The organism is Bacillus sp. M5A3_1b, assembly GCF_053345335.1.
The window spans coordinates 173,015-230,685 of sequence record NZ_JBKEZY010000005.1; the positions used below are offsets into that span (position 1 = coordinate 173,015).

The following is a 57,671-nucleotide window of genomic DNA, read 5'->3' on the forward strand; positions in this document are numbered from 1 at the left end:
ATCTTTGCTTGATTTTATGGAGGAGTTACAGCCGGTATAAGTAGTAAATGTGAATAATTAACCTTTAGGAAAGTGGATGAGAATATGACTTCAATTAAAGTTCACTGTTTAGTGAGTTGTTTTTGTGAAATTATAAAAAGGCGTAGCGATATAGATTTCCGTCCATTTTATTTTGGATTATGGGACGGAGATTTTGATATAACAGAAGGCGGCATTATCTCGTATCACTCCGAAAATATTAACCATGATAATTATTTATTATGGTATGAAAAATTGTACGGTATGAAAGTGAACGAATGGTATGATCATGCAAAAGGTAAAGATAGCAATGTAGAAACGTTTTTACAATTAGTAGAAAACAAGCCAGAAAATCGCTATGTCATTGTAATGGTTGATATGTCTCTATTGCCAGAGAGGGAAAATAAATTTCATCAAAAACCGTTTCCGCATTATTTAATGATATCGAAGACAGAGAAAGATGAAGAATGGTTCATGCTAGATCCTGATTTTCGCTGGGAAGGGAATATGGAAAAAGAAAAAGTGCTTCACTCTGTTCAAGATAACCCATTTGGTGGAGGGTATTTCATTGATGTAGAAGAAATTCACGAGCCAACAGAAGAAATGGTAGCGAGTTATTTCATAGAAACTTTCAAAAGAAATGACAATGAACTGACTATGGAATTGAAAAATTTAATTATAAAAATGGCAAATGAAGAAGAAGGTTATTCGCTTTCTGGTCTTGTAGCGGCAGTGAAGCAAATACCAGTACTTGCAATTCGTAAATATAGTTATGAACATGCCTTTGCATACTTCCGTGAAACGTTGCAATATTCGGAGCAAGAGTTTGATTATTGGTGTGATCGGGTAGAGGATATTGTACAAGGATTTACAAATGTACAGTATCGAGCAATTAAAATGGCGATGACGAATAATAAAGGCATGTTATTATCAATTGTTGAAAAGTTGGATGAAATGAATGCAATTGAACTGCAAATTAAGGCTGAATTAGAGAGACAGTTTTTATCATGGAAAGAAATGAAAACAAACGAGTCTGTCTTAGCGTTTTAAAAACCTAACTGAATTTAAGATAAGGGAGTTCAAACCTATGAAATATTCATTATGTACTATTTCCTTTCGTCATCAATTAATTTCATTTACTGATATTGTTCAATTTGCATATGAAAACGGTTTTGAAGGAATTGAATTGTGGGGGACTCATGCACAAAATTTGTATATGCAAGAGTATGAAACGACAGAACGAGAATTGAATTGTTTAAAGGATAAAAGCTTGGAAATTACGATGATAAGTGATTATTTAGACATATCATTATCGGCAGATTTTGAAAAAACGATAGAGAAATGTGAACAACTTGCAATATTAGCTAATTGGTTTAAAACAAACAAAATTCGTACGTTTGCTGGACAAAAAGGTAGCGAAGATTTCTCGGAACAGGAGAGAAAAGAGTATGTAAATCGTATTCGCATGATTTGTGAAGTATTTGCTCAGCATAATATGTATGTACTTTTAGAAACACATCCAAATACGTTAACGGATACGCTACCTTCTACTTTGGAATTATTAGGAGAAGTAGATCATCCGAATTTGAAAATAAACCTTGATTTTCTTCATATATGGGAGTCTGGTGCAGATCCAATAGACAGCTTCCATCGACTAAAGCCGTGGATACAACATTACCATTTTAAGAATATATCGTCAGCAGATTATTTGCATGTGTTTGAACCGAATAATGTATATGCAGCAGCGGGAAGTCGAATTGGTATGGTTCCATTATTTGAAGGTGTGGTAAATTATGATGAGATTATTCAGGAAGTGAGAGATACTGACCATTTTGCTTCACTCGAATGGTTTGGACATAATGCGAAAGATATATTAAAAGAAGAAATGAAAGTATTAACAAATAGAAATTTAGAAGTAGTAACTTCTTAATATAAAATGATGTAAGAGTCTCTCATTGTAGAGACTCTTTTTTAAAAAATATAAATAACCAAAAATTACCATGTATTTAAATTAAAATTTAACACAATTTATATATAAATAAGGAGGTGATTGGTAATGGCTAGAAATCGTAACTCTAATCAATTAGCATCACATGGAGCACAAGCAGCTTTAGATCAAATGAAATATGAAATTGCACAAGAATTTGGTGTACAACTTGGCGCTGATACTTCTTCACGTGCAAACGGTTCTGTAGGCGGTGAAATTACAAAACGTCTAGTAGCGATGGCAGAACAACAACTTGGTGGCGGATATACTCGCTAATTGTAGAAGGTTATAGGAGAAAGGAAGGATTCTTCCTTTCTTTTTTTTTTCAATTAATTGGTATGAATATATTGCGAACTGGATTCAAAGAATAGGAATAATACTATATTTTCCCCAATTTCTTTTGTTGTGAATGGGAAGTAGTAAAGATGTAATAGCCCTGGTGGAATGAAAAATTACGTTCCAGCAGGGCTATTATATGGTCAGAAATATACGATGAAAGGGTTCCGAAGCCAACATGTTAAAAAAAGAAAACTGTTGTTTAATTGCGCTTGCATCAGTTCCACTTGTTATGACATTAGGGAATTCAATGCTTATTCCAATCCTACCGACTATCGAAAAGAAATTACATATTTCATCGTTTCAAGTATCCATGATTATTACAATTTACTCTATTGTAGCCATTTTACTTATACCGATTGCTGGCTATTTATCAGATAGATGGGGACGAAAGATGATAATGGTTCCGAGTTTGCTGATTGCGGCTATAGGCGGGGCGGTAACAGGTTGGGTATCATGGAAAGTTGATAATCCCTACACTTGGATACTGATTGGTAGAGCGATTCAAGGTATTGGTGCAGCTGGTGCAATGCCAGTTGTTATACCATGTGTTGGTGATTTATACAAGGATGAAAAACAAGTTAGTACAGGTTTAGGAATCATTGAAACATCCAATACATTTGGAAAAGTGCTGAGCCCTATTTTAGGATCTGCTCTTGCTGCCATTGTATGGTTCTTACCATTTTGGGCAATTCCAGTTTTATGCATAGTATCAATTGTTTTATTACTTATTCTAGTAAAGGCAAAGAAACAAGAAGGAGAAGTGCCACCACTTAAAGAGTTTATAAAATCGATTATCTCTACATTTCGAGAAAAGGGAAGATGGTTAATTGCCATTTTTGTATTAGGTGCAATTATTATGCTTATTTTATTCGGAATTCTCTTTTATTTGTCGACGATACTGGAATCAAAGTATGACATACATGGTATATGGAAAGGTTGTGTACTTGCTATCCCGTTACTTGTACTGTCACTTAGTTCATATATGACGGGTAAAAAAATTGGAGATAATCAAAATGTAATGAAGAAGTGTATTTATATTGGTTTTTTAATGGCAGCTGCATCAGTCATCATTCCTTTATTTATAAAAGGGATTTATTTACTACTTCTTTGTCTCGTTATCATGGGGATAGGAATTGGTATGGCACTCCCATGTTTAGACTCACTAATTACACAAGGAATTGAAAAGGAGCAAAGGGGGACGGTTACATCTTTTTATAGTTCCATGCGATTTATCGGTGTAGCAGCCGGCCCACCTCTATACTCTTTTTTCATGAAAGGTGCTGACCATGAAGTGTTTTATGTAACAAGTATTTTCGCTGGTATCGGTGCTGTTATAGCAATGATTTGGATTAAACCAGCAAAAGATGCAAAGAACGTAAAACAGAAACCGGAACCTACTTCATAATTTGAAAGAGAATTGCATGATGTTTTCAGTAACATGCAATTCTCTTTCATTCATTAAGAATACATAACTTGTTTTAACATATAAAGCGCGACGCCCCATATGATGAGGCCAGAAAATTTATTTAATAATACGATTGTCTTTCCGGTTGAGTCTATTCTTTTTAGAAATTTCCCGGCTAAAGCTAAGCTTATAAACCAAATCCACGAAACGATAATAGTTGCAAGTGTGAAAGCCCATTTTTCACTTCCTATGTATTGAATAGAGTTTGTTCCGATTACACCGATTGTATCTAAAATTGCATGTGGATTTAATAACGAAACCGATGCAGCGAAAAGGATCTGCTTTTTTAATGGCATACTGTTTTCTTTTTTTATATCGTTGGAAGGGTTACTTCTCCAAATAACAAAGCCCATATATAGGAGAAAGAAAAATCCAATTATATATAACGTGTTAGTTAGCCAAGAAAAAGTAAGGAGTACAAGGGAGACACCTTGCACCGCAATTAATATGAGTAACGTATCACATATAGAGGCAGTTAATACGACAGGGGCTGCCCTCCAAATGTTTGGTTGGCTCGCACCTTGATTAAAGACGAAAACATTTTGGACGCCTAATGGAATGATAAGACCAAATGCAAGAATGATACCATGAATAATTGCTTCACTCATCATATTACCTCCTATTTTAATTCAGTATGATAGTGTATATTGTATAGAAGAAATGAAAATTTGTATCCATCCATATGGTTGGAGAGGTTACCAACCAAAAAGAATATAAGGTGATATGATGGAAAGATTCGTTTGGAAACCGAATATGTCTCTAGCGACTCCTCTGTATAAACAAATAGAAACGTATATAAAAGAAAGAATCGTTAATGGAGAATGGACTGTTGGAACGAAATTACCTTCACAAAGAGATTTGGCACATACATTCGGTGTGAACCGGAGTACAATTGTAATGGCTTTCGATGAACTAGTGGCAAAGGGATACATTGAAGGGAATGGTAGGAAAGGAACAATTGTTGTAAATAATAATGAGAATGCTTCAACGTACGCACCCCCGCCTAATTGGCAGTCTTATGTAGAAACAGGACTTCATTATCCGAATCTGCCTGCTATTCAAGAGATTAATCAAGCTGAATTTTATCCGCATGTAATTCGTTTAGGAACAGGTGAGCTCGCGCCGAGTCTTTTACCTGAAAAAAAGATGAAAGATATTATAAATAAGCTTTTAAAGTCGAGCATGATACTTGGGTACGAAGAACCAAAAGGGAATTTCTATTTAAGGAAGAAAATTGCGGACTATTTAAAAGGACATGGTATAGATGTAACTCCTGATTCTATATTAATTGTTTCAGGAGCAATTCAAGCGTTGCAACTTATTTCTATGGGACTTCTTCCAAAAGGGGCATCCATCTTATTAGAAAAACCATCTTATTTATATTCTCTTAATGTTTTTCAATCAGCAGGAATGCGTTTAATTGGTATACCAATGGATGAGAACGGTTTACATGCATCATATATTACGAAATATAAGAAGCAATTTAATGCATCTATTTTATATACAATTCCGTCTTTTCATAATCCGACGAACTTTAGTATGAATGCGAAGAAACGAATAGAAGTGATGGAAATATGTAACGAAATTGGTTTGCCTATTATAGAAGACGCGGTGTACCAAGACTTATGGTTTGATGAGCCTGTTTCAAAGCCTTTAAAAGCATATGATAAAAACGGAATTGTACTACATATTGGGAGTATGTCTAAAGTCATTAGTCCAGGATTAAGAATTGGATGGATTGTTGGATCTGAGCCAGTCATTCAAAGATTGGCAGACATAAAAATGCAAACAGATTATGGTTCAAGTTCTATATCCCAGCAAATTGCAGCGGAATGGTTTGCAGATGGATTGTATGATGAACATTTACAGTTTGTAAGAACTAAGTTGAAAAAACGTAGAGATTTTATGTTGCAAATGTTAGAGAAATATTGTCGTGATATAGCAACATGGTATGAACCGACAGGTGGTTTTTATATTTGGTTACATATGAATGTACCCATTTCGAACCGTAGCTTATTCGACAAAGCTTTGAAAGAAAAGATTTTATTAAATCCAGGTACTTTGTATGATAGAAGTGCAAACCAATTTTTGCGTCTATCCTATTCATACGCAACGTTAGAAGAAATTGAAATAGGTATTAAAAAACTTGCACAACTAATGAAAAAGTAAGAGGAGAAAATAATGAAACAATACGTAATTTGCCAAATTATCAATGGAGAAAAATATTTAGCTGCTTATGCGGAGTCGAAGCAGGATGCAATTGAAAAAGCAGAATTGTTAGGATTACGAACGGGAAATCGATACACAGTTATTACTGCGGAAGAAGCTGAAGGGTTAACGTATCCTTAAGCAACGAATAATAATGATGCAGCAAGAAGTAAATAAGCCTCGTAATCTATGATATTACTAGGCTTATTTTTTTTGAAAGCGTTACGTGTTCTCGTATGAAAAATAATAGTATTATGAGTCAAGTTGACGGAAATACCGATTTGTTTTTCGGTCCTGATTTCCGTTTCTATAGTCATCAATATATTGTCTGAAGTTCCAAGATTGTAAAAACTTATTTGCGGCGTTATAACCAGAATTGTAAAGCCACTCTTTTTCTTCCTTTGTTAACTCAAAGTTTGTACTTGTAATGGATCCTGTTGGAATTGTAATCGTTCTTGCTTTTGATTCCTTATCTAAATGACGTAAATCATGGGCTTGCATCATTGTTTTAAAAAGTCCTTTGAACATGGAGATAGGCTCGTTATAATGGGCAGGATCAGCTTGAATCTCATCTTTTACGAAATGAAATCCAAATGTTGGCCAGCGAGGAGAGGAAGGTGAGTCGAAAATCCAAATTGGGTAATTGCTTAAAATCCCTCCATCAACCATATAACAAGGTTGCTTCCATTTAGGGGTTCTCCATTTTACCGGTTCAAAGAAGAAAGGGATTGTACTACTCATTCTTACAGCTTTAGCAATAGAGAAGCGATAATTTAAAAATCCGTAGTTCGGTAAGTCATCGGGAAAGATAACCATTTTGCCATTACTTATATCAGAAGCGATAATTTTAAGCTTATTTAAATCAGGTAAATCTGTAAATAAGTGAACTCCTTTTTTGCGAAGTAATTCTTCAATCCATTCTTCTATAAAAATATTAGAGTAAATACCAAGAGTAGTCCATGCGCTTAATCCTTTTCCGATAAACGGGATTCTGTCAATAAAGGTTCTCTTCGTAAATTTATTATAATCGATATCAGTTATAATCGTTTTTAACTCTGAACAAGAATATCCTGCTGCTAGGAGCGCAGCGATAATGGAACCAGCTGATGTTCCAGCTACACGCTCCCATTCATAGCCTTTTTCAGCTAACGCGCAAATTGCGCCTACATGCGCAATTCCGCGTACACCGCCTCCTTCAAAAACACCATCAATCTTCATCAATCATACTTCCTTTCGAATAAAAGATTTGAAAATGGCAAAAAAGCACGTATTGTACGTGCTTTTTTGCAATAGTTTTTAAATTTACTAGCAGCCTACAAAGCCGCCCCAACAGCTAGCTCCGATGATGATTAGAAGGATAAATAAAACGATTAATAAAGCGAAACCTCCATAACCACATCCACCACAACTACCGCCGTAACCGCCGCAACTATATCCGTAACCCATGTGGAATTCCTCCTTAAATTAAAAATAAAAATGAACGAGGGGAAAATGTACTGGAAGAAATAATGAACTATCGTGTTTGTAGGAACAATGTATACTATGCTTTTTTTAACTTGTTCGCGTATGGAGGAAGAGCCCGTTTTTTTGGAGGCTTGTTGTTTTTACAAAGAATGGAGTATAATTTTTGTGCGATGATACAAATAAGTATGTAAATATAAGGAGAATTTATGAATAAACAAATTGAAGTATTAATTGATAAATATGGGCTGACACATTTAAAAGAGGAACTTATTCACACTGTATTTCCTTGTGTAAAAGTTGTGCCAAAGCAGGAGGAAACAGTTGCGGTAGGTAGTTCGAAAATGGGAGGAGTTCCTGACTTGCCAGCTACATTGGAATACCCAATGTACAAAGGAAATCCATTACAATTTATCGCTCAATTTAATTTAAATGATTTACAAAATGTTGGTATGGGTCACAATCTTCCTAAGACAGGGATGTTATATTTTTTCAGCATTGAAAATTACCTTGAAGAAGATGTGAATCCAACTGAAGCGGGGCGTGTACTTTATTATGATGTTCCTGTAGAGCAATTACGAAGGGCCGATGAATTGCAAACAAATTATAACCAGTGTGCAACTACTTTTGAACTGACATATAAATTGCCAGAGCTTTTCATTGAAGATGAGGCTGATTCAGATCGTTTCTTACAATTGCTTGAAGAACTAATCCCAGACAACTACGATAACCATCAAATGTTTGGTGAGCCATTCTCTGTACAAGATGAGGTATTGTACGAGACTGGACAATATATGAACATAGAACCGCAGCAAATGACGCTTTTATTCCAAATCGATTCAGATACTAAAAATTGTAATATGATGTGGGGAGATTTAGGAATGCTTTATTTCTGTATTGGAAATGAAGACTTAAAAAATCGACGTTTTGAAAATACATGTTGTGTATTACAAACTTGTTAATGAAAAAGGTTGTTCTTGTAAAAAGAACAACCTTTTTACAATGTTAAATATGCATAATCTCATATGACCTATACGAAAAAGTATTGTATACTCTAAAACTATACGATACTTTTTCGTATAGTTATAGAATGTAAGGAGTGAAAAGATGAGAAAGACAAGTAAGTATGTGACAGCTACCCTGCTTTGTTCAACTATAGTAATGGGGGGCTTACACGCGTCAACGGTATCTTATGCAGCTACGAATCCGTCTGTAGCGACAACACAATCAGATGCAAAGCTATTAGATGATTTCCGAAAAGAATTAAAAAAACAGGTTGATAATCGAGAAGAAAATATTACAATCACATATAAAACGAAAGATAGAAATGTTAGAAATGTTATGGACCAATTGTATGGCGAGTTTAATAAAATTGTAGATGCAGATGAGTATGTAAAATATAATGTAGCGTCTACTAAATATTCTATTAAAGGGTTACCAGGAAACTATACGTTTACATTGCAAGTGAAATACCGTGAATCAAAAGAGCAAACACAATATGTAAAATCCCAGGCAAAAGCAATTATCGGTTCAATTGTAAAACCTGGAATGGATGAGCATGAGAAAGTAAAAGTTATTCATGATTACGTTGTAAAGCATGTATCGTATGATACGTCTTATAAAGCGTATACAGCATATGAAGCATTAGCAAATCGTTCGGCTGTTTGCCAAGGATATACGTTATTAACATATGAATTGCTAAAAGAAGCAGGTATCCAAAACCATATTGTAACAGGTACAGGAAATGGACAAGCTCACGCATGGAATTTAGTGAACATTGAAAACAAATGGTATCATCTTGATACTACATTCGATGATCCAGTACCCGATAAAGCTGGACGCGTAACATATTCATATTTTAATATGTCTGATGAGCAATTAAGTAAAGATCACGACTGGGATCGTAGTAAATATCCGGCGGCAACTGCAAGTTACTTTAATGAATTAACAAACAAAATAAAAACGGGTAGTTCAAAGACTGCTGCGTATGAACAAATGTTAAAAGAAACAAATTTAAAATATTTGTCTGCACAATACGGGGCAGATAATTATAGTGAATTTAAGAAAAAATTACAGCAACAATTCGCTTCTAAGCCTGAAAAGGTAGAAGTACGATATAAGCAATCGATGGATGGAACAATGCAAGATATAAAGAAAGTGTTAAATGAAATAAATTGGCCAAAAGGTGCAAAACGTGTATCTTATGAAGTAGCACCGTATAGTGCAATGGCAGATTATTCATTAGCGACAATTACATTTACGTATTAATTAATGAAGAAGAGCATCTGTAAAGGGTGCTCTTTTTATTATGTATCACTTTAAAAAACAGAATTATGTGATAAAATCAAAAAGGAAGGATGTGGAATCTGAATGAATTTGTTCGAAAATAACATATTTACATTGATATATACTTGTTTAGTAATCGGACTTATCGTTTTGTTTTTCCTATCATTTACTTTGTTTATTAGAAGAGTATTTCAAAACAGTGTTGCAAAGAAACAACAAGTGATGCATATGAACGAGAAGCTAGACCGAATTATTGAATTGCTTGAAAAAGATAAGAAATAGTGATAGAAGATGTATGAAAAGGAGAAGAGGATGGCTAATTATATAAAAGAATTACGTGAAAAAGTAGGTCACGACTGTGTTCTCATAAACTTTGCGGGTGGTTGTGTGTTGAATGAACATGGAGAAGTATTACTGCAAAAAAGAGGTGATTTTAACGCTTGGGGATTTCCTGGTGGTGCAATGGAAATTGGAGAATCTGCCGCAGAAACCGCGATTCGAGAAATAAAAGAAGAAACAGGTTATGACGTGGAAATAAATGAGCTTATCGGGGTGTATACAAAATATTTTCAAGCATATCCAAATGGAGATAATGCCCAGTCAATTTTACTATTCTTTTCATGCTCAATTGCCGGTGGAGAGCAAAAAGTAGACGGTGATGAAACGTTGGAATTGAAGTTTTTCCCGCTAAACAAAATGCCGCCATTGTTTAATCAACAACATGAGGATTGTTTACAGGACTTACTAGAGAAAAGAGTAGGGGTGTATCGTTAACATAAAAAAGAAGCTAATGAGATTAGCTTCTTTTTTATGTTTTATTTATTTCCACCAATTATCAAACATTGATGCTGGAACTTGTCTTTTATGTTCGCTCACTGTGTAACGTTTTTCAATTTTTTCTGCAACGTCAGTTGGAACTGCTTTACCTTCTAAATAATCATCTAGTTGATCATACGAAATACCTAACTCCGTTTCATCAGCTTGACCTGGTTTTTCATCCAATAAATCAGCAGTTGGCATTTTTAAGTAAAGTCGCTCATCCGCACCTAATTCTTGTAAAAGAGCACGTCCTTGACGTTTCGTTAAACCCGTTAATGGTAATAGGTCTGCACCACCATCTCCGAATTTTGTAAAGAACCCTGTAACAGCTTCTGCAGCGTGATCAGTTCCAATTACAAGTAGCCCTTGTTGACCACCGATTGCGTACTGCGTAACCATACGGATACGTGCTTTCACGTTACCTTTATTGAAATCTGTTAATGATTCACCTAATACGTTTTCGTATTGATTTGAGAAAGTATCAACTGTTGACGCGATATCAAATGCAACAGATTGATCAGCTTGAATAAATTGTAATGCTAATTGCGCATCATCTTCATCTTTTTGTACTTTATAAGGAAGGCGCACAGCGATAAATGTTGCGTTACCACCTTCATTACGAATTTCCTCCACTGCGAGCTGAGCTAAACGTCCAGCTAATGTAGAGTCTTGTCCGCCACTAATGCCAAGTACAAATCCTTTTGCACCTGTTTTTTTTACATAATCTTTTAAGAAATCTACACGTTTACGGATTTCTGCTTTCGGATCAATTACAGGCTGAACATGTAATGCTTTCATAATCTGTTCTTGTAATGTCATTATGTTTCCTCCTATTCATATTAAAGCGGTAATTAAGTTTATATGTATATTGGTACATACTTCTATCCTTTATTATTTCGCAAAACTAACGAATATACAATAGGATGCGTGTATGAATATGAATGTAGTCATTATAATGAAACTGTTTCGTTTAAGCAATTTTTTTGAAACCTTTCAATAATGTAAGGTTTTTGTCATTTGAATCGATGGAAGGTATTTCCGGACTTTACTAATATAAGAACATAGTTAGTAGAAGGGCGGAGAAGGAATATGAACATTAGAGAACTTGCTTATCGGAATGTAACGAGAAATAGACGAACATATTCAGCATATTTTTTAAGTAGTGCATTTGCCATTATGGCCTTTTTTGTTTATTCATTTTTTGCGTTTCATCCCGCATTAAGTGCTGGAGAATTGGGACGATACGTATTCGTAAGTATGTCTTTTGCGCAGTCCATTATTTACTTATTTACGTTTTTCTTTATTTTATATTCGATGGGAATGTTTTTAAAAACGAGAAAGCGTGAATTAGGAATTTTAATGATGTTAGGTATGACGAAATATCAATTAAAGCGTCTTATCTTCTTTGAAAATATTATGATTGGGATAGGGGCCATTATTTTTGGAATACTTGCTGGAATGTTATTTTCCGGAATATTACTATTTGTAGCTCCGATGATATTAAAATTAGATATTTCTTTAGCTTATTACATTCCAATGAAAGCCATTGTTGTAACGAGTATTATGTTTTTCGTATTATTTATGATTATTTCATTGTTTAGTGCAGGAATGATTCGAAAAAATAAAATTATGAAATTGTTTAGAGGATCCGCAGAAGCGAAGCCGGAACCGAAAGCATCGATTATTTCTTCTATATTAGCGGTTATATTGCTTAGTGCGGGATATGCAGGAGCACTTATGTCACACGGGGCAATGGTATTTGTCATGATGATTCCTGTTACAACGGTAGTCATTATTGGTACGTATTTGCTGTACAAGCAGTTGAGTGTCTTTATTATTAGACTGTGTAAAAAAAGTAAACGTTTCTATTGGACACAGACAAATATTGTTACGTTATCAGATTTAGCTTACCGTATGAGAGACAACGCCAGAATGTTCTTTATTGTAACTATTATTTCAACTGTAGCATTTTCAGCAATAGGTACATTAGTAGGTTTCACGTCCATGACGAAAGGGATTATGGAGAGACCAATTGCGTTTCAGTATCATTCTAAGCAAGGAAATAGTAATGAATCACAGCATTTGCAGATGATTGATGAAGGATTAAAGAAACATAGTATAGCAGCTTCTAAAACGAATATTTCAACGAAAAAGGCGGAGGAGCAGTCGTTAAGAAGTGCCGTATTCATAAAAGAATCAGATTATGAAAAATATGCGAAGTTAACAGGAGAACCATTTCAAACTGTAGCAAATAAAGAAGCTTTATTTTTATCAGTCGATATACCAGGCCCACCGATGAAAGAAAGAAAAGAAATTACTTTACCACTTTTGAATGAATCTTTAAAAGTGAAAAAAGTTAATACTTCTTCATTAAGTAAAATACTAAGAGGTAACGTTTATGTAATCTCTAAAAATCAATATGATGCATTACAAGATGGATTTAAAGAGGAAAAAGATTATGTGTACAAAACAGAAGGAACGAAAGATGAAATTGAAGTTGGTAAAGAACTTACTCATCAAATGAAGACTTATGAAGAATATGCAATGTTTAGTGCAGAAGAGTATGAACAAAACCAAAGTTTACAAATCGCAGGACCAATTCTATTTGTAGGTTTCTTTATTGGTATAGTATTTTTCGTATGTGCAGGAAGTTTCCTTTACTTCCGTTTGTTTTCTGATTTGGAGGATGATACTCGTTTGTTTGAAATGATTCGAAAAGTAGGCTTAACGAGTGGAGAGTTATCGAAAATAGTTACAATCCGATTGGCACTTTTATTCTTCGTTCCAATAGGTGTTGCAACATTACATGGGGCAGTAGCGTTAACTGCACTGGGACAGATGTTTGAGTACTCACTATTTAAAGAAAATGCGATTGTATTAAGTATTTTCGTAGGAATTCAAGTTGTATATTTCTTACTGATAAGATCTCGTTATTTAAAACAATTGAAAGAGAGATTACGTATGCATTAATTGTGTTATTTTAACTTGAGTACAAAAATTTCTAAAAAGAGACAAGTATTACCAAAAAGTGATAAAATGGAAAGAGCGAGGTGGAAAAATTAATAAAAAGTAAGGGGGGAGTAATATGAAAGCAACAGGAATTATTCGAAAAGTAGACGAATTAGGACGAATTGTTATTCCTAAAGAGTTACGAGAAGTATTAGGAATACAAATCAAATCACCACTTGAAATTTTCGTAGAAGAAGATAAAGTCATTTTACAAAAATATCAACCTTACAATGCTTGTCAAATAACAGGTGATGTTTCAAATCAAAACATATCATTAGCAAATGGAAACATTACTGTTAGTATAGATGGAGCGAAACATTTAATAAAAGAAATAGAGAAGTTTTTAAATAAGAGTGAGGCGTAGTCTTAATTTATTTTATTTTTAAAATTTCATATCATTCTTTAAAACTATGAAAGGACCATTAAATTGGTCCTTTTATTTTGGTTATTGGTTGTACCAATCGAATTTTTGGTGAATAAAAATTACGAGATAAATAAAAAGAGTAGTATAAAATTAGTAAGCTATATTGAGAAATATTTTTAAGGAAGGAAAACGAAACGAATAAAACGAATGTTACATTTAAACCTTTTCAAAAGTGGTCTGAAATGAAAATAATATATTTTCAGGAGGGATTACGATGAATAGTAGTACAGCGAATAAACAAAAAGGTATACAATTGATTCCTTTTACAGTAGATAAGGTGGTTGAACAAGTAAATGAAATTCCACCAGGTGTACAACTCATTCATGCTCCACAAGTATGGGAGAAGAGTGCGAAAGGAAATGATATTGTTGTTGCCGTATTAGATACAGGTTGTGATGTGAATCATATAGATTTAAAGGAACGCATTATCGGTGGAAGAAATTTCACGAAAGATTACGAAGGGGATCCAAATATTTATCTTGATAATAACGGACACGGTACTCATGTAGCGGGGACAATTGCAGCGACTGAAAATGGTGTCGGTGTTTTAGGAGTCGCACCACTTGCTAAAATGTTAGTGTTAAAGGTTTTAGCGGGAGATGGTTCTGGAAGTTATGAGCAAATTATTGAGGCGATTCATTATGCTGTAAATTGGAGAGGGCCTAATAAAGAAAGAGTTAGAGTTATTTCAATGTCACTTGGTGGCCCGCAGGACGTTCCAGAATTACATGAAGCGATTCAAAATGCAGTAAAGCAAGATGTTCTCGTCGTATGTGCTGCTGGGAATAATGGAGATTGTAATGATAATACAGAGGAACTAGATTTCCCAGGTGCTTATTCCGAAGTAATTGAAGTCGGCGCTATCAATTTAGAACGGAAAATCGCATGTTTTAGTAATTCGAATCAAGAAATTGATTTAGTGGCGCCAGGTGATGAAATATTATCTACGTATCCTGAAGGGAAATATGCGGTATTAAGTGGAACTTCTATGGCGACACCGCATGTCGCTGGAGCGCTGGCATTGCTCATTAAGCAGTGTGAGAGAGAATATGGTAGAAAGTTATCAGAGCCAGAAATATATGCACAACTTATTAAAAGAACTGTACCTTTAGGGTATGAACGTACATCTGAAGGGAATGGATTAATAGATTTATTAAAAGAATAGCAAAAAATAAAAAACATCTCATATGAATATGAGATGTTTTTCGTATAGTTCTGTCGCATATACAGGGGAATCTAGTATTTAATTCTTTTTTACGAAATGGTTGACACAACTATATCTATTTTTTTGAAATAGAAGCTATGCATCCATTAAATATTACGAATACGTTGTTCGGTAGCGATATCGAAAAAGTGTGCTTTCGCTAAACTAAAAGCTAATAGAAGTGTATCGTTAGCTTTAATCTCGGAACGAGCATTAATTCGCGCAACAAAGTTTTGATTCGAAAGTTTTCCATGAATCATCGTTTCAGCACCTAATAATTCAGCAATTTCTACTGTAATTTCGACTGTTGATTCAGGCGAAGATTGAAGAACAATTGGTTCATCATGAATGTCTTCAGGACGAATGCCGAGTATGATTTTTTGTCCATTATATCCTTTTTGCTTTAATGTTTTTAGTTGGCCATCTGGTACTTTGAAGCGAATATTTTCTATATAGAAATAGTTCTCTTGTAATGTCCCGGTAAAGAAATTCATAGCTGGAGAACCAATGAATCCACCAACAAATATGTTTTCAGGAGTATCATATACTTCTTTTGGAGTACCAACTTGCTGGATGAGCCCATCTTTCATAACAACAAGGCGTGATGCCATTGTCATAGCTTCTGTTTGATCATGTGTTACATATATAGTGGTCGTATTTAAACGACGATGCAGTTTGGAGATTTCTGAACGCATACTGACGCGTAATTTTGCGTCTAAATTCGATAGAGGCTCGTCCATTAAAAATACTTTTGCGTCACGGACGATAGCTCTTCCTAGCGCAACCCGTTGGCGTTGCCCACCTGATAATGCCTTCGGTTTTCGTTGTAAGTAATCTTCAAGCCCTAAGATTTTCGCTGCCTCCGTTACTCGGCGATTAATTTCATCTTTTGGAAGTTTGCGTAGTTTTAAGCCAAACGCGATATTATCATAAACAGTCATATGCGGGTATAGTGCGTAATTTTGAAATACCATCGCAATGTTGCGATCTTTTGGAGCGACATCATTCATACGCTCTCCATCAATATAAAACGAACCATCAGAAATGTCTTCTAGACCTGCAATCATACGTAGAGTTGTTGATTTTCCGCATCCAGAAGGACCGACAAATACGATAAACTCTTTATCTTCAATATGTAAATTAAAGTCAGAAACAGCAGTAGTTTTATTATCATAAACTTTAAAAATATGATCTAATACTAGTTCGGTCATAAATATTCACTCCTTTTCGTAATTGATTGAATTATAAGATTTTTATAACCGTAAGTAAATCGGCATTGTGCACAAAAGAATGAGAGGGTTTTATACAAGTTTACAGATTTAAGAAACGGGAAAGCACCTGTAGGATGTACTTTCATCTATAGATATGGGATGAAAGTATTACTTTTTCGTAGAAAAATATGTAAAAAGAGTTTCCAAGTCATAAAACAATGATGGTATGAGAAAATGAATATTTTATCGTCTTTCATGAGAGCTTCACGAGATATCTAAAGAAAGAAATGCCATATAAACTGCTACTGCACCTTCAAAAGTTTTTATATTAATTCCTGTTTTTTCAATGAATTTATCAATTCGATACTGCAAAGTATTACGATGTAAATATAATTGTTTCGCTGCAAGAGATACATTTAAGTTACATTGGAAGAATACTTTAACGCTATCTATAAGTTCTTTGTCATTCGAAATGTGTGCCAATAATTGATTCGTGTACTTTTTTCTTTCTTCTTTTGATAATGAGATCATTAATTGATAAGGGAGCAGTTGTTCAATGTGTGTAATTTTTTTGGATAAATAGGGAGAAAGAACAGAAAATAATTTTCGCTCCCATTCATACAGATAAGCAAATTCAGTTGTTTGCGTATAGCGTCTGCCAATAAAGAAGGATAGGGATATAAAAAAATCTGTTTCTAGTGTATCAAGGGCTGCTCGCAATATAGACTCAGGTACATTTTCTTCTAATATGAGGACACCAGCTTGCGAAGTTTCCCATATCATTGTAGTAGTAAAAGAAAACATGGACTGTAAAGCATCTTGAAATTCTTCTCTCTCTATTATGGGTTGTGTTGTGAAAAAGTGTAAAAAACGAACTGATAGTATAGAAATGTTATTATTTTTGTATAATGCTTCATACCATGATTTTTCTTTTTTTGTTTTATAAAATGTATCAGTATGAATGGGCGTTAAGATGGATGAAAGCAATTGATGCTCCCTTTGATGTAATCGGATTTTTCGAATCCCGACTTTGTTTCCTTCAACTAAAAACCAGCTATAATCTTCTGACAACACAGCTTCATTGATTTTTATATCCTCACCATAATATGTTTTTAATTGTTGAATCATAGGAACACTCCTCCTTCAAAAATAATAGTAACAATATTGTAAATAAGTATAGATTCAGTGCAATTATCTTTAAATTTTTGCACTAGAATCTGGTATGTTTTTGCTAGAATTGATAGCGTTTCTGTATTGTGAGGGAGATAGATTCGTTTCTCGTTTAAATGATTGTGCAAAGAATGATTGGGAAGAAAACCCGGTAATAGTTGAAATGTTAGAAATTGAATAATTGGTAGTTTCTAATAATATTTTACTTTCTCTAATACGAGTTTGAATTAAGTATTCAATAGGCGAAACGCCGACGAACTTCCTGAAAGAATGGGATAGGTAATATTTGTTTATATGACTAATTCGAGCTAATGTATCCAGGCTAATATTTTCGTGAAAATGCTGCTTAATATAGTTTTTAATAAATTCAATATCTTTATTGATTTTTTGAGTAGATGTTTTTTCTACATTAAAGGATTTTTTTCTCATCATTTTAAGTAGTAAAATTTCCAGAATATTTTGTATAATTAAATCGTAATCTTCTTGATGGTTTTCCACTTCCTCGATCAATTGCTGAAGGTAAAAGAGGAAGTTCTTTTGATCCTGTTTATAGTTGTGAATAGTTACTTGACTAGGATTTTCTATGGATGAAAAGGACAAACCTTGAATACCAAGTGCGATGTATTCGAGTGGATGATTCGTATCAGATTTTTCTGTGTGCTCGATATTTGGATTGATGATAATCAAGTTGTGCTCTTGGACTGGGATTTCTTCTTTGTAAAAGATAAAAGTTCCTTTGCCCTTGGTAATATATAATAGCTCTGTAAAGTGATGCGCATGAATGGTACTATGCCAATCTTTATCGTATTTTGATTTTGTTATATAAAGAAGTTTTACTGGAAGATGGTTTCGTTGAATTTGTGGAATCTCATATACTTCATTGGACAAATGAATCCCTCCTTCATAGATTTTTTATCTATGTTATAAAGATTTTAGTGGGATATGCAGTAAAAAGCAAGATATCTAAAAAACAGAACAAGATGTTTATTGTGAAAGCGTTATCTATTTTGTATTCTTTAATTATGAAAGGAAGATTAGGAGATGGGGGTAAATAAAGATGAAAAAAAAGTTATTGTTGTCTGGGATGACAGCTTTGTTATCTTTTAGTTTAATAGCTTGCCAAGGTAATACTTCAAAAGTTGATAACTCTAAGGATGGTAAAGGCTCCAGTGAAAAACAAACCCTTCATGTGGCAACACTTGAATCGGCTTATGGTAAAGAGATGTGGAGCAAAGTAATTGACGCATATGAATCTGCTAATCCAAAAGTTGATGTGAAATTGACAGTGGACAAAAATCTTGAGGATGTCATAGGCTCAAATATGAAAGCAGGAAAGTATCCGGATGTTGTGTTGTTGGCAACTGGGAGAAAACAGGCACTAACAGAAACTTTAATTAAAGATAAAGCATTAGAAGACATTACTGATGTTTTTGATAAAAATGTTTATGGTGAAGATGTTAAAGTCAAAGATAAGTTAGTACCAGGGCTTACTGGTACACCTGCGACTAATCCTTATAATGACGGTAAAATTTATATGGCACCGATGTTCTATAGTCCAACTGGATTATTCTATAATGCTAGCTTATTAAAAGAAAAAGGTTGGGAAGTGCCGAAGACTTGGGATGAGATGTGGGCTTTGGGAGATAAAGCGAAAGCAGAAGGAATTTCATTATTTACTTATCCTACAACAGGCTACTTTGATACATTCTTCTACTCTTTATTACTAGGGGTGGGTGGACCTGAGTTATTTAATAAAGCTATGAAATATACAGATGGTGTTTGGGAAAGTTCTGAAGCAACGAAATCGTTTGAAATTATCGGAAAATTAGGAAAATATACAGAACCAACTACTGTTGCGAATGCAAATGATAAAGACTACAAGAAAAATCAACAATTGGTTCTCGATAACAAAGCTTTGTTTATGCCAAATGGTACATGGGTAGTTGGTGAAATGAAAGAAGCTCCTCGATCTAAAGGGTTTGAATGGGGCATGATGCCTTTACCAACAATTGATGCCAATAGCGACCGTTATGCATTTACTTTCTTTGAACAAATGTGGATTCCTTCAGCAGCTAAAAATAAACAACTTGCTAAAGATTTCATGACGTTTGTTTATTCGGATAAGGCAGCTGGAATTTTTGCTGAATCGAGTGCGATTCAGCCTATCAAAGGTCTTTCTAGTAAACTGACAGGTGAAAATAAATCATTCTATAGTATCTATGATAATGGAGTGAAAGTGGGAATAGGTGGATTTGCTGCAACGAAAGCCGTTGAAGGCGTAAGTATGCCAGATACATTATTTAGAACGATTGACAGTGTTATTTCTGGTGATAAAAAGGTGAAAGATTGGCAAAGCTCTGTTGAAAAAGTGAGTGACCAATTACGGTCTGCATTAAAATAAATTAGTTTTCACTATGTACAATGGTGAGCAGCTAGTCTCACCATTGTACTTATTAACTGAGGTGATGGCATGAATAAGACAACAGAAAAAAGAATTTTTATTTTTGTTTGCACTGCACCGGCACTACTACTGTTAGCCATTTTTATGATTGTTCCTACAATTGAGGTATTCAGGATGTCCTTATATAAGTGGGGAGGATTTTCTAATAATAAGGTATTTGTTGGATTAGAAAACTTCAAGATTTTATGGAATGATATGAATTTCTTTCGATCTCTCCAAAACAGTATCGTATTAATTGTTATTGTTACACTTATCACGATGGTGATGGCGATCTTGTTTGCCACTTTGTTAACGAGAGAAAAAATAAAAGGTAAAAGTTTCTTTCAAATTATTTTTTATCTCCCTAATATTTTATCCGTTGTAGTTATCGCGGGAATATTTTCTGCAGTTTATGATCCGACTACAGGATTGTTAAATAATATACTTGCTTTATTTAACCTTGAAAATCTTCAAAAGATGTGGCTCGGCAATCAAAAGATTGCCATATACAGCATTGGCGGGGCACTCATTTGGCAAGCGATTGGTTATTATATGGTCATGTATATGGCGGCAATGGCAAGCATTCCGGAAAGTTTTTATGAAGCATCTGCTTTGGAAGGTGCTGGACGGGTCAGACAATTTTTCAGTATTACGTTACCGTTAATTTGGAATAACATTCGGACGACGTTAACTTTCTTCGTTATTAGTACGATTAATTTAAGTTTTCTACTCGTTCAAGCGATGACTGGTGGGGGACCTGACGGATCGACGGAAGTGTTTTTAAGCTACATGTATAAGCAGGCTTACACGAATTCTTCTTACGGTTACGGTATGGCTATTGGGGTGGTCATTTTCCTATTCTCATTCGCATTATCTGCAATTATAAGCGGTGTCACTAAAAGGGAAGTGTTGGAGTATTAAGGAGGTCCAAAACGATGGAAACACAAAAACGAATGACAACAGAAACAGCTTATCGAGATCCAAAAATGATGGAAACCGAAAAAGAAATGATTGTAGAAGCAGCTTATAAAGCCCCAAAAAAAGTTAAGCCCCAAAAAGGTATGACTACAGAAGCAATATATCGTTGTTTTATATATGTAGCACTGATTACGTTAGCAATTTCTATTATTATTCCTGTTGCATGGGTTTTCTTAGCCTCAATAAAGAAAAATTCAGAATTTTACGGAAGTCCTTGGGCCATGCCGAAAAGCTTGTATTTTCAAAACTTTATCGATGCTTTCCAAAAAGCAAACATGGGTACCTACATGTTGAATTCAGTCATGGTAACTGCGTTGGCTCTGCTTATTTTATTGATTGTGGCCTTACCAGCAGCCTATGTGTTGGCAAGATATACCTTTAGAGGAAGTAAATTAATAAATACTTTTTTTAAAGCTGGATTATTCATCAATGTGAACTACATTGTTGTTCCAATTTTCTTAATGTTATTGGACGGAGATACCTTTTTGCGAGGCCAACTAGGTGATGGATTTTTACTAGACAATTTATTTATTTTAGCTGTGGTATATGCGGCGACGGCGTTACCATTTACCATCTACTTGCTGACTAGTTTTTTTCAATCACTTCCATCCACGTATGAGGAAGCGGCGTTGGTCGATGGTGCCGGATATTTTAAAACAATGATTTCAGTCATGATTCCGATAGCTCGTCCAAGTATTATTGCCGTCATTTTATTTAATTTTCTTGCCTTTTGGAACGAATACATTATTGCCTTAACATTAATCCCAGGACCGAATAAAACGTTACCTGTTGGGTTAATGAACTTGATGGCAGCTCAGAAATCTGCTGCGAACTATGGTCAAATGTATGCAGGCATGGTTCTTGTCATGCTGCCAACTTTGATTTTATACATCATTGTTCAAAAAAAATTAACACAAGGAATGTCCCTTGGTGGTTTAAAGGATTAAAGGAGGATTTACATGAAAAAGAAAAAAGGCCGTGTTACTTTACCGAGTGAAGAAAATTTTCTTAAGGAAACAAAAGAATTGATGGAACGATGGGGTGCGGATGCGATTCGCGATAGTGATGGAACGAAACTAGATGATGATATTAAGCAATTGGATGCAAAAATTTATACGACTTATTTTGTTGCTCGAGCTCACAATGAGTTCGCAGAGAAGCACATGGATGAATGCCAGCAACTTTATTTAATGAGCTTATTCAATACTGCGCTTACTGACACCCTTGAAATTGATTTTATGAAAGGCTACTTTGAGGAACAGTTAAAGCCGGATTACGTTCACAACCCTAAAAAATACTGGGAGGTTATTGACCGGACAACCGGAGAAGTTGTTGATGTGAATGATTGGGAAGTAAATGAAGAGCAAAATCGTGTTTTGATTACGAAGGCGATTCCTTGGCATGAATATACGGTTTCATTCCTAGTCTATGCGATTTGGGATCCAACCCAAATGTACAATCATATTACTAATAATTGGGGAGATAAGCCACATGATATTCCTTTTGATGTCAGGCAGCCACATTCCAATGAATTTATGAAAATCTATTTAAAACAATGGCTGACAGAAAATCCAGATACAGATGTGGTTAGGTTTACAACGTTTTTCTATCATTTTACCCTTGTGTTTAATAATCTTGGCAAAGAGAAATTTGTCGATTGGTTCGGTTATGGTGCTAGTGTTTCAGTTGCTGCTTTGGATGCTTTTCAAAAAGAAAAGGGCTATCGCTTAAGGCCAGAGGACATTGTTGATCAAGGCTATTATAATACTGCATTTCGAATTCCAACTCCTGCTTTTTTAGATTATATAGATTTTGTTCACAAGTTCGTTGCTGAAGAAGCAAAGAAACTTGTGGATATTGTCCATGAAAGTGGAAAAGAAGCAATGATGTTCCTTGGTGATAACTGGATTGGTACAGAACCATATGGGAAATACTTTGAAAATATCGGATTGGACGCAGTTGTAGGCAGTGTGGGCGGTGGAGCCACGTTACGTATGATTGCAGATATACCACATGTTCGTTACACAGAAGGGCGATTCTTACCTTATTTCTTCCCAGATACTTTTTACGAAGGTAATAACCCGACGATTGAAGCGAATGAAAACTGGTTAACGGCGCGAAGAGCTTTACTACGGAACCCTGTTGATCGTATCGGCTATGGCGGTTATTTAAGTCTAGCTTATCAATTCCCAGAATTTATCTCTTATATTGAAAAAGTTACGGAGGAGTTTCGTGAAATTCATGACACGATCAAAGGCGTTCAACCATATAGCGGTCTTAAAGTTGCAATTTTGAACTCTTGGGGCAAGTTGAGAACTTGGCAAACACATATGGTTGCTCATGCTCTATGGTATAAACAAATTTATTCTTATTTAGGTGTTTTAGAATCCTTGAGTGGGGCAGCCGTGGAAGTTTCGTTCATTAGTTTTGATGATGTCATTAACGATGGGATACCAGCGGATATTGACGTTATCATTAATGCTGGCGATGTAGGCACAGCTTTTTCAGGAGGGGCTAATTGGATTAATGAAAAGTTAGTCACTACAATCAGGGCCTGGATGTATAATGGCGGAGGCTTCATAGGTATTGGCGAACCGACAGCCTATCAGCATGAAGGACATTATTTTCAATTGGCAAACGTCTTAGGTGTTGACAAAGAACTAGGATTTAGCTTATCCACAGATAAATATTTTATTAATCCTGTCGAACATCATTTTATTTCTGCTGACAGCACCAAATTTGATTTTGGTGAAGGAATGAAAAACATTTATGCGTTATCAGATAAAACCGAAATAATTGAATATTCAAATGGTGAAGTCCATCTTTCTAGTCATCCGTTTGGAGAAGGTAGAGCTGTGTATATAGCAGGGCTGCCATATAGCGAAGAAAATACACGTCTACTGATGCGCGCGTTATACTATGCTGCCAATAAAGAAGGAGAATTTCAAAAATATCATGCGAGCAACATTTATTGTGAAGTCCATGCATATCCATCCATTCAAAAAATGGCGATTGTTAACAATTCAATGATCGAACAAAAGACAGTTGTATACGATGGACAAGGAAACAGAAAAGAAGTGACATTGGCACCTAGTGAAATCAGATGGGAGGATTTTCCGAATGAAGACTAATATTTTATTCATTATTAAAATTGTTGTGTTTATCGTATGCCTGTCTTTAATTATCATCTACCAAAAGACAGCTGGTAAATTCGAATTAGGTATGATGTTGATTGGATTAACTGGTCTTTTAGGGCTACTTTATGACTACAATCGGAAATACGTATAAATCAACCAGGACAAGTGAATCGATCAAGGAATCGCACATATATGTTCAACGATAACAATTATAGAAAAATATTCAAAATATCAAATATAAACCTAGGGGTGCGGACAAATGAAAAAGGCAGTCGGCATTGATATTGGGGGAACGAAGATTGCAGCGGGAGTCATTTCGGATACAGGCGAACTGCTTGAACGTTCGGAAATAAAAAGTGATCCTTCAGACCGGGAAAAAATGTTTGGTAAAGTTGTAGAAGCTGTGGAACAAGTTCTCAGAAAATCATCGATTTCCAACGCTGATATTGAGGGTATTGGCGTTGGGATACCAGGAAAAGTGGATTTCGAGAAGGGAATTGCCGTTTTTCAAAACAATTTACCTTGGAGGCAGTTTCCTATTTCAGTCCGTTTGCAAGAGCAATTTGGTATTCAGCGGGTCACGATTGACAATGATGTCTATATGGCTGCTTATGCCGAATGGAGAGCAGCACATGTAAAAGAGGATGAAACCTTTGTCTACGTGACTATAAGTACGGGAATATCTTGTTCTATCATTCATAAAGGCTCATTTTTTAGGGGGGCGGGATTTGCTGGAGAACTGGGTTTGATTCCTGTCCTCACGAGAGGGGGCAATGAACGATTAGAAAAAATTGCTGCTGGGCCAGGGATTCAGAGAATAGCAGAAAGGGACTTACAGGTAGATACGATTTCAACAAAGGATGTTTTTGCTCGTTATATAAATGGGGTACCAGAATATCAGTCCATCATCAATGAGGTAACTGATTATGTAGCTCAAGGTATTTATACGATTTCCTCCTTATTAGATCCACACAGAATGGTTTTTGGTGGCAGTGTCATTGTGAAAAATCCATTTCTACTGGAGTTGATTAAAGCGAAGCTGAAAATGTATCAGCTTCCTGAGCAACAACATCTTTTGGAGCAGATGAGTATCAGTACATTGGCGCAAAATAATGGAGTTACTGGTGCAGGCTTACGAGTATTTGAAGGTATGTAATGAGGCGGCGCCGGTCTTCTTTTATGGAGAGAATGATGGCAAATAGGTAGAGGAGTGGACGAACATGTTTACATTAAGTCAAGACAAATTAGTTTCGTTAGGTGCATCGATAACAACAGCGGAAATAAGACGGCAGCCTGATTTATGGGCTGAAACCTTTGCTCTGTATATGAAGAAAAGCGAGGGGATTGAAGAGTTTTTTCAAAAAATTGTAACGAAACACAACCGGGTTCGAGTTATTTTTACAGGCGCTGGAACGTCTGCCTATGTCGGTGATACAGTCACTCCTTATTTAATAGAAAAAGTCGATGAACAACAGTGGGAAGTACTAAGCATTCCGACAACTACGTTAGTTTCAAATCCTTACCAATTTTTCAAAAAGGATTTTCCGACTTTACTCGTTTCATTTGCTAGAAGCGGAAACAGTCCGGAAAGTGTTGCTGCTGTACAATTAGCTGAGCAAATAGTAACGGATTTGTATCAAATGACGATTACTTGTGCGAAAAACGGTAAATTAGCCAAACGGGCCGTGAATAATGAAAAAAATTTATTGCTATTGATGCCTGAAAAATCAAATGATCAAGGATTTGCAATGACAGGGAGTTATACTTGCATGGCGTTAACGGCATTACTCGTTTTTGATTCTATATCAACAGAAGAAAAATCGAAGATAGTGAAAAAAATCCATCAAATGGGTGAAAGTGTCATTCAAAGAGAAGACATTATCCAAAAGATAGTAGATTTTGATTTTGACCGAATTATTTACTTAGGTTCTGGTAGTTTAGAAGGTTTAGCAAAAGAATCGCAATTAAAAATATTAGAACTGACAGCTGGGAAAATTGTAACCGCATTTGATTCACCGCTTGGCTTCCGACACGGTCCAAAATCATTTCTAAACGAAAAATCATTGGTTTTTGTTTTTGTTTCTAACCATCCGTATACACGTCAATATGATTTAGATATGTTAAAAGAAATGCAGCAGGACAACATTGCCAGTTATATTTGTGCCATCGAGGTTGATGGAGAAACTAATTATACTGGCAATAGGTTTGTATTCAGCAGAGAGGCTCATTCTATACCAGATGCTTACTTAGCGTTACCTTTTGTCATCATTGGGCAAACAGTCTCTCTGTTAGCTTCAGTAAAAGTAGGCAATACACCGGATACCCCTTCACCGACAGGAACAGTGAACCGAGTCGTTAAAGGTGTTACTATCTACGAATATGAGTAACTAGGATTGGGGAAATATACATGACTATTTTTATTTTTGCAGATAAGTTTTTTCTTGAAGAGATGGTCATAGGGCCTGGATTTTTAGAAGTAAAAGACGGAAAATTCGGTGTTTTCTTAGAGGATAGGCCGAAGGAAACGGCAAAAATTATTGAGTATAGAGGACATTGGATCGCTCCTGGTCTAGTAGATACACATATTCATGGATTTAGAAATCACGACATTATGGACAATAGTTTTGAAGGATTGAACCAAATTTCGATAGGACTCCTGTCATGCGGCGTTACATCTTTTTTACCGACAACTTTAACATCCTCAAAAGAATCGTTAAATAACGTCGTTGAAATGATTGGTGCCAATTATAAGAGAGTACAAGGTGCAAAAATTAAAGGTATCTTTTTAGAAGGACCATTTTTTACTGAAAAGCATAAAGGAGCACAGAACACGAAATATTTTTGTGACCCATCAGTTGAAATGTTGAAAGTTTGGCAGGAATTATCAAATAATGCTATTAAAAAAATTGCGATTGCACCTGAAAGGAAAGGGGCGGCGGAATGTATTGAATATGCTGTAGGAGAAGGGATTGCAGTGGCGTTGGCTCACAGTGACGCAACTTATGAAGAAGCAAAGCAAGCGGTTGAAAAAGGAGCTTCCATTTTTATTCATACTTTCAATGGAATGAGTCCATTGCATCATCGTGAGCCGGGGATGGTCGGAGCGGCCATGAATCTAAAAGATGTTTTTGCCGAAATCATATGTGATGGACATCATGTACATCCCGTTGCATCAAATATTTTAATGAATATCCGCGGCAGAGAAAGGGTTGTATTGGTGTCTGATTGTATGATGGCTGGAGGTATGCCTGAAGGGATTTATCAACTAGGAGAGTTTCCGGTGAAAGTAAAAGATGGGATGGCTCGTTTGGAAAGCGGAAGTTTAGCCGGGAGCATTTTGCAATTAAAAGATGCTGTCAAAAATGTCGTCGAGTGGGGAATTGCTACACCTGAGGAAGCAATTTACATGGCGAGTACTGCACCAGCAAAAAGTATGCAGCTCGATGGCGAATGCGGGAAGATTGCTGAGGGATATGCTGCTGACTTTATTGTGATGACACCGGAGATGGATGTAACTGCTACCTATCTTGACGGTGTATGCCGTTTTCAAGCTTAAACAAATTTCTGAAAGAGGGATTACCAATGATACTATCTGTCACCATGAATCCATCGGTCGACATTTCCTATCCGATTCATGAATTAAAGTTAGATGCTGTTAACCGTGTGGAAGCCGTTCATAAAACTGCTGGTGGAAAAGGTTTGAATGTTGCACGAGTAATTGCTCAAATGGATGAAGTTGTTCTAGCGACAGGTGTGCTTGGTGGTACGATTGGTGAATACATTATTCAAGAATTGAATAATGTCAATATTCCAAATGAATTTTTAAAAATCAAAAAAGAATCAAGAAATTGTATTGCTATTCTTCATGAAGGGATGCAAACAGAGATTTTAGAATCTGGGCCGACATTATCTAAAGAAGAGGGAACTGATTTTCTAAAAAAATTCGAATATCTACTTACAACAGCTTCACTTGTGACAATTTCGGGCAGTTTACCGAAAGGATTACCGACTAACTACTATTATCAAATGTTAGAAATCTGTCATGAAAATGGAATTCCAGTAATTATGGATTCGTCAGGGAAATCTTTGAAACAAGCGATGCTTCATAAAGAAAAACCATTCGCCATCAAACCGAATAAAGCGGAATTATCACAACTGTTGGGCATTGACATGGAGGCGGGAATCATAGAACTAAAGCAAGCATTAAACAATGAATTATTTACTGGAATTGAGTGGATTATCGTATCGATGGGTAGTGAAGGTGCATTTGTTAAACATAGCAAGGACTATTATAGAGTTATGGTCCCAAAAATAGAAGTGGTCAATCCTGTAGGGGCTGGTGATGCAACAGTTGCAGGATTAGCTGTTGCACTACATCAACATCAAACAGTGGAGACTGTTCTTAAAACGGCGATGACTACAGGAATGTTAAATACGATGGAAGCTGAAACTGGTTATATTAATGTGAATAAGTTTAAACAATATTTTGATCTCGTTAAAGTTGAACAAATAGATTGATAGAGGAGAATGTTGATGTTAGAACTAACCAAAAATAAATTGGAAGCTCTAAAACGTTTATCTGCAGAAAATGGAATAATTGGTGCATTGGCTATTGACCAGCGTGGATCATTGAAAAAAATGATTGCGTCTGGCGGTGTGAGTCAAGTTGGAGATGAGGGCATTACCCGTTTTAAAGAAGTAGTTTCTGAGGAATTAACACCATTTACAACAGCGATTCTTTTGGACCCGGAATACGGTTTGCCAGCGGCTAAAGTCCGAGATAAAGAATCAGGCTTAATCGTAGCGTATGAAAAAACTGGATACGATGCGTCAGAAGTAGGACGGCTACCAGATTTATTAACAGAATGGTCAGTGAAACGATTAAAAGATGCAGGTGCCGATGCAATTAAATTCTTACTCTACTATGATATCGATGAAGATGAAAAAATTAATAACTATAAACATGTTTATATGGAACGTATCGGATCTGAATGTGCAGCTGAAGACATACCATTTTTCTTAGAGATCGTTACTTATGATGCTGAAAGTGATAATGTGAAAAATAAAGCATACGCAAAAATAAAACCTTATAAAGTGATTGAGTCCATGAAGGAGTTCTCAAAGCCGCAATATAAAGTAGATGTATTAAAAGTAGAAGTTCCAGTAGATATGAACTATGTGGAAGGATATACAGAAGGTGAATTTGTTTACAGTAAAGAAAAAGCAGCTTCTTATTTCAAAGAACAAAGTGAAGCAACGAAGCTTCCATTTATTTTCCTTAGTGCAGGAGTAAGCGCAAAATTATTTCAAGAAACATTAAAATTTGCTAAAGAATCCGGTTCTACCTTTAATGGAGTATTATGTGGTCGGGCAACTTGGAAAGACGGTGTCATGCCGTTTGCTATAGGCGGTGAACAAGCAGGTCGTCATTGGTTAAAAGATATTGGTAAAAGGAATATTGAAGAATTGAATCTCGTGTTGAAAGAGACGGCTAATTCATGGTTTGCTAAAGTGAAAGTAACAGCTGAGCTGCAAAGTTAGTACAATATCTTTTCTTCCATGTTTAAATGGAATGAAGAAAAATGAGTAGACATTCGTCTGCTCATTTTCTAGTTGCGTCCAGTATGGCCACAAATGCTAAGATGAAAGCGCAGAACAGTTAAGTGAGTTGTGATCATGACTAAAAAAGGGAGAGTAACCTTTACATGTGAATAAACGAAAGATTGTTAATTATCGTATGAAATTTAATAAAAACATCCTTGAAAAGGTGATAATATCCTTATTTTGTAAGCGTTTTAAAAAGACAATATAACTAAAAAAAGAAACAATATCTTTATTGAGTGGGCGCTTGAAAAAAACTATTCTAAACATAAGTGAAAGCGGTACCTTTCAGGTTTTGGTATATTTTTAAAAATGAATGTGCAGGTATTGTTTTTAACTGAAATTTAAATTTCAAAGGGGGAGAAGAATTGGAGAGTAAGCATTTCAAGAGAGTTTTTAATATCCTTCTTGCACTTGTGCTAATTGTGCCGACATTTTTAGTGAGCATGATGGTGCCATTACATGTAGGAGCAAATGTGTCTAATCCATGGGTTACAATTTCATCTGGAGGAAACGAAATCAATGCAATAATAGAACAAAATGGGAAGTCCTATGTAAGGCTTGGAGCAGGTGCCGGAAATGATAATGGGGCTAAAGCTGCAATTTTTCAAGAACAAAATAAAATCGCTAAAGAATCGGGAACGATGGCGTATACCTTTACTCCAGAAACCAGTGGAGAAGATACTAGATTTGGTTTCTATCCTCACTATATTGACAATAATAACTTCGTTTTTGTAGGCTACGACTCACTTGGATGGTTCTATGAATACAAATATCAAGGAAAAGGTGATTGGTTAAAAACGAGACCGAATGTTTCACTTCCAGAGGCTGGGACCTCACATTCCATAAAAATTGATTATAACGCAACCACTTTGAATATTACATTAGATGGAAAAGATTTATTTGGACCGGTTACGTTGCCTAATGATGTAAAGAACCTCCTTACAGGTAAGGAAGCAGTTAAACTTGGTGCTTTTGGAGATAAAAAAAGTCAAGTCCTCATTGAATTAGGAGATGCACCTGAGGATGGAGGCACGAATCCAGGAGATGAAAAACTTGTCGACATTACGGATAATAAACTAGAAGAAGGCGACTTGAAAATTATCTCTGGCGACGGAAAAGTTACTTATAATGCAGATGGTTCAGCAACTTTTGGTGTTACATCTACCCAAAAAAATCGAATTGTCTACAACCAAATGAAAGGAATTAAAAATGGTGTTTTTGAAGCGGATGTTACTACTAATACTGATAAGATGAATCGCTTTGGATTCATTTATCGTGTTCAAAATGCATCTGCATACACTTATGTGGGAACAGGGGATACGAACGACCAGTATTTTGGTGAAACATTTGGACCTATAAACAATTGGACGTCGATGACTTCAAACGTGCCGTTAAAAGCAAAACAAACATACCATTTACGTTTAGTATTCATGGACGATGTTGCGACGTTATACATTGATGATAAAAAGGTAGACTCTTGGACTTTAACTGGTGGTGTAGATCAAGCGGGGGGACTAGGGTTTGAAAAAAGCCGAGGTGCTGCTGATATTACGATTTCTAATATCAAAATCAAAGAATATAGTGCGCCAAAACCTCCAGATACCACGCCAGTAGAAGATACATTAAAGTCAAAGTATATGGATGTTACAATTGATCAAGTATTCCCACGGGTTGTGAAATACAAAGTTGGCAATAAAGTAATGAATGGGCAAGAATCACCTGTGTACGGATTGAAAGTAAATGGTTCCTTATACTATCCTAAAGTAAGCTTTGAAAAGTTAAGCGATAGTGAAGTGCTATATACATTAAAAGTTGTGGATGAAATGAAAAACCTTGATGCTGTATTTAAAGTATCTTTGAAAGTAAATGATAATAAAGTTATTTATAGTTTCGATGAAATTAAAAATAATGGTAGTGCAAAAATTGAAACAGTTGAGTTTGCTGATATGAACGTTATCTCAGTAAATTCGGAGCAAAAAGGTGCAAAAGCTAAATTAACGAATATTAGTACTGATGTTAGGAAATCAGGAGATGTGGATGTAAGCATAGATTCTTCCATGGGAGAAATAGGTACATCTACTAAAAATTATACTGCATTTTTGTCAACTGACGAATTGAGTGCGGGTGTATGGTCCAGTTCAGAAGTGGATGGTTATAAAAACTTAGTTGCAAATCGATATGTAAATAAGAATGGTTCTAAGGCAATGGGGATAGGTTCTAGTGCACTCTATTACCAAAGAGATTTTATGCCAGAATCACAAAAAAATAAACCAACTATTAAAATAGCTATAGCTAAAGATTTGAATACTGATAATAAGACAGATTGGCAAGATGCGGCGATTGCATACCGTGATATTATGCAAGACATTAAAGGATATCAAGATGTAAACAATAATGTTGGAATGCGTATTGCAATGAATTTCGGATCACAAGCACAACAACCATTCTTAAAAACAGCAGATAATATTAAAAAGGTTGCTCTTGCTACAGATGAATTGGGGCAAGCTGTTTTATTAAAAGGATATGCAAACGAAGGACATGACAGTGGTCATCCGGATTATGGTAATGTAGGTGAGCGTATGGGTGGCGTGAAAGATTTGGATACGCTTATTAAAGAGGGGCATAAGTATAATACCCAATTTGGTGTCCATATCAATGCGCAGGAAGTTTATCCTGAAGCGAAAGCTTTCAACAATGATTTTATTGATCGTCCAAATTCTTTAGGATGGGGATGGCTAGATCAATCTTATACAATTAATAAATTAAAAGATTTGTATACTGGAGCGCGTGCGAAAAGACTAGATGAATTGAAAGCTGCTGTTTCAGATCTTGACTTTGTTTATTTAGATGTATGGTATCAAAATCAATGGGAATCAAATAGAATAGCAGATCAATTTAAAGATAGGGGCTGGAGACTAACAACGGAATTTGGTGGTTCTATGGCCAATTATTCAACGTGGCAACACTGGGCTACCGATAAAAACTACGGTGGACCGGAAAGCAAAGGTATCAACTCAGAAGTACTACGCTTTATTAGCAATCACCAAAGAGATTCTTGGGTGTTGAATTGGCCTGAAGTAGGAGGAACCGCTGATCATCCATTGCTTGGTGGATTTGAATTAGCTGGTTTCGAAGGGTGGCAATCTGATAAGAATTTTGATAATTTTATTCGCATGACATTTGATACGAATCTACCTACTAAATTCTTACAAAAATATTATGTAACGAATTGGACAGCTGTAGAAGGGGATAAAAGCAAGACAAACTTAGAAAAGGAAATAAAATTGAAAGACCCAAGTAATGGGGATGTTGTCGATGTAACGAGAAAAGACAATTCTAGGGAACGTGTGATTACACTGAATGGAAACGTTGTACTTGATGGACACACTTATTTAATTCCTTGGGTGAAACAAGACTTTAAAAATCCAACTTCTAATTCTGAAAAACTATATCATTGGAATTTGGAAGGTGGTACAACTACTTGGACACTTCCAGATGAATATAAAGATGCATCTAGTGTATATGTATACAAACTGACAGATCGTGGTAGAGCAGATATGAAAGAAGTCAAGGTCGTAAATAATAAGGTAACTTTGACAGTTAGTGCGGCAACACCTTATGTTGTTGTACCAAAAAGAGATAAAGGTTTGGAAATTCTTGATTATGATTGGAGCAAGGGTGCTCATATATATGACGCGGGATTCAATACAGGAAAAGTAAGTGCATATACAACTATTGAGGGGGATAACAAAGCTATAAGCGCCGTTAGAACGAATCAAACTGGAAGCAACCGCAATGTAAGTAGTGGAGATTACTACTTGAATATTGATAGTCCATCGAAAGATACAACTGTTTCCCGTGTTCTTACTGGTTTGGAACCAGGTAAAGATTATGTAGCAGAGGTATATGTTGAAAACAATAGTGATGTAAAGGCCGGAATTACAGTAACAGGTGGGAAAGAAGACGTTAACAATTACACACTTCGAAGCCTGCAAAAGAACTATGTTAAGGCAGATTCACATGCTTCAAATGATGGATACAATAGCAAAATGCAAATCATGCAAGTGAGCTTTACAGCTGTAACGAATAAAGCTAAATTAACTCTCAGCCGTGATTCTGGAAAAGGAGACACAAAATTTGATGATATTCGGATCGTTCAAAAGTCCTTAAAAAATTATGTCTCACCGACGGAATTTAAACAAGATTTTGAAACGGTGGTACAAGGAATTTACCCATTCGTTATTGGTAACACAGAAGGGGTAGAAGACAACAGAATTCATTTGTCTGAATTGCATGCTCCATATACGCAAAAAGGATGGGCAGGCAAAAAATTAGTCGATGATGTATTAGGTGGGAATTGGTCTGTTAAAGTGAACACTGGAAACAAAGGTTTGCTGTACCGTACTATTCCTCAAAATTATCGTTTCGAACCTGGCGTAACTTATAAAGTATTATTTGACTATCAAACGACAGCAAATGCATTCCGCTTTATTTCAGGGGATCAAGAAATTGATGTTCGAGACATTGCGAGTGCAAAGGGATTGAGTGTGAATAACACTCTTACTGCATCTACTGACACAAAAACAGCAGAGTTTACTGTGACAGGTTCTGAGAACGGTCAAACTTATGTTGGGATTTTCAGTGATGGAACGAATTTAAACGGGGATACCGGAGCAGGTACGTTTATTTTAGATAATTTACGTATTGAAAAGGTGACTTCAGGGGGAGGGACAGAGAGGTAAAAATCTCTATTAAGTTAAAAGTAGTTTTATCGTTCGAGTAATATTGCGAATGAAAAGAGGGTGACCTAAAAGTAGCTGAGTAGCTATATGGGTTAACCTCTTTTTGATTTAAGTATGTCATCACAACTAAATGATGGAAAGAAAGGAACGATACTCTTATGTTTATCCTGCATTTAACGGGCAGTAAGACCCCCACCTCAAAATTCAGCGAAAGCAAAGAAGTTAGGTGGGAATCGGGCTGCTCGTAAAAGCCCGATTGGTTCAACTAATAATCAGTGGGGGATGAACAAAACCCCCACTGATTAAAGTTTCACTTTATAGATTATAAAAAATAAGGTGTCTCCAAAAGATCATTTGTCATGACCTTTTGAGACAACCTCTTTCAAATTATAACAACTGATTCTATTTATTTGAAACTACTTCAATAACTAGATTATCAAGCATAATATCTTTATAACCGTTAAAGTTAGCTTGTGAGCCTTTCACACCGTTAGTATTAGCTGCTTTATTAGTGGAATAAATTCCAAACCAGCTTTGCCCCGATCCATCTCCTGTTAAAGTAAAGGAATATGTGCCAGCTTTTGCATTCTTATCACTACTTGCGGTTGATTTTAATTCCTCCTTAGTTAATACTCCTTTTTCTTCAAATGGAGCATTACCTGTCACAACTGCATACGTTCCATCACTACCTACCTCATAATCAAAAGTAATTTTATACGTTACTCCTGGTTTAAATGTGAAGTTCTGAGGGATAGTTTGGTACACAAGAGCATCACCTTCCGTTAATCCATTCGTTTTAAGTGACCATTTACCTGCGATAACATCATTTACTATTTTTTGATTCCAACCTCTTTGCGTATACGGTGCATGTAATTCAGACAGGTGGGTTCTATTATCTTCTACGCCTTCAATATTACCAATTACAAACGGATAGATGCCTTGTACAACATTTTCAAAGTCTTGTACGAATTTATTATTGCTTACTTGGTTTTCAGCATTACTTTCCACGATGCGAATATCATCAAAGTAACTTGCACCATTTCCAGCATCTCTAGATAAATCAATTGTTACATCGGATGTTTTTTTACCAGTTTCAAAAAATACATACATGTTTTGGAAGTAACTTGTTCCATCCACAGTTGAAGTCATTTGACCATCAGCTTTTGCTTGCTCTGAGCCTAATGTATTATGTGCGTATGCTCTTACATAGTTTTTAGCGATAGATTTACCAGTACTATTTGTATACTCTTTGTCGTTAGAAGTAATCGTGATGCTTGCTTGTGCTTCACTTCGGTTGTCTATACCAACATATGCAGCATACTTTGTATTAGGTTTTAGGTCTGTTAATTTTTGGGTAACATTTACTTTCTTTTTATTGTTGGAGATTGTTAGCATATTATTATTACCTTCACTCTTCGTAATCTGAACTGCTTTTGAGTATCCTTTGATTTTCCAATCTTTTAGGGAATTGCTGTTAAAGCCAGTATCTATAAGATGCATTCCTTCACTCCATTTAACATCTTTATTGGATTTTGGCCCTTTATAAATTACATATGCAGTAGATTTTTTTGCATCTAATGTGATTTTTCCATTTTCAATTTTAACATTTTTCATTTTCTCTTTACCTAATTCTGTTAACTCATACACTTTAACGGTACCTTGCCAACCAGTAGGGACAGTCCACGTTGTTTTTCCACCGTTTGTGTTCCAGTGATATAATTTTTCATTCTCTGCTGATAATTTTTTGCCATTTTGATCCCAAGACCATGGGAATAAATACTTTTCGTCACCAGGTTTACCTTCAAATATTTGCTTACCGTTTAATGTCATAGTTCTTGTTCGATATCCATCTTTATCATTTGCAAAATCATTTGATTTTCTTTCAATTGTAAGTGTATTTTCACTAGATTCGTCCTTTAATACTGACTTCATACCTGGTACCCAGTTGTAAGTTTGTTGTTTATCATCTTTCATTTCAACTGCTTTACCATTTTCCCACTGTGTTACTTTGTAATGTTGAATGAATTTGGTTGGAATATTCACCGCAAATAAGTTATCAATATACGCTTTGTAGTCACTTCTACCTTGCCAACCTTCAAAGTCTTTCATACTGTATCCACCTAATAATGGAGCATCTGCGTCGCCTCCATACTTAGGATAGTTACCAATCCATGCATCTTTTTGATGGTTTTTAATGAAACGAGTGATGGTACTATTGATACCTTTTAAGGTATACCCGCCGTAAGTCAAATCGGCTGCCCAGTGTTGGAATGTGGAATCGTACTCGTTCGCATATCCCCACTCACTGCCTAAGCGCCAACCTAAACTATTTATTTCTTTACTTAATTGACGGCTCGGCCATGTACTATTATCACCTGACTGTCCATTACCCCAAACGTCTACATAAATAAAATCTAATTCATTCTTTTTGCCACCAAGAGCATCATATAAATCTTTGAATCGTTGTGCTCGGCCATTTCTTAAATCATAATCAGCATTAATGTTTATTCCTTGATCGATCCAGTTCCAACCATACTTATAAGTTCCATCTGGATTTTTTAATAAACGATCTTCTTGGAAATATTTTGACTCTGGATACGTTTCACTTGCATTCACATGAACACCAAAAGTTGCCCCATATTCTTTACCCCTCGTTAGCAATGTTTTCATGTCCTTTGCACCGCCAATTCGGGTTCCAATGTCAGCATAATTTAAATGACCAGAATCATGCCCTTCACTACCATAACCTTTTAGTAGAATAGATTGCCCTAGTCCATCAGTATTTAGGTGGAATTTTTTCACTCCGTCTAAAGCCATTAAGAAAGGGTTTTGGGCTTGACTGCCAAAGTTCATGTTCACACGGTAACCAACTAGGTCTGGAACTTTTTCTGCTCCTAGAGGTTCGTTCATAATTTTCCTATAAGCAATTGCTCCGTCTTGCCAGTTTATTTTTTTATCATCATTAGCGTCAGCAGTAATGATAACCTTCACAGACGGCATTTCATCTACCTTATTAACTGTCCCGTCCTTTAGCTCTAGAGTGCCATCTTCTTTACGATGTTCTTCTGACTTTTGATACGTCCAGAATGTACTACTTAGACCAATTGTTTTTTTTCCTGCACTATTAGTCGTAGCATTTGCCGTAATTCTTTGAGCATCAGTCTTTGCAGCATAAGAATCTGGAGCTAATTTTTTTACTAAACTATTCTCCGTATTAGACCATATACTTGCACTTAATTCATCAGTAGAAAGAAAAGCATACATATATCCTTTTTGCTCTTCATCTTTCGTAATTAAATTTTCATCAACCTTAACCTGTCTGTCACCATTAATACGTGTATTTGTTGACATTTGTACGCCATCTAGCACTGCATCTTTTTGACTGTTATTTACAGAAATTAAATTATGATTTGGAATTTCAATAGTTTTTACGATTTTGTTGTCGACGATCTTTGTAATATTGAATTCTAATATATTCTCTTTAACAACCAACTCAGCAGTAATAACCGCAGAAATATTGTTATTAGTGTCTATTACCGTCATTTCATATACAACTTTATCTGATAAAACTTTTGCTTTGACTTTTGGTTTTACTGCTACGTCATTAATAAGGATTGTATCTAATGCCTCAGTCTGTCCGTAAAAAGTCTTTCCTGCATCATTTCCAGATTTTAAATCGTATTGAATGACTCTTGGAAAATTCACATCAACAAGAACGTTCATTTGATTAGATGAAATAACCGCATTTGGACTTTGAGAAATAATTTGATTTTCAGCTTGTATAGTATCCGTGGTGCTCTCAGCTTGGATTAGGGAAGCATTTATAAAACAAGTAGAACCTACGACACAACCCGATACAAGTGTTGCGATCGTCCTCCTGAAATTCTTTTTTGATTTTTTCATATGTACCCCCTCGTTTTCATTTTGGTACTTTTGACATTGATGGTTCTTCACAGGTATAGATTACTTTATGGCTTTTTAAACTTAATATTTTGATAGAATGTGAAGCTTGTATAGTAGTTGAGAATCTATTAAAACCAGAAGTAGTTTCTAGTATCTATCTGTACCCATAGATTACTTTTTGTGAAGCGCTTACACAAGAGGGATATTGCTCTGTTTTTTAGAAATATTGTTTTTTGTAATGTTGAAAATAAGATAAATAAAAAATAATTCTGGCTTATAAAGATAAGGATTATTTTATTTGAGAAGCTCATTAAAAATTAAACGGCGGCGATACTGGAGCAGATGCGTTTATTATTGAAAAGCTACCTTCAGGAGAGGGACACAGAGATACAGATTAGGGTTTAAGATAAAGGTAGTTTTATATTCTGTGTATTATTGTGTTTATTAAATCGTCAGAAATTGTTCTTCAAAAAATGTACCTTTTTATGTTTTTAGTGAGATGTTAAAAGTGAAAAGCAAGATGTATAAAAAATACGACAAGATGTTGATTGTAGAAGTGTTTTTACATACGTATAATGTAACAAAATAGCTTACTAAACGGGCGATTCAAGTATGCTAATAGTTTCTTCGGAGAAAGCAAAACGTAAATTAGAATGGTGGTTATCCTATACGTCTGTTCATAAAATGATAAAAGGTACATAGAACTTGCATCGTAACAACGTAAACCGCTATAAGGTTAGAGGAGGTATATACTGATGATATATCAAGCTATTCAGCAGTTAATTGATCGTGCTATTGAAGTTCAATTAATTGAAAAAGAAGATGAAATATATACAAGGAATCAAATCCTTTCCTTACTTCGTTTAGATGACTTTATAGTGGAAGCGTCAGCGCCCGCACCTGCAAAGAAAGCAATTTCAGAGTTATTGGAAGAGTTAATTGAATATGCTTGTATGCATAAAGTCATTGAGTCAGTAATGGACGAGAGGGAAATCTTAGCAAGTGCAATTATGGATGTTTTTATGTCCAAACCGACTGTTATTAATACTCTATTTTATAAAAAATTCGAACAAAATCCGAAGGCTGCGACAAATTACTTCTATGAATTAAGTAAAAACAGCAACTATATACAAATGAAGCAAATTGCCAAAAATATAAATTATAAAGTAAATACGGAATATGGTGCCATTGATATAACAATTAATTTATCAAAACCGGAAAAAGACCCGAAACAAATTGCTAGAGAGAGAGTATTGGAAAGTACAAATTATCCAAAATGTTTACTTTGTATTGAGAATGAAGGATATAGAGGCAGAACTGGACATCCAGCACGATCGAATCATCGTATGATCCGGATGAATCTTACAGATGAAAGCTGGTTTCTACAGTATTCTCCGTATATATACTTCAATGAACACTGCATTGTATTGTCCTCAGAACATCGAGATATGAAAATTGACCGTCAAACATTTTTACGTTTGTTAAAATTTGTAGAAAAATTCCCACATTATTTCCTTGGGTCCAATGCAGATTTGCCAATTGTAGGAGGGTCTATTCTAACACATGACCACTATCAAGGTGGAAACTTTGAATTTGCTATGGCAAATGCATCAAACGACCTAATTTTTGAACTAACTAACTTTCCAGAAATGCAATGTTCTATTATTAAATGGCCTATGTCAGTTATTCGCTTAAGAAGTAAAGACATAGAACAAATAGTAAATGCAGGGGAGTACATATTAGATAGGTGGAAGGAATATAGTGATCCACCTGTTAATATATTTGCATTTACGAATGTTGTTCCACATAATACGATTACGCCGATTGCCCGTTACCGGAATGGTATGTATGAATTGGACCTTGTTTTGCGAAACAATCGTACAAGTGAAGAACATCCGCTAGGTATTTTCCACCCTCATGCGGAAATACAACATATTAAAAAGGAAAATATCGGTCTAATTGAAGTAATGGGGTTAGCTGTACTTCCGGCGCGTTTAAAAACAGAACTTCAGGAAGTGGAAAAATTCTTACTTAACATTCCAAGTGATATTCCAACGCTTCATATACGATGGGCAGAACAATTAAAAATCAAATATGACAATCGGATACATGAACAAAATGTACAGGAGATAGTAAGAGCAGAATTAGGAAAGAAATTTATACAGGCGCTTGAAGATGCTGGCGTTTTTAAACGAGATGACGAAGGGATATCGGCGTTTAAACGTTTTATTCAGACCTTACATTAGGAATGGACTTAGTAGTGTTATTGATTACAAAATGACCTAATTATATGATAGGGGAGGTAATTAGATGGGGAAGTGTGAGCATAAGCAACTACAGGAATTGAAACAGATAGGCGGCCCTATATTAATGATGTGTATAAAATGTAATCAAATAATTAAAGTGTCCAAAGGATCCATTACAAAAATAAAGTAAGAAAGAATGACACGCATATCTTCTTAGTGTGTGATGAACAAATTCCCGATTGATTCAAGTTGCTAAAAGAATAGCAAAAATAAAAAACATCTCATATGAATATGAGATGTTTTTTAGTATGGTTCTGTCGCATGTAATACTACGTCTAATAAACCGGGGAATCTAGCATGCAAGTCATCTTCACGAATTGAAATGAAACGCTGTGTTCCTTCAAGGCGTGTATACATAACACCGGATTCACGTAAAACCTTGAAATGGTGAGATAAAGTTGATTTCGCAATGGGAATGTTTAACGCACCACAAGATTGTTCATGTTTTTCTAGTAGCATTGTTACAATTTGTAAACGAATTTGATCGCTAAGTGCGTATAAGACTGAAGAGAATTGAATTTCTTCTCGGTTTGGATGATAAAGAGTACGCATTTTTTTCACCTGCTTGTATCAGTTAATATAGTTTGCACTATAACATATAAAGTGGTATATTTCTATTGTTCGAATATATTCGAACAATAGAAATATAGGGGGAGAAAAAATGAAGTATACAAAATTACAAAAGGCAGGACTACATATTTCAAAGTTGGGGTTAGGAACAAACGCTGTAGGGGGGCATAATTTATATGCTGATGTGAATGAGGAAGAAGGAAAACGATTAATAGAAGAAGCTATCCAGCAAGGGATTACATTTTTTGATACAGCAGATTCATACGGTTTCGGTAGATCAGAGGAATTGGTAGGAGAAGTATTGAAAAGAAAACGCCAAGAAGTTGTACTTGCTACAAAAGGTGGAATACAGCCGTTATTAAATGGAGAAGTTTATATTAATAATGAACGAAGCTATTTAAGAAATGCTGTGGAAAATAGCTTAAGAAGATTACAAACTGATTATATTGACTTATATTATTTGCATTTTACAAATCCAGAAATAAGTTACATAGATTCAATTGGTGAGCTTGCTCGCTTAAAAGAAGAAGGGAAAATTCGTTCAATTGGAATATCCAACGTAAACGTAGAGCAATTACAAGAAGCGAATCAGCACGGACAAATAGATGTTGTACAATCACCGTATAATATGTTGGATCGTGCTGCTGGGGAAGAACTTTTGCCATATTGTATAGAATCAGGTATTTCATTTATTCCATACGGACCGCTTGCCTTTGGGATATTAGGTGGTAAATATACAGAAGATTTTAAATTAAGCGAAGGGGATTGGCGTCAAAGTGTAAATTTATTTGAAGAAAATACATATAAGAGTAACTTTAAAAAAGTTGAGAAGTTAAAAGGTTTAGCTAAAGAAATGAATCTTGAAGTATCACATTTAGCTTTAGCGTGGCTATTAAACAAAAAAGGAATTGATACTGTTATTCCTGGTGGGAAACGAGCGGAGCAAATAAGAGAAAGTGTAAGAGCGGTGGAAGTTTCATTGAATGAAAAGGTGATGAAAGAGATTGAAGTTATTTTAGAAGCTTAATTGAGAAGAGGGGTGTTCCCTCTTTTTATATAAAAGGAGAAGGTTTAAATGAAAAAAGTACTAGCTGTATTCTTTACGATCATGTTTATGATCGGTACGGATACTTTCTTAATTTCACCACTTTTACCGACATTACAACAGGTGTATCATGTTGCAACTGAGCTGTCAGGGTGGATGGTGAGCTCATATGCTTTTGGATATGCTGGATTTGCGCTTATCGCTGGTCCTATATCAGATGGCTTAAACAGAAAAAAAGTAATGGTAATATGAATGAGTTTTTTTGCGTTAAGTACGTTTTTATGTGGAATGGCACCGAGTTTTCTATGGATGCTAGCATTTAGATTTTTAGCAGGTGTAAGTGCAGCCTTTGTGTCTCCACAAGTGTGGGCATCTATTCCGCTCCTTATAGAGAAGGAGCAAATTGTAAAGGCAATTGGAATTGCAACAGCAGGATTAGCAATCTCTCAAATTTTAGGGTTGCCAGTTGGATCGTATTTGGCAATGATACACTATACAACACCATTCTTCGTCATTGGTATATTATCAGCACTACTTGTCATTCTTATCTATGTAGTATTACCAGAAATACAACCGGTTCATATAGGTGGAAGTAAAACAAACATCTTAAAGCGCTATAAACAATTACTTACAGATTCAAAGGTTTCACTTTCTTATTTTGCATATTTTGTTTTTCAAACTGGTAATTTTGCAGCATTTTCATTCTTTGGCGTATGGCTTTCCAGTCAATTTGGCTTACAAGTTCATGAAGTAGGTACAGCTATGCTCGTATTAGGATTAGGAAATTTAACTGGTAATATTTTTGGCCCTAGAATCGTAAATAAAATTGGTTATAACCTTTCTTTTTATGGTGGAATTGTATTTACAGCAGTGCTATATGTATTACTTCCTCATGTAAAGAACATTGTATTGGTGGAGTTATTGTTCTTTGTTTTGTTTTTTGTGACAGGAATTTTGTTTGTATTAATGATGAGATACTTACAAAACATATCTAGTGTAGCAAGAGGAACAGGAGCCGCGCTTGCTAATGCTTCTATGTATATTGGTCAAATGATTGGAGCGGCAATAGCAGGACTGCTATTTGCAGCATCTCACAATTTTATACTTATAGGTAGTTTTACTGCGTTACTATATATAGGAGCTTTATTTTTGTTTAGAAAAAGTGAAAAGCTTAATGAAGATAGTGAAACAGGAATTGCATCATAAAGCCTGTATAAATATTTCGCAAATCAGAATTAATAAGAGTGTGAATACATGAATGCGCTATTAATTACAGTGGTTACTAAAAGTATAGAAATAGTAGAAGAAATGTATTGTAACAAAGTTATGAGGACTTCAAAAATAAAAAATCCCTACAAAGATAGGGATTTATATATCGGCATATAGTTCCTTGGAAAAGGATATATGTAGTTTAACATATAGGACTACTTATATTTGTGAAATAGATGTGAAAGTAATGTGAAAAATGCTGAAAGAAAAAACTATTTAAATAGAGGATAATTTAGATTAGGATATGGATTTTACATAAATGCTGTGTTATATTTCTACTTATCTGTTAATAATTACATGTTTTAATTTTATTGGGGATAAAAGGGAGGGATTTAAATGCAATGGTATTTGAAAGCTCTAAAGAATTATGGGAATTTTAGTGGTAGAGCTACGCGAAAAGAGTACTGGACTTTTAGTTTATCGAATATCGTAATTTTTTGGTTACTGTTATTTTTATCATCATTTTCAGAGGTGTTAGTTGCTATTATTGCGTTGCTATTTATGTTAGTAATGATTATACCAAGTTTTTCGGTTGGTGCACGACGATTGCATGATATTGGGAAAACAGGATGGTGGCAACTATTAAATTTCGTACCGTTTGGTAGCGTTGTTTTACTTGTATTTTTTATCATTGAAAGTGAAGAAAATGACAATCAATACGGACCAAATCCGCATTCAGATTTAAAAGAAGCGATTTAATAAACCTATTATTAAAATGGTGTGCACGGGCTAATATTATTAAGTTGATCTCTAGGCCTATATGACTTTTGAAACTGTAAAAATGGGAAGAATAAAGGCAGAGAGAATATAGCATGGCAAGAAGAAAAAATTCTAAATAAAAAGCACTGTTTTAGCTAATGTAACTAAAACAGTGCTTTTCTTTTTGATTGAACAGTTGCTGCATTTTCATCATGTATGCCTGCATCTTTAATAATTCGTTGTTTTGCTGTATTTAATAGATGGTTGACTGCTTCTCCAAAATAATTAGCTTCGCTTTTTGTGCGGGCTTCTCGTAAACATTTATAGTTTTCTAGCAGTTCCTCTTTTTCAGTGTTTGTTAAGAAATCTTCTATTTTCTTTTTTGTCATACGAAACACCCTTTCTTCTGACAAACGACGCAATAGAAAATATTTATTGTTTATTATAGCAATAATTTTTAAAAAAAGTATAGACTAACGTCGTAATAATTTGTCAATTTCTTGAATCTTCTCATCAGCTTTCCCAATTTGTGTATTTTTAGCCTGTTCACCACCAAGCGCTTGGTGCAGTAAGAAAGTCTGACCGGAAATGGCAGTCACAATGGATACTTTTATAATTTCTTTTATTAAGGTGACATCGAATAAAACGAGTCCAAGAAGTGCAGCTAGACTACCAGTAAAAATATCAGTCAAAAATCCAAAGTGAAAAAAAGTTTTCAAACGGCGTGGAAGCAATAACTTACCTTGGTTATTGATTAGATGGGAAACGAAGCCAGTAATGCCACCAACAAGAACTGCAGTTAGCCATTGATACATTTCCATCGAATCCACTCCTTTTAGTGAATAAGATTCGATTATTTTATATTGATTCCTTTTAATATTTCATAGAAGCATATTGAGAAAGTTTGTTTGGTTTTTTACTGTATTCAAATTAATTATAACAGAAAAATCTGATATATTTCAGTCTATTATATGAAGAGGTTATTCCTTAATATGAATGTAGAAAGGGTGTGTGATATGAATATAGATTATCGAATAAGAAGTGTGGATGGTTATACAAAAAATATAGGGGAATTAGTAAGCATGCTGGAGCATACGAGGTCTGTAACATTACAGGAAATACAAGATCTATCAGTTGAGCAATTAGATTTCATTATGCCGAGTGGAGGAAATTCCATCGGAGCGTTACTAAAGCATATAGCAGCTATAGAAAAAGCTCATCAACTTATTTCATTTCAAGATCGTGACTTTACAAAAGAAGAATTAAAAATATGGGAAGACGCACTGTATTTAGGGGAAGCGGGGAGAACAATCCGTGGTCATGACATACAGTATTATGAACAACTTCTACAAAGTGTTCGAGAAGAATCGTTGAAGTATTTGAGTGAACAAGATGATGAATGGCTTATGTCAGAAAGAAAGTGGCCTAACGATGTAGCGTATAACCAGCACTATCTGTGGTTTCATGTGCTAGAAGATGAGATTAATCACCGTGGACAAATTAGAATGATGAAAAATAAATTATTTGAAAATTACGTTAAATAAGGTAGCTTTTTAAATGAATATTCCATATAATGAGAGTAATTAAAATGAGAACGGGGTGATGTATTATGGCGAAAATAACTTATATTAATAAACAAAATACAAAGGTGGATGGAAAGGGCGAGACTGTATAAGTTAGCGCACGATCCTTCCGCTTAGCTTAAACTAGGGAGGATATCAATTTGAATCAAAATATTTTAGAATCGTTCGGCTGGGATTCTTTTTTTGAGGAACAAGCTGTAGAGAACTTTGAAGTAGGGCGTATTTTACTTGAGCATAAGCATATATATCGAATTATTTGTAATGATGGTGAATATATGGCAGAGCTGTCTGGAAAGTTTCGGCATGAAGCAGTAACGAAGGGAGATTATCCAGCTGTAGGTGATTGGGTGTATATAAAGAAAATAGAGAATGAAAAGAAAGCAATTATTCATCGTATTTTTCCAAGAAGAAGTTCTTTTTCTAGACAAGAGGCTGGTACTCGAACGGAAGAACAAGTAATAGCAGCAAATGTAGATTATCTATTTTTAGTGAATGCACTTAACCATGATTTTAACGTAAGAAGAATGGAGCGCTATTTACTATTAGCGTATGAAAGTGGTGCGATGCCTGTTATTGTTTTAACAAAGAGTAGCTTATGTGAAGATGTGGAACAGAAAATTGTTGAAACGGAAGCTGTGGCAATTGGTGTTCCGATCTTCGTCGTTGATAGTTTAGAACATAATGGTATCGAATCGTTGCAGCAATTTGTTTCTTCAGGAAAAACAATTGCTCTAGTCGGATCATCTGGGGTTGGAAAATCCACTTTGTTAAATGCACTGATAGGTATTGAAGTAGCAAAAACGGGTGATATTCGTGAGGAAGATAGTAAAGGAAGACATACGACAACTCATCGTGAATTGTTCCGATTACCGAGTGGTAGTTTAGTTATTGATACTCCTGGTATGAGGGAGCTACAGCTTTGGGAAGGAAACGATGCAATTCAAACAACATTTTCTGATATTGAAGAACTAGCAAAAACGTGCCGTTTTAGGGATTGTAAACATGAAAATGAGCCAGGGTGCGCAGTGCATAGTGCAATTGATAACGGAATTATTACGATAAATCGTTTGCAAAGCTATAAAAAATTACAAAGAGAACTGGCGTATTTTATGAGAAAACAAGATGCTATTCTTGCGAGAGCAGAGCGTGATAAGTGGAAAAAGATTTCTAAACAGCATAAAAAAATATGAAAAGCCAAAGGGTGGTTCCCTTTGGCTTTTTTTGCATTTGTAAATTTTATAATAATATTATTCAAATATATAGACAAAGGGAATTTAATTGTTTAAACTTTACAAAGTATTCATCGTAATAGATTATGAAAATAATAATTTAGGGATGGGAAATGTTTACAACTCGCTAGATTTAACTATTGAAATTGAAAAGCAGGAGGTTTGTAATGGGTAGACTATTAAATTTGTTTCGTGATATGAAAGTAGCAAAAAAACTACTAATTTCATTTTTTGTTATTTTAATTGCGGCTGTCTCTATTATCGGAGGCATGTCTTATCAAACAGCTAAAAAGAATTTTGAATCACAAATTACGAGCAGTGCTCACGACAATATAAAAATATTAGATAATTTAATCAATCAAATGATTGAGGCGAAATTTAATGATGTAAATAATTTTGCACGTGTGATTCAAGGTAATATGTATCAAGGGGATAATCAAGATGAATTAAGAAAAATGTTATCTCAATATATCAATTTAAATAAAGATGTTGAACAAGTTTATGTTGCCGGGAATGATAAGAAATTTGTACAAGAACCAAATATACAAATGGCAGCAGACTATGATCCAACAGAACGTTCTTGGTATAAAGATGCAGTGGCAAAACAAGGTGGTATTGTCGTTACTGAGCCGTATAAGGCGCAAGGAAATGGACATATTGTCGTAACGATTGCAAAACAAGCAGAAGATAAAAACGGTGTTGTAGCAATAGATTTAAGTTTAGATAATTTATTAAAAACAACAAAGTTAATCAATATCGGTAAAAAGGGATATGCTTTCATTTTAGATGGAAAACAAAAAATAATTGCACATCCTCAAGAAAAATCTGGGGAAAAAGCAGCTGATTCTTGGGCGAAGAAAATTTATGAGGATAACCATGGTGCTTTTTCATATATGTATGATGGCAGCGAAAAACAAATGGTATTTGCTACAAATGTAAAAACAGGTTGGAAAATCGGTGGAACGATGTACTCAAATGAAATAATTGAAGCTGCGCAGCCTGTATTTTATAATATGTTAATTGTTATGTTCATTTCATTAGTTATAGGCGGAGCACTTATTTATTTTGTGACACTTTCTATAACGAAGCCATTAAAAAGATTAGTTGCCACTTCTAAAGAAATAAGTGAGGGAGATTTAACGCAAACAATCGAGATTCATTCTAATGATGAAATTGGCCAACTTGCAAAAGGATTCAATGAGATGACAGATGCATTGCGAACGTTAATTGGAAGAATTAATACTTCGGCTGGACATGTTGCAGCAGCATCAGAAGAGCTAACGGCAAGTGTAAGACAAGCGAGTGAAGCAACTGAGCAAATTACAATGGCAATGGATGAAATATCGAGTGGGGCAACAACGCAAACAACGAGCGTAGAAAATGGTGCAATGTTATTATTTGATGTAACAGAAGGAATTCAGCATGTAGCAAAAAGTTCATCATCAATTAATACGGCTTCTGCTCATACTCGTGAAAAAGCAGAAGATGGTGGGAAACTAGTAGGAAAAACAGTAAATCAAATGCAGTCTATTGCAGAATCTGTTTCACAATCAGATGAAGTTATACAGTTGCTAAATAATAAATCAAAACAAATTGGTGACATACTAGAAGTCATTCAAAATATTGCAGATCAAACGAATCTTCTAGCTTTGAATGCGGCAATTGAAGCTGCAAGAGCAGGAGAGCACGGAAGAGGATTTGCAATCGTTGCAGATGAAGTACGTAAATTGGCGGAGAAGTCTAGTGTATCTTCTAGTGAAATTAGTAAATTAATATGTGAAATACAAGATGACATGAGTAAGACGGTAAAATCTATGGGGCATGTAAATGAAGAAGTTCAATCTGGACTTGTTATTGCGAATGAAACGAAGCAAAACTTTACTGAGATTTTACTATCTACAAATGAAATTGCAGATCAAATTAAAACGATGGTTGAAACGGCTAATGGGATGTCAAAAGGTGCAAATGAAGTGTCTATTTCAGTAGGTCAAATTGCAATGACAGCACAGAACAATGCGACGAGTACTCAAAACGTTGCAGCATCAGCAGAAGAACAACTAGCGTCCATTGAGGAGATTAGTTCGGCGGCTGGTACATTATCTCAAATGGCTGAAGAGTTACAAGGGTTAATTGAAAGATTTAAAGTTTAACAGAGGACAGACTATCTCCAAAATAGCAGTATGCTATTGGAGTAGTCTGTTTTTATTATGTAAAATGAAATGAGATTGAGAGTATCTTTATAATATTTAAAGGTATATTTTGTATGATATTTGTCGAAAAATAGAGGTATTTGTTTGCTTTGTGTATAATTATAATCGTATAAAATGCAAATAAAGGAGATTACTATGGGAGTTTATTGGGGTACCAAAAGACATTCTTGGCTTAGTTATGTCTCATTTTGGTTAAGTATTTCATTTTTTATTGTCTTTCTAATTGAAGTGTTTATTTTAAAAACACTTTCGAATAGTTCGGTGCAAATTGTTAAATATTTTTATTTTATACTTGTACCAGTAAACATCTTTCTTAGTTTAAAGTTACTCTTTAAGAAGAATGAAAAGAAAGCATTACCTATTTTTAGTTTCATTGTATCATTATTATTTACAATTTTAATACTAGTATTAGCGTTAGTAGCTACGGGGAAATTCTTTTAAGGGGAGTGATAAAAGTCACTCTTCTTTTTTGTTATTGTAAGGAAATACTAAGCGGAGGATGGACAAAGAGTGCATTTACTTATGTTTGATATGCTTGGAAAGCGTTAGAAGCATATTAAGAAATATAATGAGAGACAATTCATATAATAATGAAGAGAATCAGGTGTTTTACATGCAATTATGAAGCAAATGAATACGGTAAAAACGACGATATATGGTACAATACATATGGATAGTGATAGAGATAAAGGGTATATAAAATACTCATCGTTTTTTAGTAAGAGAGGGGTTATCTTATGCTATACGAGGATTTGATGACATTATTTCAAGCAGCTCCGAAAGAAGAAGGTAGAGGCGGCTGGAAATATATAATCCAGGAACGAAATGATAAATATGAAATTGTTGATGAACTGTTGAAAAATCAAATGAGTGTTGAATTGTATTTTAATGAATATGATGAGGTGAAAATCACTTTATATAAAGATGGAATGCCTATTTCTACTATGCAAAGAATTGCGATTTCAAAAGTTGAATTAGACGAAGAGGAAGAAGGAATTCAATTCGTTTTAGAACGTATGCCTAGTCGGATGATTCGGTTGCAATTAAAGCCATATTTAGCACTCGAAATGGGGCCGTACTGGGAAGTATGCGATGATTGTGAATGAACATAAAAGAAGCATCCAATAACATGGATGCTTCTTTTATGTTTTTTGAAGTTGTTTAAAAGCAATAATTGGCAGTAAAATGATGCTGACCCATCCAATTATAGGATATAGAATGTGGAGTAATTCACTGTAACCAATGTAACTAAAGCAATAACTAATTAGTAAAATGAAGAAAATAATATTGTTACTTTTCCATCCGGTGATGGATTGCATTTGTTTTGTCATTCCGAACACATTACCAACTAAAGTTGTGAACACTTCACCGAAAATGATAAGAACAAAGAAAAAGTGAAAAGTTGCATTGAATTTTCTTATGACTTCAGCCATTGGGATATTATATTGATAAAATTGATCGACTGATAAAATAGCTAAATGGCTACATAATAAAATTAAAGAAAGTCCTGCACCGCCTAAAATACCACCCCATAAAATGGCCTTTCGATCCTTTACTTCACTGGCTAACGGAACGAGAACGCTTTGGGCGAGAGAAAGATTTAAGGCGACATATGTAATAGGACTAGTAATCCACTTCATATTCCAGCTTTCTGCAGGAATAGTGTCACTAATAGGAGTTGTACCGTGAAAAAAAGTTGTAATAGCAAGTCCGATAATAAAAATCATCATAATAGGTACGACAAGTGTATTAACTTCAAAAACCCCTTGTAATCCGCGACTACCTATAATGAGACAGGCGATCAATATAATGAAAATACCAAGTTGTCTTGGTAAACGAAGTTGCTCTTCAAATACCGCCCCAGCTCCTGATAACATAACGCTCGTTACACCAAATAATACGAGTAATAATAGTGTGTTTACAACATTGCCAAATACATCCCCAAATAAATATTTGTTAAATTCTTGTGCTGAAAATGCACCGATTTGTGATGAAAGTAACATCATCTTTGTGCCAAGCCAAATAAAAAAAAATCCACTTACACATATGCCAATTGTTCCATATAATCCGTTCACTGTAAAAAATTCAACGATTTCTCGTCCAGTAGCAAATCCAGCTCCAACGACTGTTCCAATATAAGTAGCAGCGACCTTCTTTGCTACTTGCCATTGTTGATTGTCCATGTTATCCCTCTTTCTACTACGATGAGCTTGATTTACTATTATGCATATGTATGAGCTTGGACAATTAGACGTATGAAGTGTTTGAAAACATACATGAATTAAAAGATATTAGGGAAGTATTAAAGGTGTTAAAACTTTGTTACATATGAGCCAATCGTTCGAAAGGATAGGAAATGTATGGTAACATGTAACTATGTTATTAAAAGATAAACATTATGAAATGATAAGAGGAGTGGATTGTATGAGTACGAAAACAAATGTTGTTGAAGTATTAAACAAGCAGGTAGCAAACTGGAATGTGTTATATGTGAAACTACATAATTATCACTGGTATGTGACAGGACCACACTTCTTTACGTTACATGAGAAATTTGAAGAGTTTTACAATGAAGCTGGAACAAATATTGATGAATTAGCAGAACGTATTTTAGCGTTGGAAGGTAAACCGCTAGCGACAATGAAAGAATATCTTGCAACATCTAGTGTGAGTGAAGGGACAAGCAAGGAATCTGCAGAAGAAATGGTGCAAACATTAGTGAATGATTACTCTGCACTTATTCAAGAATTAAAAGAAGGTATGGAAGTTGCTGGCGAAGCTGGCGATGAAACATCAGCAGACATGTTGTTAGCGATTCATACAACATTAGAACAACATGTATGGATGCTAAGTGCGTTCTTAAAATAAATATAAGTATATTAAGAAAAAAGTCGTTGAAAAATTCGTTCAATGGCTTTTTTTGTCATTTTTCAGTTTTCTTTTATGCTATAATATAGTAAAAAGGAGGCGATGCAATGTTTCGCTTTTTCAGAACTGGAAAAGAAGAGCGTGAAATTACGAAAGATGAATTAGAACAAGCGATGGCTAAGTTTCTAGAAAAGAATGCTAATATCGTTTATACAGTATTAGTAAATGATGATTATACAGTAAATTATGATTTGTTAAAGCCGTATTTACTTGCATTTCCAACAAATAGTTTTCTTATTACGAAGGAAACGCTTGAGGTATTTGAACATACAGAAGAAAATCTAAACCTAGTTAAAGAAATTGATATCGTACAAAAAGCAGTAGATCAATACGTAACAGAAAAAGAAATGTTTCCAATTGTTGAAGGTAGTGAAGATCGCCTTATATGCGGGATGAAATTAGGGCCGTATTTAAATCGTATATTAAAAAGAGACTTATATATTTCAGAAAAACACTATTTAGTTTCAAGTAAACCAGACAGAAAAAAACAAAAGAGTGGGTAGATGTATTGAAAACAACAATAAGTATATTGTTGTCTTTTTTTGTTTAGTAAAATATTCATTTTTCTGTTTATTAAACTTTATACTAAACTTATTGGACGAGGAGAAATAATGATTAAGTATTGTTAGCGTGAGTTATATACAGTGATTACAGAATGGTATAAAGGTTTGAGAAATAAATATTATAAAAGATTACGGGGGAATGGATGTATGAAAAATAGTATGACTTACATTCAATTATTAAATGAAACGTTACATTGTTACGCAAATAAAGGGAGTTTGGAAGCGTACACTTATATAATGGAGCATGCTAAAGGTGTAGTGGGGAATAAAGCGCAAATATATAATTTTAAATATGCGCTAGCGAGTGCAGCGGGGCTTGAAGAAGAGGCGTTACAGATAATGAAGGAAGCTATTATAGACAATGGATTTTGGTACGGAAATGAGTATTTAATTTCGGACGATGATTTAACACCACTACATAAATTTGAAGAGTTTCATAAAATGGTTCAATTATGTAAAGAAAGAGAAGAATTAGCAAAGAAAACAGAACGAGCAGACGTGAAATATTTAGACAGCAATAAAGAAGGAAAACTATTTATTGCAATGCACGGGGATCAAGAAAATATAGAAATAATAGAACCATATTGGAAATCTGTTTTGACACAAGACTATACGTTAGCTTTACCACAATCTTCGCAAATTCAGTTTTCAGATGGATTTGTTTGGGATGATATACATAGAGGGAAAGAGGAATTAAAAGAGCATTACGTTACGTTTATAGAAAATCATACAGTAGAAAGTGTAATAATTGGTGGTTTTTCTGCTGGCGCAAGAGTAGCTTTGTATACAATTTTACAAAAAGATATAGATGTAGATGGTTTTATTTTTGTGGCGCCGTGGCTTCCAGAGATTGAAGAATGGAATGAGTTGTTGGGAGTGTTACAGAATAAAAATATAAAGGGATATATAGTGTGTGGGGATCAAGATGAAGATTGTTTCGAATGTACGCAGCAATTTGTACAATTATTAAGAGATAAGAATATAGAACATGAGTTTAAAGTTGTACCCAATTTAAATCATGATTATCCTAAGGATTTTGATGAACTATTAAAAGAAGCTATTGAATATATAGACGACAAAAATAATAAGTAGTAAAAAAGGGAGATGCATCATAATTGATGTATCTCCCTTTTGTCATTATAAATGAAAAGCATTTGCTAGTAAGCGATAAGAATTCAATTTATCTTCAAATCGATGAGTAATTGTGACAATCATAAATTCATCAGTATTGTACGCTTTGCTTAAGTTTACGATTTGTTCTTTCACAGAAGATGGATCACCGACGATCATACGTTGACGATTTTCTTTTATACGGAATAAATCATAAGCGCTGTATGAATAATTTTGTGCAGTTTCGATAGAAGGAGTACCAGTTGTACGCTTTCCTTGTTCTAGTAATAAGATTGATAAATCTAAACTAGAAGCAATTTTTTCCGCCTCTTCATTCGTTTCTCCGCAAATAACAAAAATAGAGACGATTGATTTTGGTTTATCTCCTAAATAAGAAGGTTGGAACTGTTCTTGATAAGCATTCATTACTTCAGGGCCACCGTATCCGTTAATGAACTGTGCGAATGCAAAAGAAGCACCTTGTTTTGCGGCAATCATTGCACTCTCTCCGCTAGAACCAAGCATCCACATCTCGGGAGATGTTGGAATGACAGGAGTAGCCTTTAAATTTGCATAATGATGGTTTTCTGGTACTTGATCATGTAAGTACATTGCAACATCTGCAATTTGTTCTGGGTATTGATCAAGTGAGACCATTTTGCCTTCTTGAAGTGCGCGAGTTGCAATTGGCATACCACCAGGTGCTCTGCCGACACCAAGATCAATACGATTTGGATAAAGCGCTTCTAAAACACGGAAATTCTCAGCAACTTTATAAGGGCTATAGTGCGGTAACATAACACCACCTGAACCCACTCTCATACGATCCGTTTTTGCTGCAATATGAGAAATAAGTATTTCAGGGCTTGAACCAGCAAGGCTGACAGAGTTGTGATGCTCCGATACCCAAAAGCGTGTATATCCGAGTTTTTCAACTTCTTGCGCAAGTGTAACTGTATGTGAAAAAGCTTGGGCTGCTGTACTACCATCTGAAATAGGTGATTGGTCTAATACGCTTAATTTGATCATAGAATATACCTCTCAATCTTAATGTACATCCTATTATATATTTACTTACGAAAAATGCGTAATAAAATGCTCAAAATAAAAAGTGGATAAATTCTATATTTACTTTTAACGAGAAAATCCTCGTTCATAATGATTCATTTCGGCTAAATTTAATATATATTCGTAGTTATCAATCTCAAGTTTTAGTTGTTCACGCTCTTTTTTAGATAGATGCTTACAACTAAGTTTGTTGCATAGTTGTTGTTTCTTTTCTTCTAAATACTTCTTTGTAGCGTGGTAGTCGTAAGTTTGTTTCATTTTTAACCACTCCTTCTTTGCTGTTGCTATATTATACGAAGCGTGAAGAGGTGTGAAAGCTAACTCTTATGTACTTTTAGTGAATATTCCTCTTTCTATGTTGTTATGTTTATAGCAATTTATGAATAAAATGCACTAAACCACTAATGCCCATAAAAGCCCGATTGGTTCAACTAATAATCAGTAGGGGAAGACCCCCCACTGATTATAGTTTCACTTTATGAAGTAAGGGGTGGAATTGTGCAGAAAGATATAATGTATAACACTGAGATGGATGAAACGTTAAAAGTTATAAATAAAGGGTTAAAGAAGACGACTCGTCCGAAGCGAATTATAGTAGTAGGGGCCGGTATGGCTGGGTTGGTTTCGGCATCTTTATTAAAAGCTGCAGGACATGATGTGAAGATTTTTGAAGCAAACAACCGGGTAGGTGGCCGCATAGAGACGGTTAGAATGGAAGATACCGGATTATATTTAGATGTTGGGGCAATGAGAATTCCGTATTCGCACACATTAACGATGGCATATATAAGAAAATTCGGGCTACAGGTAAGCCCTTTTATTAATAGGAATGAGACAGATATCGTTTACGTAAATGGTCGAAAAACGACATTAAAACAATATGAAAAAGATCCAAGTATATTAAAGTATCCTGTGGAAATGAATGAAGTTGGGAAAACGTCTGAGGAGCTATTAATGTTAGCGGTGCAGCCCATTATAAATTTTATAAAAAAGAACCCAGAGAAAAATTGGGATATTGTAGTAAAGGATTTTGGGAGATATTCTACAGGACAATTTTTAAAGTATTACCCTTATCAATATAATACTTACTTTTCACCAGTAACAATCGAGATGATTGGTGTTTTATTAGATTTAGAAGGTTTTTTGGAAAGGTCATTTGTTGAGACGTTACGCTTTTTATATATTATGCAAGTGGAGAGTGGATTTTGTGAAATAGTAGGCGGGAATGATAAATTACCGAAGTCCTTTTTACCACAATTAGAAGAAAATATTATATATAATCAAAAATTAATGAAGCTACAACAACATGATAATGGTGTGACAGCTTTCTATCGAAACGAGGAAACTTTTGAATATAGTAGTATTAATGGGGATTTAGTTATTATTACAATCCCATTCTCGACAATGCGTTTTGTGGAAGTAGATCCATTTAATTCTATATCTCATGAAAAATGGAAAGCAATTCGCGAATTGCATTATATGCCAGCGACGAAAATAGGAATTCAATTTAAAAGTCGATTTTGGGAAGAACAAGGACAATTAGGTGGCAGGATTATAACGGATTTACCAATTCGTTACGCCTATTATCCAAGTCACGGAATTGGAGAAAAAGGACCTGCTATGATGTTAGGAAGCTATACATGGTCTTATGATGCGTTGTTATGGGATGGGTTATCAAAAGGTGATCGTATTTATTACACACTACAAAATTTAGCGACCATATTAGGCGGTCAAGTATATGATGAGTTCATGTCTGGCATATCAAAAAGTTGGACATTGGATCCATATGCACTTGGAGGATTTGCGCTATTTCAGGCAGGTCAAGAATCTGAGCTACAACCAGCGATTATAAAACCAGAGGGGAGATTATACTTTGCAGGTGATCATACAACGTTATATCACGGATGGATACAAGGTGCAATTGAATCTGGAGTTCGTGTAGCGGTAGAGGTAAATAATTAAAATGTGTAAAATTCAGAAATTTCTTTACTGTATAGTTTGAGATGGATATTATTATATATAAAAGAATTAAAAGGAGTGTTGAAAGTGAATCCGTTATTATTTGATTTTCCTTCTGAATTTTATACTGATAGGCTATTTATTCGAATGCCGAAACCGGGTGACGGTAAATCTGTATACGATGCAATTCAAGCTTCTATGAAAGAATTAAAACCTTGGATGGTTTTTGCACAAAAAGAGCAAACAGAGGAAGAAGTAGAAGTGAGCATTAGAAAATCGCATATTCAATTTTTACAGCGTGAGGATTTAAGATTACTAGTTTTTTCGAAAGAAACAGGTGAATTTATTGCATCAGCTGGATTGCATCGTATTAATTGGGATATACCTCAATTTGAAATTGGGTATTGGATTGATTCAAGGTTTAGTGGAAAGGGTTATATGGTAGAGGCTGCAAAGGGTATAACAGATTATGCTTTTTCTGAGCTGAAAGCAAATCGCGTAGAAATTCGATGTGATTCTTTAAATAAGAAGAGTAGAGCGATACCGGAGAAATTAGGATTTAAGTTAGAAGGTACATTGGAAAGTGCGAGTGTAGCGGTAGATGGAAATGGATTAAGGGATATGTGTGTATTTGCCATGACTAGAAATACATATGAAAAAGAAGAGCTGTAAAGAAACAGCTCTTCTTTTTGTGTATTATGGTACAGGATGTCCATTAGAGCTTTCG

53 protein-coding genes and 2 pseudogenes (2 of these 55 running past the window's edge) are annotated in these 57,671 nt (G+C 35.0%); 40 read left to right on the plus strand and 15 right to left on the minus strand.

Annotated elements, in window-relative coordinates; translation table 11 throughout:
• From asbD to ACLBWW_RS15830, 5 genes are all read left to right on the plus strand, one after another.
• On the plus strand, nt 1–40 hold the 3' portion of the coding sequence (gene asbD, locus ACLBWW_RS15810) for a petrobactin biosynthesis protein AsbD (RefSeq protein ID WP_048543185.1). It extends 215 nt beyond the left edge of the window; the window shows 40 of its 255 coding nt (coding positions 216–255); its start codon lies beyond the left edge, outside the window; it ends in the stop codon at nt 38–40.
• A 44-nt stretch (nt 41–84) separates the two neighbouring features.
• Nucleotides 85–1,068, plus strand: a complete 984-nt coding sequence (gene asbE, locus ACLBWW_RS15815; RefSeq protein WP_048543184.1) for a petrobactin biosynthesis protein AsbE — start codon at nt 85–87, stop codon at nt 1,066–1,068.
• 37 nt (nt 1,069–1,105) lie between these two features.
• Nucleotides 1,106–1,948, plus strand: coding sequence for a petrobactin biosynthesis 3-dehydroshikimate dehydratase AsbF (asbF, locus tag ACLBWW_RS15820; RefSeq protein ID WP_046959182.1), 843 nt, complete (start codon nt 1,106–1,108; stop codon nt 1,946–1,948).
• Between the two features lie 126 nt (nt 1,949–2,074).
• The gene (locus ACLBWW_RS15825; RefSeq protein ID WP_000113545.1) at nt 2,075–2,281 is read left to right on the plus strand and encodes an alpha/beta-type small acid-soluble spore protein; all 207 of its coding nucleotides are present in this window, start codon (nt 2,075–2,077) and stop codon (nt 2,279–2,281) included.
• Between the two features lie 238 nt (nt 2,282–2,519).
• Nucleotides 2,520–3,749, plus strand: a complete 1,230-nt coding sequence (locus tag ACLBWW_RS15830) for an MFS transporter (RefSeq protein WP_048543182.1) — start codon at nt 2,520–2,522, stop codon at nt 3,747–3,749.
• Nucleotides 3,750–3,802: 53 nt separating this feature from the next.
• On the opposite strand, the gene ACLBWW_RS15835 is transcribed toward ACLBWW_RS15830, so the two are convergent.
• On the minus strand, nt 3,803–4,417 hold the full coding sequence (locus tag ACLBWW_RS15835; protein WP_048543181.1) for a LysE/ArgO family amino acid transporter: 615 nt from the start codon (nt 4,415–4,417) through the stop codon (nt 3,803–3,805).
• Between the two features lie 118 nt (nt 4,418–4,535).
• Here ACLBWW_RS15835 and ACLBWW_RS15840 point away from each other — a divergent pair, with 118 nt between their 5' ends.
• Both ACLBWW_RS15840 and ACLBWW_RS15845 read left to right on the plus strand, forming a co-directional pair.
• Nucleotides 4,536–5,978: an aminotransferase-like domain-containing protein gene (locus ACLBWW_RS15840; RefSeq protein ID WP_098221794.1), complete on the plus strand. Its 1,443-nt coding sequence runs from the start codon at nt 4,536–4,538 to the stop codon at nt 5,976–5,978.
• Between the two features lie 12 nt (nt 5,979–5,990).
• Nucleotides 5,991–6,158 carry a DUF3933 family protein gene (locus ACLBWW_RS15845; protein WP_000816376.1) on the plus strand — a complete coding sequence of 56 codons (168 nt, stop codon included), beginning with the start codon at nt 5,991–5,993 and terminating at the stop codon, nt 6,156–6,158.
• Between the two features lie 111 nt (nt 6,159–6,269).
• On the opposite strand, the gene ACLBWW_RS15850 is transcribed toward ACLBWW_RS15845, so the two are convergent.
• Nucleotides 6,270–7,235 carry a patatin-like phospholipase family protein gene (locus tag ACLBWW_RS15850; protein WP_000686805.1) on the minus strand — a complete coding sequence of 322 codons (966 nt, stop codon included), beginning with the start codon at nt 7,233–7,235 and terminating at the stop codon, nt 6,270–6,272.
• 87 nt (nt 7,236–7,322) lie between these two features.
• Nucleotides 7,323–7,463, minus strand: a complete 141-nt coding sequence (locus ACLBWW_RS15855; RefSeq protein WP_000540423.1) for a YjcZ family sporulation protein — start codon at nt 7,461–7,463, stop codon at nt 7,323–7,325.
• Nucleotides 7,464–7,687: 224 nt separating this feature from the next.
• Here ACLBWW_RS15855 and ACLBWW_RS15860 point away from each other — a divergent pair, with 224 nt between their 5' ends.
• The 4 genes from ACLBWW_RS15860 (at nt 7,688) to ACLBWW_RS15875 (ending at nt 10,538) form a co-directional block, all read left to right on the plus strand.
• Entirely contained in the window at nt 7,688–8,440 is a 753-nt protein-coding gene (locus tag ACLBWW_RS15860; protein WP_048543179.1) for a YwqG family protein, read from the plus strand.
• Between the two features lie 145 nt (nt 8,441–8,585).
• Nucleotides 8,586–9,746 (plus strand): transglutaminase domain-containing protein, encoded by a 1,161-nt coding sequence (locus tag ACLBWW_RS15865; protein ID WP_048543178.1) that lies wholly within the window; start codon nt 8,586–8,588, stop codon nt 9,744–9,746.
• Between the two features lie 102 nt (nt 9,747–9,848).
• Nucleotides 9,849–10,046 (plus strand): DUF4083 domain-containing protein, encoded by a 198-nt coding sequence (locus ACLBWW_RS15870; RefSeq protein WP_001048060.1) that lies wholly within the window; start codon nt 9,849–9,851, stop codon nt 10,044–10,046.
• A 30-nt stretch (nt 10,047–10,076) separates the two neighbouring features.
• A complete protein-coding gene (locus ACLBWW_RS15875) occupies nt 10,077–10,538 on the plus strand; it encodes an NUDIX hydrolase (RefSeq protein WP_048543177.1) in 462 nt (153 codons plus the stop codon).
• 45 nt (nt 10,539–10,583) lie between these two features.
• On the opposite strand, the gene nadE is transcribed toward ACLBWW_RS15875, so the two are convergent.
• Nucleotides 10,584–11,402: an ammonia-dependent NAD(+) synthetase gene (nadE, locus tag ACLBWW_RS15880; RefSeq protein ID WP_098049215.1), complete on the minus strand. Its 819-nt coding sequence runs from the start codon at nt 11,400–11,402 to the stop codon at nt 10,584–10,586.
• 270 nt (nt 11,403–11,672) lie between these two features.
• Between nadE and ACLBWW_RS15885 the strand changes: the two genes are divergently transcribed.
• From ACLBWW_RS15885 to ACLBWW_RS15895, 3 genes are all read left to right on the plus strand, one after another.
• Nucleotides 11,673–13,553 (plus strand): ABC transporter permease, encoded by a 1,881-nt coding sequence (locus tag ACLBWW_RS15885; protein ID WP_048543175.1) that lies wholly within the window; start codon nt 11,673–11,675, stop codon nt 13,551–13,553.
• A gap of 115 nt (nt 13,554–13,668) precedes the next feature.
• Complete coding sequence (locus ACLBWW_RS15890) at nt 13,669–13,956, plus strand: AbrB/MazE/SpoVT family DNA-binding domain-containing protein (protein ID WP_048543174.1); 288 nt, start codon at nt 13,669–13,671, stop codon at nt 13,954–13,956.
• A gap of 274 nt (nt 13,957–14,230) precedes the next feature.
• Nucleotides 14,231–15,181 (plus strand): serine protease, encoded by a 951-nt coding sequence (locus ACLBWW_RS15895; protein ID WP_048543173.1) that lies wholly within the window; start codon nt 14,231–14,233, stop codon nt 15,179–15,181.
• A gap of 146 nt (nt 15,182–15,327) precedes the next feature.
• Here ACLBWW_RS15895 and ACLBWW_RS15900 read toward each other — a convergent pair whose 3' ends face one another.
• The 3 genes from ACLBWW_RS15900 to ACLBWW_RS15910 form a co-directional block, all read right to left on the minus strand.
• On the minus strand, nt 15,328–16,431 hold the full coding sequence (locus ACLBWW_RS15900) for an ABC transporter ATP-binding protein (protein ID WP_098069242.1): 1,104 nt from the start codon (nt 16,429–16,431) through the stop codon (nt 15,328–15,330).
• 264 nt (nt 16,432–16,695) lie between these two features.
• Entirely contained in the window at nt 16,696–17,559 is an 864-nt protein-coding gene (locus ACLBWW_RS15905; protein WP_098847326.1) for a PucR family transcriptional regulator, read from the minus strand.
• Between the two features lie 69 nt (nt 17,560–17,628).
• Nucleotides 17,629–18,489 (minus strand): AraC family transcriptional regulator, encoded by an 861-nt coding sequence (locus ACLBWW_RS15910; protein ID WP_098069240.1) that lies wholly within the window; start codon nt 18,487–18,489, stop codon nt 17,629–17,631.
• Nucleotides 18,490–18,685: 196 nt separating this feature from the next.
• Between ACLBWW_RS15910 and ACLBWW_RS15915 the strand changes: the two genes are divergently transcribed.
• From ACLBWW_RS15915 to ACLBWW_RS15965, 11 genes are all read left to right on the plus strand, one after another.
• Complete coding sequence (locus ACLBWW_RS15915; RefSeq protein ID WP_257132074.1) at nt 18,686–20,002, plus strand: carbohydrate ABC transporter substrate-binding protein; 1,317 nt, start codon at nt 18,686–18,688, stop codon at nt 20,000–20,002.
• Between the two features lie 69 nt (nt 20,003–20,071).
• On the plus strand, nt 20,072–20,962 hold the full coding sequence (locus ACLBWW_RS15920) for a carbohydrate ABC transporter permease (protein WP_061676478.1): 891 nt from the start codon (nt 20,072–20,074) through the stop codon (nt 20,960–20,962).
• A 14-nt stretch (nt 20,963–20,976) separates the two neighbouring features.
• Nucleotides 20,977–21,966, plus strand: coding sequence for a carbohydrate ABC transporter permease (locus ACLBWW_RS15925; RefSeq protein WP_098069238.1), 990 nt, complete (start codon nt 20,977–20,979; stop codon nt 21,964–21,966).
• 12 nt (nt 21,967–21,978) lie between these two features.
• Nucleotides 21,979–24,150, plus strand: coding sequence for a 1,3-beta-galactosyl-N-acetylhexosamine phosphorylase (gene gnpA, locus ACLBWW_RS15930; protein ID WP_098847331.1), 2,172 nt, complete (start codon nt 21,979–21,981; stop codon nt 24,148–24,150).
• Complete coding sequence (locus ACLBWW_RS15935; protein WP_180228545.1) at nt 24,140–24,307, plus strand: DUF6903 family protein; 168 nt, start codon at nt 24,140–24,142, stop codon at nt 24,305–24,307. The genes gnpA and ACLBWW_RS15935 overlap by 11 nt, the downstream gene beginning before the upstream one ends.
• Nucleotides 24,308–24,415: 108 nt before the next feature.
• Entirely contained in the window at nt 24,416–25,312 is an 897-nt protein-coding gene (locus ACLBWW_RS15940) for an ROK family protein (RefSeq protein ID WP_098069236.1), read from the plus strand.
• A gap of 64 nt (nt 25,313–25,376) precedes the next feature.
• Nucleotides 25,377–26,543 carry an SIS domain-containing protein gene (locus tag ACLBWW_RS15945; RefSeq protein ID WP_447614124.1) on the plus strand — a complete coding sequence of 389 codons (1,167 nt, stop codon included), beginning with the start codon at nt 25,377–25,379 and terminating at the stop codon, nt 26,541–26,543.
• 20 nt (nt 26,544–26,563) lie between these two features.
• Complete coding sequence (nagA, locus tag ACLBWW_RS15950; RefSeq protein WP_447614125.1) at nt 26,564–27,712, plus strand: N-acetylglucosamine-6-phosphate deacetylase; 1,149 nt, start codon at nt 26,564–26,566, stop codon at nt 27,710–27,712.
• Nucleotides 27,713–27,738: 26 nt separating this feature from the next.
• The gene (lacC, locus tag ACLBWW_RS15955) at nt 27,739–28,674 is read left to right on the plus strand and encodes a tagatose-6-phosphate kinase (protein ID WP_098122211.1); all 936 of its coding nucleotides are present in this window, start codon (nt 27,739–27,741) and stop codon (nt 28,672–28,674) included.
• Nucleotides 28,675–28,689: 15 nt separating this feature from the next.
• Nucleotides 28,690–29,697 (plus strand): tagatose-bisphosphate aldolase, encoded by a 1,008-nt coding sequence (gene lacD, locus ACLBWW_RS15960; RefSeq protein WP_098069232.1) that lies wholly within the window; start codon nt 28,690–28,692, stop codon nt 29,695–29,697.
• 428 nt (nt 29,698–30,125) lie between these two features.
• A complete protein-coding gene (locus tag ACLBWW_RS15965; protein ID WP_447614126.1) occupies nt 30,126–34,502 on the plus strand; it encodes an endo-alpha-N-acetylgalactosaminidase family protein in 4,377 nt (1,458 codons plus the stop codon).
• 402 nt (nt 34,503–34,904) lie between these two features.
• Here the strand turns inward: ACLBWW_RS15965 and ACLBWW_RS15970 are convergent, their stop codons facing one another.
• Complete coding sequence (locus ACLBWW_RS15970; protein ID WP_447614127.1) at nt 34,905–38,405, minus strand: endo-alpha-N-acetylgalactosaminidase family protein; 3,501 nt, start codon at nt 38,403–38,405, stop codon at nt 34,905–34,907.
• Nucleotides 38,406–39,160: 755 nt separating this feature from the next.
• On the opposite strand from ACLBWW_RS15970, the gene galT reads away from it, so the two are divergent.
• Complete coding sequence (galT, locus tag ACLBWW_RS15975) at nt 39,161–40,651, plus strand: UDP-glucose--hexose-1-phosphate uridylyltransferase (RefSeq protein WP_447614128.1); 1,491 nt, start codon at nt 39,161–39,163, stop codon at nt 40,649–40,651.
• A gap of 303 nt (nt 40,652–40,954) precedes the next feature.
• Here galT and ACLBWW_RS15980 read toward each other — a convergent pair whose 3' ends face one another.
• The gene (locus tag ACLBWW_RS15980) at nt 40,955–41,263 is read right to left on the minus strand and encodes an ArsR/SmtB family transcription factor (protein ID WP_001259913.1); all 309 of its coding nucleotides are present in this window, start codon (nt 41,261–41,263) and stop codon (nt 40,955–40,957) included.
• Nucleotides 41,264–41,372: 109 nt separating this feature from the next.
• On the opposite strand from ACLBWW_RS15980, the gene ACLBWW_RS15985 reads away from it, so the two are divergent.
• From ACLBWW_RS15985 to ACLBWW_RS16000, 4 genes and pseudogenes are all read left to right on the plus strand, one after another.
• On the plus strand, nt 41,373–42,308 hold the full coding sequence (locus tag ACLBWW_RS15985; RefSeq protein ID WP_098191504.1) for an aldo/keto reductase: 936 nt from the start codon (nt 41,373–41,375) through the stop codon (nt 42,306–42,308).
• Nucleotides 42,309–42,356: 48 nt separating this feature from the next.
• Nucleotides 42,357–43,532, plus strand: a pseudogene (locus tag ACLBWW_RS15990) (MFS transporter).
• Between the two features lie 48 nt (nt 43,533–43,580).
• Nucleotides 43,581–43,788: pseudogene (locus tag ACLBWW_RS15995) on the plus strand (hypothetical protein).
• Nucleotides 43,789–43,931: 143 nt separating this feature from the next.
• The gene (locus tag ACLBWW_RS16000; RefSeq protein WP_001198797.1) at nt 43,932–44,294 is read left to right on the plus strand and encodes a DUF805 domain-containing protein; all 363 of its coding nucleotides are present in this window, start codon (nt 43,932–43,934) and stop codon (nt 44,292–44,294) included.
• A gap of 164 nt (nt 44,295–44,458) precedes the next feature.
• On the opposite strand, the gene ACLBWW_RS16005 is transcribed toward ACLBWW_RS16000, so the two are convergent.
• The gene (locus tag ACLBWW_RS16005) at nt 44,459–44,683 is read right to left on the minus strand and encodes a hypothetical protein (protein ID WP_048543166.1); all 225 of its coding nucleotides are present in this window, start codon (nt 44,681–44,683) and stop codon (nt 44,459–44,461) included.
• Nucleotides 44,684–44,767: 84 nt separating this feature from the next.
• Nucleotides 44,768–45,115: a DUF4257 domain-containing protein gene (locus ACLBWW_RS16010; RefSeq protein ID WP_000426320.1), complete on the minus strand. Its 348-nt coding sequence runs from the start codon at nt 45,113–45,115 to the stop codon at nt 44,768–44,770.
• Between the two features lie 195 nt (nt 45,116–45,310).
• Here ACLBWW_RS16010 and ACLBWW_RS16015 point away from each other — a divergent pair, with 195 nt between their 5' ends.
• From ACLBWW_RS16015 to ACLBWW_RS16035, 5 genes are all read left to right on the plus strand, one after another.
• Nucleotides 45,311–45,838 (plus strand): DinB family protein, encoded by a 528-nt coding sequence (locus ACLBWW_RS16015; protein WP_048543587.1) that lies wholly within the window; start codon nt 45,311–45,313, stop codon nt 45,836–45,838.
• Nucleotides 45,839–46,017: 179 nt separating this feature from the next.
• Nucleotides 46,018–47,067, plus strand: a complete 1,050-nt coding sequence (gene rsgA / locus ACLBWW_RS16020; RefSeq protein WP_048543163.1) for a ribosome small subunit-dependent GTPase A — start codon at nt 46,018–46,020, stop codon at nt 47,065–47,067.
• A gap of 206 nt (nt 47,068–47,273) precedes the next feature.
• On the plus strand, nt 47,274–49,256 hold the full coding sequence (locus ACLBWW_RS16025; protein WP_048543162.1) for a HAMP domain-containing methyl-accepting chemotaxis protein: 1,983 nt from the start codon (nt 47,274–47,276) through the stop codon (nt 49,254–49,256).
• Nucleotides 49,257–49,451: 195 nt separating this feature from the next.
• On the plus strand, nt 49,452–49,757 hold the full coding sequence (locus ACLBWW_RS16030; protein ID WP_000539573.1) for a hypothetical protein: 306 nt from the start codon (nt 49,452–49,454) through the stop codon (nt 49,755–49,757).
• 296 nt (nt 49,758–50,053) lie between these two features.
• On the plus strand, nt 50,054–50,422 hold the full coding sequence (locus ACLBWW_RS16035) for a DUF3979 family protein (RefSeq protein ID WP_000965083.1): 369 nt from the start codon (nt 50,054–50,056) through the stop codon (nt 50,420–50,422).
• Nucleotides 50,423–50,458: 36 nt separating this feature from the next.
• Here the strand turns inward: ACLBWW_RS16035 and ACLBWW_RS16040 are convergent, their stop codons facing one another.
• Nucleotides 50,459–51,499 carry a YkvI family membrane protein gene (locus tag ACLBWW_RS16040; protein WP_000370199.1) on the minus strand — a complete coding sequence of 347 codons (1,041 nt, stop codon included), beginning with the start codon at nt 51,497–51,499 and terminating at the stop codon, nt 50,459–50,461.
• 241 nt (nt 51,500–51,740) lie between these two features.
• Between ACLBWW_RS16040 and ACLBWW_RS16045 the strand changes: the two genes are divergently transcribed.
• From ACLBWW_RS16045 to ACLBWW_RS16055, 3 genes are all read left to right on the plus strand, one after another.
• The gene (locus ACLBWW_RS16045; RefSeq protein ID WP_000105195.1) at nt 51,741–52,184 is read left to right on the plus strand and encodes a Dps family protein; all 444 of its coding nucleotides are present in this window, start codon (nt 51,741–51,743) and stop codon (nt 52,182–52,184) included.
• A 107-nt stretch (nt 52,185–52,291) separates the two neighbouring features.
• A complete protein-coding gene (locus ACLBWW_RS16050; protein ID WP_048543159.1) occupies nt 52,292–52,747 on the plus strand; it encodes a DUF3939 domain-containing protein in 456 nt (151 codons plus the stop codon).
• A gap of 207 nt (nt 52,748–52,954) precedes the next feature.
• Nucleotides 52,955–53,899 (plus strand): alpha/beta hydrolase, encoded by a 945-nt coding sequence (locus ACLBWW_RS16055; protein WP_048543157.1) that lies wholly within the window; start codon nt 52,955–52,957, stop codon nt 53,897–53,899.
• Nucleotides 53,900–53,944: 45 nt separating this feature from the next.
• Here the strand turns inward: ACLBWW_RS16055 and ACLBWW_RS16060 are convergent, their stop codons facing one another.
• Both ACLBWW_RS16060 and ACLBWW_RS16065 read right to left on the minus strand, forming a co-directional pair.
• Nucleotides 53,945–54,946, minus strand: coding sequence for an LLM class flavin-dependent oxidoreductase (locus tag ACLBWW_RS16060; RefSeq protein ID WP_048543155.1), 1,002 nt, complete (start codon nt 54,944–54,946; stop codon nt 53,945–53,947).
• A 105-nt stretch (nt 54,947–55,051) separates the two neighbouring features.
• Nucleotides 55,052–55,243: a DUF3896 family protein gene (locus tag ACLBWW_RS16065; protein WP_048543153.1), complete on the minus strand. Its 192-nt coding sequence runs from the start codon at nt 55,241–55,243 to the stop codon at nt 55,052–55,054.
• A 240-nt stretch (nt 55,244–55,483) separates the two neighbouring features.
• Between ACLBWW_RS16065 and ACLBWW_RS16070 the strand changes: the two genes are divergently transcribed.
• Together ACLBWW_RS16070 and ACLBWW_RS16075 are read left to right on the plus strand one after the other, a co-directional pair.
• Nucleotides 55,484–56,947 carry a flavin monoamine oxidase family protein gene (locus ACLBWW_RS16070; protein WP_048543151.1) on the plus strand — a complete coding sequence of 488 codons (1,464 nt, stop codon included), beginning with the start codon at nt 55,484–55,486 and terminating at the stop codon, nt 56,945–56,947.
• 84 nt (nt 56,948–57,031) lie between these two features.
• Complete coding sequence (locus ACLBWW_RS16075; protein WP_048543150.1) at nt 57,032–57,616, plus strand: GNAT family N-acetyltransferase; 585 nt, start codon at nt 57,032–57,034, stop codon at nt 57,614–57,616.
• Nucleotides 57,617–57,640: 24 nt separating this feature from the next.
• On the opposite strand, the gene ACLBWW_RS16080 is transcribed toward ACLBWW_RS16075, so the two are convergent.
• A protein-coding gene (locus ACLBWW_RS16080) for an aldo/keto reductase (RefSeq protein ID WP_048543149.1) crosses the window boundary here: on the minus strand, nt 57,641–57,671 show its 3' portion. It continues 872 nt past the right edge of the window; the window shows 31 of its 903 coding nt (coding positions 873–903); its start codon lies off the right edge, out of view; the stop codon is at nt 57,641–57,643.

Excerpts from the sequence above, each read along its gene's own strand:
- nagA (WP_447614125.1), top strand. The coding sequence starts at position 26,564 with ATGACTATTTTTATTTTTGCAGATAAGTTTTTTCTTGAAGAGATGGTC.
- ACLBWW_RS15835 (WP_048543181.1), bottom strand. The coding sequence starts at position 4,417 with ATGAGTGAAGCAATTATTCATGGTATCATTCTTGCATTTGGTCTTATC.
- ACLBWW_RS15925 (WP_098069238.1), top strand. The coding sequence starts at position 20,977 with ATGGAAACACAAAAACGAATGACAACAGAAACAGCTTATCGAGATCCA.
- ACLBWW_RS15935 (WP_180228545.1), top strand. The coding sequence starts at position 24,140 with ATGAAGACTAATATTTTATTCATTATTAAAATTGTTGTGTTTATCGTA.
- ACLBWW_RS15830 (WP_048543182.1), top strand. The coding sequence starts at position 2,520 with ATGTTAAAAAAAGAAAACTGTTGTTTAATTGCGCTTGCATCAGTTCCA.
- asbE (WP_048543184.1), top strand. The coding sequence starts at position 85 with ATGACTTCAATTAAAGTTCACTGTTTAGTGAGTTGTTTTTGTGAAATT.
- ACLBWW_RS15980 (WP_001259913.1), bottom strand. The coding sequence starts at position 41,263 with ATGCGTACTCTTTATCATCCAAACCGAGAAGAAATTCAATTCTCTTCA.
- ACLBWW_RS15915 (WP_257132074.1), top strand. The coding sequence starts at position 18,686 with ATGACAGCTTTGTTATCTTTTAGTTTAATAGCTTGCCAAGGTAATACT.
- ACLBWW_RS15985 (WP_098191504.1), top strand. The coding sequence starts at position 41,373 with ATGAAGTATACAAAATTACAAAAGGCAGGACTACATATTTCAAAGTTG.
- ACLBWW_RS16005 (WP_048543166.1), bottom strand. The coding sequence starts at position 44,683 with ATGACAAAAAAGAAAATAGAAGATTTCTTAACAAACACTGAAAAAGAG.
- ACLBWW_RS15850 (WP_000686805.1), bottom strand. The coding sequence starts at position 7,235 with ATGAAGATTGATGGTGTTTTTGAAGGAGGCGGTGTACGCGGAATTGCG.
- asbF (WP_046959182.1), top strand. The coding sequence starts at position 1,106 with ATGAAATATTCATTATGTACTATTTCCTTTCGTCATCAATTAATTTCA.
- ACLBWW_RS16065 (WP_048543153.1), bottom strand. The coding sequence starts at position 55,243 with ATGAAACAAACTTACGACTACCACGCTACAAAGAAGTATTTAGAAGAA.
- ACLBWW_RS16010 (WP_000426320.1), bottom strand. The coding sequence starts at position 45,115 with ATGGAAATGTATCAATGGCTAACTGCAGTTCTTGTTGGTGGCATTACT.
- ACLBWW_RS15905 (WP_098847326.1), bottom strand. The coding sequence starts at position 17,559 with ATGATTCAACAATTAAAAACATATTATGGTGAGGATATAAAAATCAAT.
- ACLBWW_RS16050 (WP_048543159.1), top strand. The coding sequence starts at position 52,292 with ATGTTTCGCTTTTTCAGAACTGGAAAAGAAGAGCGTGAAATTACGAAA.
- nadE (WP_098049215.1), bottom strand. The coding sequence starts at position 11,402 with ATGACATTACAAGAACAGATTATGAAAGCATTACATGTTCAGCCTGTA.
- ACLBWW_RS16000 (WP_001198797.1), top strand. The coding sequence starts at position 43,932 with ATGCAATGGTATTTGAAAGCTCTAAAGAATTATGGGAATTTTAGTGGT.
- ACLBWW_RS15825 (WP_000113545.1), top strand. The coding sequence starts at position 2,075 with ATGGCTAGAAATCGTAACTCTAATCAATTAGCATCACATGGAGCACAA.
- ACLBWW_RS16030 (WP_000539573.1), top strand. The coding sequence starts at position 49,452 with ATGGGAGTTTATTGGGGTACCAAAAGACATTCTTGGCTTAGTTATGTC.
- ACLBWW_RS15970 (WP_447614127.1), bottom strand. The coding sequence starts at position 38,405 with ATGAAAAAATCAAAAAAGAATTTCAGGAGGACGATCGCAACACTTGTA.
- ACLBWW_RS15875 (WP_048543177.1), top strand. The coding sequence starts at position 10,077 with ATGGCTAATTATATAAAAGAATTACGTGAAAAAGTAGGTCACGACTGT.
- lacC (WP_098122211.1), top strand. The coding sequence starts at position 27,739 with ATGATACTATCTGTCACCATGAATCCATCGGTCGACATTTCCTATCCG.
- gnpA (WP_098847331.1), top strand. The coding sequence starts at position 21,979 with ATGAAAAAGAAAAAAGGCCGTGTTACTTTACCGAGTGAAGAAAATTTT.
- ACLBWW_RS16035 (WP_000965083.1), top strand. The coding sequence starts at position 50,054 with ATGCTATACGAGGATTTGATGACATTATTTCAAGCAGCTCCGAAAGAA.
- ACLBWW_RS15885 (WP_048543175.1), top strand. The coding sequence starts at position 11,673 with ATGAACATTAGAGAACTTGCTTATCGGAATGTAACGAGAAATAGACGA.
- ACLBWW_RS15895 (WP_048543173.1), top strand. The coding sequence starts at position 14,231 with ATGAATAGTAGTACAGCGAATAAACAAAAAGGTATACAATTGATTCCT.
- ACLBWW_RS15845 (WP_000816376.1), top strand. The coding sequence starts at position 5,991 with ATGAAACAATACGTAATTTGCCAAATTATCAATGGAGAAAAATATTTA.
- ACLBWW_RS16045 (WP_000105195.1), top strand. The coding sequence starts at position 51,741 with ATGAGTACGAAAACAAATGTTGTTGAAGTATTAAACAAGCAGGTAGCA.
- ACLBWW_RS15855 (WP_000540423.1), bottom strand. The coding sequence starts at position 7,463 with ATGGGTTACGGATATAGTTGCGGCGGTTACGGCGGTAGTTGTGGTGGA.
- lacD (WP_098069232.1), top strand. The coding sequence starts at position 28,690 with ATGTTAGAACTAACCAAAAATAAATTGGAAGCTCTAAAACGTTTATCT.
- ACLBWW_RS15920 (WP_061676478.1), top strand. The coding sequence starts at position 20,072 with ATGAATAAGACAACAGAAAAAAGAATTTTTATTTTTGTTTGCACTGCA.
- ACLBWW_RS15840 (WP_098221794.1), top strand. The coding sequence starts at position 4,536 with ATGGAAAGATTCGTTTGGAAACCGAATATGTCTCTAGCGACTCCTCTG.
- ACLBWW_RS16055 (WP_048543157.1), top strand. The coding sequence starts at position 52,955 with ATGAAAAATAGTATGACTTACATTCAATTATTAAATGAAACGTTACAT.
- ACLBWW_RS15860 (WP_048543179.1), top strand. The coding sequence starts at position 7,688 with ATGAATAAACAAATTGAAGTATTAATTGATAAATATGGGCTGACACAT.
- ACLBWW_RS15900 (WP_098069242.1), bottom strand. The coding sequence starts at position 16,431 with ATGACCGAACTAGTATTAGATCATATTTTTAAAGTTTATGATAATAAA.
- ACLBWW_RS15945 (WP_447614124.1), top strand. The coding sequence starts at position 25,377 with ATGTTTACATTAAGTCAAGACAAATTAGTTTCGTTAGGTGCATCGATA.
- ACLBWW_RS16025 (WP_048543162.1), top strand. The coding sequence starts at position 47,274 with ATGGGTAGACTATTAAATTTGTTTCGTGATATGAAAGTAGCAAAAAAA.
- ACLBWW_RS15890 (WP_048543174.1), top strand. The coding sequence starts at position 13,669 with ATGAAAGCAACAGGAATTATTCGAAAAGTAGACGAATTAGGACGAATT.
- ACLBWW_RS16015 (WP_048543587.1), top strand. The coding sequence starts at position 45,311 with ATGAATATAGATTATCGAATAAGAAGTGTGGATGGTTATACAAAAAAT.
- galT (WP_447614128.1), top strand. The coding sequence starts at position 39,161 with ATGATATATCAAGCTATTCAGCAGTTAATTGATCGTGCTATTGAAGTT.
- ACLBWW_RS15865 (WP_048543178.1), top strand. The coding sequence starts at position 8,586 with ATGAGAAAGACAAGTAAGTATGTGACAGCTACCCTGCTTTGTTCAACT.
- ACLBWW_RS15940 (WP_098069236.1), top strand. The coding sequence starts at position 24,416 with ATGAAAAAGGCAGTCGGCATTGATATTGGGGGAACGAAGATTGCAGCG.
- ACLBWW_RS16060 (WP_048543155.1), bottom strand. The coding sequence starts at position 54,946 with ATGATCAAATTAAGCGTATTAGACCAATCACCTATTTCAGATGGTAGT.
- ACLBWW_RS16040 (WP_000370199.1), bottom strand. The coding sequence starts at position 51,499 with ATGGACAATCAACAATGGCAAGTAGCAAAGAAGGTCGCTGCTACTTAT.
- ACLBWW_RS15870 (WP_001048060.1), top strand. The coding sequence starts at position 9,849 with ATGAATTTGTTCGAAAATAACATATTTACATTGATATATACTTGTTTA.